The 56515-nt window shown below is 61.9% G+C and carries 54 protein-coding genes and 1 pseudogene (2 of these 55 running past the window's edge); 24 read left to right on the top strand and 31 right to left on the bottom strand.

Translation table 11 applies throughout. From position 1 onward, the window contains the following. A protein-coding gene (fadD2, locus tag AAGW23_RS09200; RefSeq protein ID WP_342406170.1) for a long-chain-fatty-acid--CoA ligase FadD2 crosses the window boundary here: on the bottom strand, nt 1-476 show its beginning. The gene continues 1213 nt to the left of window position 1, outside the view; only the first 476 of its 1689 coding nucleotides appear in the window; it begins with the start codon at nt 474-476; the stop codon falls past the left edge of the window. 267 nt (nt 477-743) lie between these two features. Between fadD2 and AAGW23_RS09205 the strand changes: the two genes are divergently transcribed. Beyond that, the gene (locus AAGW23_RS09205; RefSeq protein WP_148924572.1) at nt 744-1214 is read left to right on the top strand and encodes a MaoC family dehydratase; all 471 of its coding nucleotides are present in this window, start codon (nt 744-746) and stop codon (nt 1212-1214) included. 129 nt (nt 1215-1343) lie between these two features. Here the strand turns inward: AAGW23_RS09205 and AAGW23_RS09210 are convergent, their stop codons facing one another. From AAGW23_RS09210 to AAGW23_RS09230, 5 genes and pseudogenes are all read right to left on the bottom strand, one after another. Further along, nucleotides 1344-3332: a methyl-accepting chemotaxis protein gene (locus tag AAGW23_RS09210; protein WP_342406171.1), complete on the bottom strand. Its 1989-nt coding sequence runs from the start codon at nt 3330-3332 to the stop codon at nt 1344-1346. Between the two features lie 572 nt (nt 3333-3904). Further along, nucleotides 3905-4015 carry a cytochrome c oxidase subunit CcoM gene (gene ccoM / locus AAGW23_RS09215; RefSeq protein WP_045425123.1) on the bottom strand — a complete coding sequence of 37 codons (111 nt, stop codon included), beginning with the start codon at nt 4013-4015 and terminating at the stop codon, nt 3905-3907. Between the two features lie 223 nt (nt 4016-4238). Then, a complete protein-coding gene (locus tag AAGW23_RS09220) occupies nt 4239-4400 on the bottom strand; it encodes a hypothetical protein (RefSeq protein WP_180981477.1) in 162 nt (53 codons plus the stop codon). Nucleotides 4401-4477: 77 nt separating this feature from the next. Then, nucleotides 4478-5023 (bottom strand): annotated as a pseudogene (locus AAGW23_RS09225) (alpha-ketoglutarate-dependent dioxygenase AlkB family protein); the annotation flags it as partial. After that, nucleotides 5010-5309, bottom strand: coding sequence for an aspartate-semialdehyde dehydrogenase (locus AAGW23_RS09230; RefSeq protein ID WP_102834962.1), 300 nt, complete (start codon nt 5307-5309; stop codon nt 5010-5012). The gene AAGW23_RS09230 and the pseudogene AAGW23_RS09225, both read right to left, overlap by 14 nt. Before the next feature lie 233 nt (nt 5310-5542). On the opposite strand from AAGW23_RS09230, the gene rapA reads away from it, so the two are divergent. Then, complete coding sequence (gene rapA / locus AAGW23_RS09235) at nt 5543-8392, top strand: RNA polymerase-associated protein RapA (RefSeq protein ID WP_342406172.1); 2850 nt, start codon at nt 5543-5545, stop codon at nt 8390-8392. A gap of 184 nt (nt 8393-8576) precedes the next feature. Here the strand turns inward: rapA and AAGW23_RS09240 are convergent, their stop codons facing one another. Next, a complete protein-coding gene (locus AAGW23_RS09240) occupies nt 8577-12986 on the bottom strand; it encodes a DEAD/DEAH box helicase (RefSeq protein WP_342406174.1) in 4410 nt (1469 codons plus the stop codon). A 133-nt stretch (nt 12987-13119) separates the two neighbouring features. On the opposite strand from AAGW23_RS09240, the gene AAGW23_RS09245 reads away from it, so the two are divergent. The 6 genes from AAGW23_RS09245 to AAGW23_RS09270 all read left to right on the top strand — a co-directional run bounded on the left by AAGW23_RS09245 (nt 13120) and on the right by AAGW23_RS09270 (nt 20953). Further along, on the top strand, nt 13120-13431 hold the full coding sequence (locus tag AAGW23_RS09245) for a hypothetical protein (protein WP_342406175.1): 312 nt from the start codon (nt 13120-13122) through the stop codon (nt 13429-13431). A gap of 25 nt (nt 13432-13456) precedes the next feature. Beyond that, nucleotides 13457-14152: an SDR family oxidoreductase gene (locus AAGW23_RS09250; RefSeq protein WP_342406176.1), complete on the top strand. Its 696-nt coding sequence runs from the start codon at nt 13457-13459 to the stop codon at nt 14150-14152. A 213-nt stretch (nt 14153-14365) separates the two neighbouring features. Continuing rightward, nucleotides 14366-15661 carry an ergothioneine biosynthesis protein EgtB gene (gene egtB, locus AAGW23_RS09255; RefSeq protein WP_342406177.1) on the top strand — a complete coding sequence of 432 codons (1296 nt, stop codon included), beginning with the start codon at nt 14366-14368 and terminating at the stop codon, nt 15659-15661. 3 nt (nt 15662-15664) lie between these two features. Beyond that, the gene (gene egtD / locus AAGW23_RS09260; protein WP_342406178.1) at nt 15665-16630 is read left to right on the top strand and encodes an L-histidine N(alpha)-methyltransferase; all 966 of its coding nucleotides are present in this window, start codon (nt 15665-15667) and stop codon (nt 16628-16630) included. Between the two features lie 29 nt (nt 16631-16659). Then, a complete protein-coding gene (locus AAGW23_RS09265; protein WP_425540820.1) occupies nt 16660-18378 on the top strand; it encodes a S8/S53 family peptidase in 1719 nt (572 codons plus the stop codon). A gap of 493 nt (nt 18379-18871) precedes the next feature. After that, entirely contained in the window at nt 18872-20953 is a 2082-nt protein-coding gene (locus tag AAGW23_RS09270; RefSeq protein ID WP_342406179.1) for a glycoside hydrolase family 5 protein, read from the top strand. A gap of 46 nt (nt 20954-20999) precedes the next feature. Here AAGW23_RS09270 and AAGW23_RS09275 read toward each other — a convergent pair whose 3' ends face one another. Further along, nucleotides 21000-21380, bottom strand: a complete 381-nt coding sequence (locus AAGW23_RS09275; RefSeq protein WP_342406181.1) for a transcriptional regulator — start codon at nt 21378-21380, stop codon at nt 21000-21002. A 155-nt stretch (nt 21381-21535) separates the two neighbouring features. On the opposite strand from AAGW23_RS09275, the gene AAGW23_RS09280 reads away from it, so the two are divergent. Continuing rightward, nucleotides 21536-21832, top strand: a complete 297-nt coding sequence (locus AAGW23_RS09280) for a hypothetical protein (protein WP_342406182.1) — start codon at nt 21536-21538, stop codon at nt 21830-21832. 45 nt (nt 21833-21877) lie between these two features. Here AAGW23_RS09280 and AAGW23_RS09285 read toward each other — a convergent pair whose 3' ends face one another. Further along, on the bottom strand, nt 21878-23218 hold the full coding sequence (locus AAGW23_RS09285) for a DEAD/DEAH box helicase (protein ID WP_342406237.1): 1341 nt from the start codon (nt 23216-23218) through the stop codon (nt 21878-21880). Nucleotides 23219-23399: 181 nt separating this feature from the next. Next, a complete protein-coding gene (locus AAGW23_RS09290) occupies nt 23400-23720 on the bottom strand; it encodes a 3-phosphoglycerate kinase (RefSeq protein ID WP_342406183.1) in 321 nt (106 codons plus the stop codon). 66 nt (nt 23721-23786) lie between these two features. On the opposite strand from AAGW23_RS09290, the gene AAGW23_RS09295 reads away from it, so the two are divergent. The 3 genes from AAGW23_RS09295 (at nt 23787) to AAGW23_RS09305 (ending at nt 25818) form a co-directional block, all read left to right on the top strand. Next, a complete protein-coding gene (locus AAGW23_RS09295) occupies nt 23787-24719 on the top strand; it encodes a LysR family transcriptional regulator (protein ID WP_342406184.1) in 933 nt (310 codons plus the stop codon). A gap of 64 nt (nt 24720-24783) precedes the next feature. After that, nucleotides 24784-25335 (top strand): peptidylprolyl isomerase, encoded by a 552-nt coding sequence (locus tag AAGW23_RS09300; protein WP_342406185.1) that lies wholly within the window; start codon nt 24784-24786, stop codon nt 25333-25335. Nucleotides 25336-25404: 69 nt separating this feature from the next. After that, the gene (locus AAGW23_RS09305; protein WP_342406186.1) at nt 25405-25818 is read left to right on the top strand and encodes a DUF6306 domain-containing protein; all 414 of its coding nucleotides are present in this window, start codon (nt 25405-25407) and stop codon (nt 25816-25818) included. A 30-nt stretch (nt 25819-25848) separates the two neighbouring features. Here AAGW23_RS09305 and AAGW23_RS09310 read toward each other — a convergent pair whose 3' ends face one another. From AAGW23_RS09310 to AAGW23_RS09350, 9 genes are all read right to left on the bottom strand, one after another. Beyond that, nucleotides 25849-26745: a CHAD domain-containing protein gene (locus AAGW23_RS09310; protein ID WP_342406187.1), complete on the bottom strand. Its 897-nt coding sequence runs from the start codon at nt 26743-26745 to the stop codon at nt 25849-25851. 55 nt (nt 26746-26800) lie between these two features. After that, nucleotides 26801-28066 carry an Hsp70 family protein gene (locus tag AAGW23_RS09315; RefSeq protein WP_342406188.1) on the bottom strand — a complete coding sequence of 422 codons (1266 nt, stop codon included), beginning with the start codon at nt 28064-28066 and terminating at the stop codon, nt 26801-26803. Between the two features lie 128 nt (nt 28067-28194). Continuing rightward, on the bottom strand, nt 28195-29541 hold the full coding sequence (locus tag AAGW23_RS09320; RefSeq protein ID WP_342406189.1) for an MFS transporter: 1347 nt from the start codon (nt 29539-29541) through the stop codon (nt 28195-28197). 126 nt (nt 29542-29667) lie between these two features. Next, nucleotides 29668-30450 (bottom strand): hydroxypyruvate isomerase family protein, encoded by a 783-nt coding sequence (locus AAGW23_RS09325; RefSeq protein WP_342406190.1) that lies wholly within the window; start codon nt 30448-30450, stop codon nt 29668-29670. Continuing rightward, the gene (locus AAGW23_RS09330; RefSeq protein ID WP_342406191.1) at nt 30447-31334 is read right to left on the bottom strand and encodes an NAD(P)-dependent oxidoreductase; all 888 of its coding nucleotides are present in this window, start codon (nt 31332-31334) and stop codon (nt 30447-30449) included. Before AAGW23_RS09330 ends, AAGW23_RS09325 begins: the two co-directional genes overlap by 4 nt. Nucleotides 31335-31400: 66 nt before the next feature. Further along, nucleotides 31401-31724, bottom strand: a complete 324-nt coding sequence (locus tag AAGW23_RS09335; protein ID WP_342406192.1) for a protealysin inhibitor emfourin — start codon at nt 31722-31724, stop codon at nt 31401-31403. Nucleotides 31725-31742: 18 nt separating this feature from the next. Continuing rightward, a complete protein-coding gene (locus tag AAGW23_RS09340; RefSeq protein WP_342406193.1) occupies nt 31743-32801 on the bottom strand; it encodes a M4 family metallopeptidase in 1059 nt (352 codons plus the stop codon). A gap of 172 nt (nt 32802-32973) precedes the next feature. Then, nucleotides 32974-33306, bottom strand: coding sequence for a hypothetical protein (locus tag AAGW23_RS09345; RefSeq protein WP_342406195.1), 333 nt, complete (start codon nt 33304-33306; stop codon nt 32974-32976). 206 nt (nt 33307-33512) lie between these two features. Continuing rightward, nucleotides 33513-33839, bottom strand: coding sequence for a hypothetical protein (locus tag AAGW23_RS09350; protein WP_342406196.1), 327 nt, complete (start codon nt 33837-33839; stop codon nt 33513-33515). A gap of 281 nt (nt 33840-34120) precedes the next feature. Here AAGW23_RS09350 and AAGW23_RS09355 point away from each other — a divergent pair, with 281 nt between their 5' ends. The 4 genes from AAGW23_RS09355 (at nt 34121) to phnE (ending at nt 37489) form a co-directional block, all read left to right on the top strand. Beyond that, nucleotides 34121-34972 carry a putative selenate ABC transporter substrate-binding protein gene (locus AAGW23_RS09355; protein ID WP_342406198.1) on the top strand — a complete coding sequence of 284 codons (852 nt, stop codon included), beginning with the start codon at nt 34121-34123 and terminating at the stop codon, nt 34970-34972. 65 nt (nt 34973-35037) lie between these two features. Beyond that, nucleotides 35038-35898, top strand: a complete 861-nt coding sequence (locus AAGW23_RS09360; RefSeq protein WP_342406200.1) for a phosphonate ABC transporter ATP-binding protein — start codon at nt 35038-35040, stop codon at nt 35896-35898. Beyond that, the gene (locus tag AAGW23_RS09365; RefSeq protein ID WP_342406201.1) at nt 35892-36725 is read left to right on the top strand and encodes a phosphate/phosphonate ABC transporter permease; all 834 of its coding nucleotides are present in this window, start codon (nt 35892-35894) and stop codon (nt 36723-36725) included. Before AAGW23_RS09360 ends, AAGW23_RS09365 begins: the two co-directional genes overlap by 7 nt. Next, on the top strand, nt 36722-37489 hold the full coding sequence (phnE, locus tag AAGW23_RS09370) for a phosphonate ABC transporter, permease protein PhnE (protein WP_342406238.1): 768 nt from the start codon (nt 36722-36724) through the stop codon (nt 37487-37489). The genes AAGW23_RS09365 and phnE overlap by 4 nt, the downstream gene beginning before the upstream one ends. A gap of 24 nt (nt 37490-37513) precedes the next feature. Here the strand turns inward: phnE and AAGW23_RS09375 are convergent, their stop codons facing one another. The 10 genes from AAGW23_RS09375 to AAGW23_RS09420 all read right to left on the bottom strand — a co-directional run bounded on the left by AAGW23_RS09375 (nt 37514) and on the right by AAGW23_RS09420 (nt 44450). Continuing rightward, the gene (locus tag AAGW23_RS09375) at nt 37514-38362 is read right to left on the bottom strand and encodes a F0F1 ATP synthase subunit gamma (protein ID WP_342406202.1); all 849 of its coding nucleotides are present in this window, start codon (nt 38360-38362) and stop codon (nt 37514-37516) included. Continuing rightward, a complete protein-coding gene (locus tag AAGW23_RS09380; RefSeq protein WP_342406203.1) occupies nt 38359-39885 on the bottom strand; it encodes a F0F1 ATP synthase subunit alpha in 1527 nt (508 codons plus the stop codon). Before AAGW23_RS09380 ends, AAGW23_RS09375 begins: the two co-directional genes overlap by 4 nt. Beyond that, nucleotides 39878-40621 (bottom strand): F0F1 ATP synthase subunit delta, encoded by a 744-nt coding sequence (locus AAGW23_RS09385; protein ID WP_342406205.1) that lies wholly within the window; start codon nt 40619-40621, stop codon nt 39878-39880. The genes AAGW23_RS09380 and AAGW23_RS09385 overlap by 8 nt, the downstream gene beginning before the upstream one ends. Before the next feature lie 13 nt (nt 40622-40634). Next, nucleotides 40635-40874: a F0F1 ATP synthase subunit C gene (locus tag AAGW23_RS09390; RefSeq protein ID WP_219807516.1), complete on the bottom strand. Its 240-nt coding sequence runs from the start codon at nt 40872-40874 to the stop codon at nt 40635-40637. 46 nt (nt 40875-40920) lie between these two features. Next, entirely contained in the window at nt 40921-41583 is a 663-nt protein-coding gene (locus AAGW23_RS09395; protein WP_342406206.1) for a F0F1 ATP synthase subunit A, read from the bottom strand. After that, nucleotides 41580-41867: an ATP synthase subunit I gene (locus AAGW23_RS09400; protein WP_342406207.1), complete on the bottom strand. Its 288-nt coding sequence runs from the start codon at nt 41865-41867 to the stop codon at nt 41580-41582. The genes AAGW23_RS09395 and AAGW23_RS09400 overlap by 4 nt, the downstream gene beginning before the upstream one ends. Next, nucleotides 41864-42139: an AtpZ/AtpI family protein gene (locus AAGW23_RS09405; protein WP_342406208.1), complete on the bottom strand. Its 276-nt coding sequence runs from the start codon at nt 42137-42139 to the stop codon at nt 41864-41866. Before AAGW23_RS09405 ends, AAGW23_RS09400 begins: the two co-directional genes overlap by 4 nt. Further along, complete coding sequence (locus tag AAGW23_RS09410; RefSeq protein WP_342406209.1) at nt 42123-42581, bottom strand: F0F1 ATP synthase subunit epsilon; 459 nt, start codon at nt 42579-42581, stop codon at nt 42123-42125. Before AAGW23_RS09410 ends, AAGW23_RS09405 begins: the two co-directional genes overlap by 17 nt. Beyond that, nucleotides 42578-43993, bottom strand: a complete 1416-nt coding sequence (gene atpD, locus AAGW23_RS09415; RefSeq protein ID WP_342406210.1) for a F0F1 ATP synthase subunit beta — start codon at nt 43991-43993, stop codon at nt 42578-42580. The genes AAGW23_RS09410 and atpD overlap by 4 nt, the downstream gene beginning before the upstream one ends. 139 nt (nt 43994-44132) lie before the next feature. Beyond that, nucleotides 44133-44450, bottom strand: coding sequence for a DUF2288 domain-containing protein (locus AAGW23_RS09420; RefSeq protein WP_342406211.1), 318 nt, complete (start codon nt 44448-44450; stop codon nt 44133-44135). 201 nt (nt 44451-44651) lie between these two features. Between AAGW23_RS09420 and AAGW23_RS09425 the strand changes: the two genes are divergently transcribed. The 6 genes from AAGW23_RS09425 (at nt 44652) to AAGW23_RS09450 (ending at nt 51228) form a co-directional block, all read left to right on the top strand. Then, a complete protein-coding gene (locus AAGW23_RS09425; RefSeq protein WP_342406212.1) occupies nt 44652-45770 on the top strand; it encodes a branched-chain amino acid ABC transporter substrate-binding protein in 1119 nt (372 codons plus the stop codon). Nucleotides 45771-46022: 252 nt separating this feature from the next. Further along, on the top strand, nt 46023-46946 hold the full coding sequence (gene livH, locus AAGW23_RS09430; RefSeq protein ID WP_045425061.1) for a high-affinity branched-chain amino acid ABC transporter permease LivH: 924 nt from the start codon (nt 46023-46025) through the stop codon (nt 46944-46946). Continuing rightward, on the top strand, nt 46943-48199 hold the full coding sequence (locus AAGW23_RS09435) for a high-affinity branched-chain amino acid ABC transporter permease LivM (RefSeq protein ID WP_342406213.1): 1257 nt from the start codon (nt 46943-46945) through the stop codon (nt 48197-48199). Before livH ends, AAGW23_RS09435 begins: the two co-directional genes overlap by 4 nt. Next, entirely contained in the window at nt 48196-48963 is a 768-nt protein-coding gene (gene livG, locus AAGW23_RS09440) for a high-affinity branched-chain amino acid ABC transporter ATP-binding protein LivG (protein ID WP_342406215.1), read from the top strand. Before AAGW23_RS09435 ends, livG begins: the two co-directional genes overlap by 4 nt. A gap of 2 nt (nt 48964-48965) precedes the next feature. Beyond that, nucleotides 48966-49667 carry an ABC transporter ATP-binding protein gene (locus AAGW23_RS09445; RefSeq protein ID WP_127839892.1) on the top strand — a complete coding sequence of 234 codons (702 nt, stop codon included), beginning with the start codon at nt 48966-48968 and terminating at the stop codon, nt 49665-49667. Between the two features lie 205 nt (nt 49668-49872). After that, nucleotides 49873-51228: an 8-oxoguanine deaminase gene (locus AAGW23_RS09450; protein ID WP_342406216.1), complete on the top strand. Its 1356-nt coding sequence runs from the start codon at nt 49873-49875 to the stop codon at nt 51226-51228. 177 nt (nt 51229-51405) lie between these two features. Here AAGW23_RS09450 and AAGW23_RS09455 read toward each other — a convergent pair whose 3' ends face one another. Together AAGW23_RS09455 and AAGW23_RS09460 are read right to left on the bottom strand one after the other, a co-directional pair. Then, nucleotides 51406-51930 (bottom strand): nucleoside 2-deoxyribosyltransferase, encoded by a 525-nt coding sequence (locus AAGW23_RS09455; RefSeq protein ID WP_342406217.1) that lies wholly within the window; start codon nt 51928-51930, stop codon nt 51406-51408. 25 nt (nt 51931-51955) lie between these two features. Then, nucleotides 51956-53047 (bottom strand): calcium:proton antiporter, encoded by a 1092-nt coding sequence (locus tag AAGW23_RS09460; protein ID WP_342406218.1) that lies wholly within the window; start codon nt 53045-53047, stop codon nt 51956-51958. 464 nt (nt 53048-53511) lie between these two features. On the opposite strand from AAGW23_RS09460, the gene xdhA reads away from it, so the two are divergent. Beyond that, nucleotides 53512-54951 (top strand): xanthine dehydrogenase small subunit, encoded by a 1440-nt coding sequence (gene xdhA, locus AAGW23_RS09465; RefSeq protein WP_342406219.1) that lies wholly within the window; start codon nt 53512-53514, stop codon nt 54949-54951. Further along, nucleotides 54944-56515, top strand: the 5' portion of a protein-coding gene (xdhB, locus tag AAGW23_RS09470) for a xanthine dehydrogenase molybdopterin binding subunit (protein ID WP_342406220.1). Its footprint extends 819 nt past the window's final position; only the first 1572 of its 2391 coding nucleotides appear in the window; its start codon is at nt 54944-54946; its stop codon lies off the right edge, out of view. Before xdhA ends, xdhB begins: the two co-directional genes overlap by 8 nt.

Genomic DNA, 56515 nt, shown 5'->3' on the forward strand with positions numbered 1-56515 from the left:
GACGGCAACATGTCGCCGATACGCGCCTCGATGAGGACCTTGATGTCTGTATCGGGCACCACCTCCTGTACCAGCTTGCCGAAGGTATTCAGGTATACCAGCGCTCGCGCACCGGAATCCTTGAACTGGTGACGCATCTCCCGCGCGGTATACAGCGGGTTGGTGTTGACCACGATCAGCCCGGCGCGCAGAGCACCGAAGACAGCAATAGGGTATTGCAGCAGGTTGGGCATCTGCACCGCGATGCGATCGCCAGGTTGCAGGTCAGTGTGGTTCTGCAGCCAGGCCGCAAAAGCCGCTGAGTAACGCTCCAGGTCCGCATAGGTCAGCGTCACGCCCATGTTGCTGAATGCGGGACGGTCTGCATGTGTCTTGCAAGAGCGCTCGAATACTTCCACAACTGAGCGAAAGCCACCCATATCCACGTTGTTAGGCACACCGGCGGGGCGTTTGTCATTCCAGAAGTCAGGTTGCATTGTTATTGGCCTCTATACCTGAGAGTGTCTGACCCACTCGCGGCGGGCTGTGGCGAACTTAACAGCTCCACTGTGCGGTGCAATAGCGAGGCGGGTGTAATCAGTGATGTGAATCTCCGGCCACTGCAACAGACCACCAGGCACGGGACAACCCCATCGCAGCGCTCTAGAATGCAGCCACTCGGGCGCCTGCTAGGGCGCGCCTTTCGCTCGACGGACCTTATTGCGGCCGGTTCCGTCGTTATATCCGCATTCAGAGGTCTACGCATGAGTACGCTGAGCAACACTCCCTACGCTGATCTGGAAGTTGGCCAGAAGGCCTCCTATAGCAAGACCGTGGAAGAACGTGACATTCAACTGTTCGCCGCCATGTCGGGGGACCACAACCCGGTTCACCTGGACGCTGAATTCGCCGCTTCGACAATCTTCCGTGAGCGCATCGCCCATGGCATGTTTAGTGGCGCCTTGATCAGCGCAGCCGTGGCATGCGAGCTGCCTGGGCCGGGCACCATCTATCTCGGCCAGACGATGCGCTTCGCCCTGCCGGTCAAGCTTGGCGATACCCTGACCGTGCGTTTGGAAATCCTTGAAAAGCTGCCCAAGTTTCGCGTTCGCATCGCCACGCAGGTATTCAACCAGCGCGACGAGATGGTCGTGGACGGCGAAGCCGAAATACTTGCCCCCCGCAAGGCACAGACCGTCGAGATCAAAGCCCTGCCGCCGGTCAGCATCGGCTGAGAACGAAGCGATGCGGGCCCGGACCAATACCACCCCTGCATCACCGGATGCTGTCACCGTGATCGGGCGGTGACAGATAGCCCTGTCGGCCACGGTTCCAACATGGACGCCTGACAGACCGCCACCAGATCACTTCATTTTGAACTGCCCGATCAACCCGTGCAGCTCTCGCGTCATGCTGACGACCTCCCCGCTCACAGCCACGGTATGGCTGGCTTCGGTCGCATTGGCTTCACTCAGACTCTTGATAGCCAGTGTGTTGCGTTCGACGTTTTCCACAACGATCGCTTGCTGTTCCGCCGCAGAGGCGATCTGAGTGTTGTGATCGATGATAAGCCCCATGCTTTCGGTGATGCCCTCAAAGATCGCCGCGGTGCGGGTCACTTCTTCCACAGTTTCGGACGCATTGCAGTGGCTGGCCTGGATGATGCGCACGGCATCGCTAACCTGCTGCTGCAAGCGACCGATGGTGGCGTAGATTTCGCCGGTCAGGGCGTGGGAGCGCTGCGCCAGGCTTCGCACCTCATCGGCCACCACAGCGAAGCCACGTCCTTGATCGCCGGCTCTGGCCGCCTCGATGGCAGCGTTCAACGCCAACAGATTGGTCTGCTCGGCGATGGTCTTGATGACGTCGACAGCTTTGGCGATCTCGCTGCTCTCCTGTTCGACTGAGGTGATCGCTACGAGCGACTGATCCATCTCGCCGAACAGTCGATTGATCTGACGTACTGCGAGTTCGATCTGCACTCTCCCGTCACGGCACTGGTCGCCAGCCCGGTTCGCTTTTTCTGCCGTAGTCAGCGAGTTGCTACTGACCTCCTGGACGCTGCTGACGAGCTCGCTGATGGCGCTGGCCATCAGCTCGAGCTCGGCGGCCTGATGGGCGATGGCCTGCTGGCTGTCGATCGCACTGGTATTCAAGCGCTCGGCCTTGCCGGAGGTCGACGCAGAAAACCGCGCCACTTCACTGATCAGCTCGCGAATGCGGGTCTGCATGCGATTGAAGTCCTGCGCCAGGTCGCCAAGTTCATCGCGAGCGCGAGTCTGGATGTCATGCCTCAGGTCACCCTCGGAAAGCTGCCGTGTGCCATCACCAATGACTTTGATGGCACCACGCACGGACAGATAAAAACCCGCAAACAGATAAAGAGTGAAAAGCACCACCACCAGCAACGCCGCTGCCCAGCTGTACAGGCTGGTACGCTCGTTCGCCAGATGCTCGGCGATTTGCTGGCGCACCGTGCTGAACAGGCTGAGCGAAGCTTGGTCAAGCAATCTGGCGACGTCATCGTAGCGGGCGAAATCATCCGCCCACAGCTGCACGCTGTCGCTGCCGAAGAAGCGCGAACGGGTATAGGGCTCGGTGACCGCTGCATAGGTCTGCGCCAGCGTTTCCGACGCCACAGCCATTTGCTGCGCGACCGCTCCGGGACCAGGCTCGGCGACCGCCATGGCTGCGATTTCGCTGCCAAGGTTGATCACGGACGGCCTGGTTGCCGACTCCAGGTAGCCGTAAGCCTTCAAGTAGGCGCTGTAAGCGCCGGCCTGGGCCAGCTTTTGGTGAAGCGGGAGGATACGATTGAGCAGGCGGTCCATTTCGCTGAACACCAGCGGATCCTGATCCTGTGCCAGGTGGGCACGGGCACTGATCGCTTTCATAGCTTCGACATGCCTGAGCACCGGCGCGCCGTGATACATGAACAAGGTGTCGACGGCCGTGCCGCGTTCGAACTTCATCTCCTCAGCCCTGGCAGTAGGATGCGCCGCCAGCTCGCTAAAGCCATTGGCGCTCAGCCAGTGATTGAATTCGCTTGCCTGTTCCTCGTAGATTCGGCCCTGCTGAGCTATTGCCTCGCTGACGTCAGGCTTGTCGCGCGCCTGACGGACCACCTGCAAAGCAGCCACGCGCCACGCCGCCTGCTGAACGGTCAAATAGCGCTCAAGCGCCTCGAGCCCGACCTGCTCCTGCTCAAGCGCATCGATAGAGCGATATATCCCGGACAGCTTGTCGCTGGATAACCAACAGTACGGCAGCATGAACACAGCCAGGATGATGATGAACTTCTGGGCGTAACGCGCCCTAGACATCAGAGACAAAACCGGGGCGAAAAAAAACATGGGATTCCTCTGCGTGCCGCCGACTGAAGGAAGCCGGCGCTCCAGCGCCCAGGGAGGGACGCGCTTACGAGGCTGTTTGCAACATCCTTGCCCACAACGCCGACGACCATGCTTTTCCTGACTGACTGGCCAGCATGTATACCGGCCAACCCAAACGCCAGCGGCGATAGCAGTGAGCCATCAATCAAAGCTGCCACGCCTGCTGTGACTTTTCGCTTAGAGGTTTCATTCAGCAAGAAGCGCTCTAAAACGGGGCTCCGCGGCGAAATGTGCACCACGATGAACGCATCTATTGGCATTCCAGCCGTTGCGCTGCGCGACTGCCTGCTTAGCAAGATGGATTGGTGGGGGAGGTAACTGTTTTAACTGCGGCCCGATGCGTATGCCCCCCGGCAGCCGGCGACAACCCGAGGGGCGGTAAGACGAATCAAATTGGGATACGCGCTGCGCCTCGCCCCCTCGGACGAATCGAGCAACAGCGGCAAATGTTCGTGGGTACAGCGAATTACAGACAAAAAAAAGGGCGACCTAAGTCGCCCAAATGCCTTGCGTGCTCTTTACCACCAGCCGGATCAACGCTTTTTGTGCGCGTCCCGCCAGATGAAATATCCGAAACCGCCGAGGAAGGCGACCATAAGGCCGACCGTGACCACCCCTGCGAGCACCACATTATCGACGAACATGATTTCCGACCTCCAAGCTGTTTCGCTGTCTGATGACTGCATAGTCGCCTTCCCCGCCGATAAAAAAATTGACCGACGTCAATCACCACGGAGCCTTTGAATAAAGGCACCGCGGTAACTGATCTGGATCAAAAAATTGGGGATATCAGGAGGGACGCTGCGGGACAGAAGCCACGCGATAAGTCGTCGCGAGCAACGTGGAACGGACCATCAGCAAGCGCTGTCAGCGCTTTTTCGGCTTGGTCTTAGACTTTTTCTTGGGCTTGCTTAACGGCAGCACCTGTTCGAAAGCCTGACGCATTTCGACCAGCCGCTTTTCCTTGATGTCGTGGATACGCTTTTCACGCTCGGCACTGAAATCGATCAGCTTTTCGTCACTGCTCATAAGCTCGGCTCGTGGATGATCTGGCGGAAAGTCAGGTTAAGGCGCGGTTCGCGAACCTTTCGTGTTCTGGCGATCTAGTGCTGCCAATAATGCTGGGTGAGACCGCTCATGACCAGTAGCGATCCGTGCTCAAGCGCGATGGAGTACTCGATACGGCTGGTTCCCTTGCGGCGAAAATCGAAACGCCGCGTGGCGCCCAGATTGAGCGAGACCACCAAGGGCTGCTGTCCCAGCTCTCGTTCGTCATCGCTGTGCCAGCCCATGGCGTCCTGTCCATCACGATAGTAGTTGAGCAAGACACCATTCAGGTGCCGGCCGACCTGCTGTTGCACCCGGTGACGGATATCAGCCAGCAATGGCGTCCAGGCAAGCGGCTCGTGCGTGAAACCAGAATACCGATAATGCGCATCGGCATCGCCATACCAGGCGACCAGTCGCGGCACGGTAATGCTACGGCCATAGAGTTTGATCTGGGGTTGGGACCAAGGTGTCAGTGTGGAAAGCTCCAAGAGCCACCTGTCGGCCAAATCTGCGTCGACCCATCGCGGGATGTAACAAAGATCTGCATCAGGCAGCTCGATCAACTCGCTGACGACTGGCACAGACGGATCAAACCTCGACATCCACCCACAACCCCTGCCGCGGCAGTTCATCAAGGGCAGCCTGGTCTTCTTCGGCGGTCTCGCCTTCGGCCAGCTCCTGGGCAGTGTAGCCACGACGACGTTGCCGCCTACGCTGCTCGTCGCGCAGCATCTGCTCAGCTTCCTGAGGGTGACGGCGATCAAGGCCCACCGAGCTTTCGTTGGCGCTAGGCTGCACCGGCGTCACCGGCGCAATATCGGGTCGCGGCTTGACCACGTCCTGCTGCGCGGTGACCTGGACGGTACCGGGTGGAATGACTGGCAGCATCTTCGCTCTCCCCTGGCAGGCCGATCGGTATCTGTTCCGGCTTGGCGGGCCTGTACCGATTGATCGGCGGATCTGCCGACGACTTTAGCAGCAACGCTAAACTGCCGGGGTACGTTTGCACGTGGTCATGGATGAACACGAGCGGTGACAGACTTGATCCAATGGCATCTATCGTCGATCTATGGGCAGTGATCCGTTAACATAGCAGGCTTTTTTACAGCGGGAGGCAGGGCATGGCGCAGCAGTATCTACCGGGGCAACGCTGGATCAGCGACAGCGAAGCGGAACTCGGTCTGGGAACCATCCTCATGCAGGACGGCCGCATGCTCACCGTGCTCTACCCCGCGACGGGTGAAACTCGCCAGTACGCCGCACGCAGCGCTCCGCTGACGCGCGTGCGTTTCGTACCGGGTGATGAAATCACTCACTTCGAAGGCTGGAAGATGACCGTGCGCGAAGTCGACGATGTCGACGGCCTGCTGGTCTATCACGGCCTGACCGCACAGAGCGAAGCCCGCACTCTGCCGGAAACCCAGCTGTCGAACTTCATCCAGTTCCGCCTCGCCAGTGACCGTCTGTTCGCCGGCCAGATCGACCCGCTGAACTGGTTCAAGCTGCGGTACCACACCCTGGAAAACCAGAGCAAACAGCTCACCTCCTCTCTGTGGGGTCTGGGCGGCGTGCGTGCGCAACCCATCGCGCACCAGCTGCACATCGCCCGTGAAGTCGCCGACCGCATCGCCCCGCGCGTTCTGCTGGCGGACGAAGTGGGCCTCGGCAAGACCATTGAAGCCGGCCTGGTGATCCATCGCCAACTGCTCTCTGGTCGCGCCAAGCGCGTGCTGATCCTGGTGCCGGAAAACCTTCAGCACCAGTGGCTGGTGGAGATGCGCCGCCGCTTCAACTTGCAAGTCGCGCTGTTCGACGACGAGCGCTTCATCGAGAGCGATGCCAGCAACCCCTTCGAAGACACCCAGCTGGCACTGGTCTCGCTGGAATGGTTGAAGGACGACGAGCGCGCTCAGGACGCCGCCTTCGCCGCCGGTTGGGACCTGCTGGTGGTGGACGAGGCGCATCACCTGGTTTGGCACCCGGAACACGCCAGCGCCGAATACAAGCTGGTCGAGCAACTGGCCGAAGTCACTCCGGGCGTCTTGCTGTTGACCGCAACGCCGGAGCAGCTGGGGCAAGAAAGCCACTTCGCGCGCTTGCGACTGCTCGACCCGAACCGTTTCCACGACCTCGAAGCCTTTCGCGCCGAGAGCGCCAGCTACCAGCCGGTCGCCCGAGCCGTGCAAGAATTGCTCGACGAAGGCCGGCTGTCTCAGGAAGCCCACCAGACCATCCATGACTTCCTCGGCGTCGAGGGCGAAGCGCTGCTCGCTGCGGCGACCGATGGCGACATCGAAGCCAGCAGCCGCCTGATTCGCGAGCTGCTCGACCGTCATGGCACTGGCCGCCTCCTGTTCCGCAATACCCGTGCTGCCGTGCGTGGTTTCCCGGAGCGCCAGTTGCATCCCTATCCGCTGCCCTGCCCTGCCGAATACCTTGAGTTGCCGCTAGGCGACCATGCCGAGCTGTACCCGGAAGTCAGCTTCCAGAGCCAGCAGGAAGAACCGGATGCGCAGAACCGCTGGTGGAATTTCGATCCGCGCGTCGAGTGGCTGATCGACACGCTGAAGATGCTGAAGAAATTCAAGGTACTGGTCATCTGTGCCCACGCCGAGACGGCGCTGGATCTGGAAGACGCGCTGCGCGTGCGCTCTGGCATCCCGGCCACCGTCTTCCACGAAGGCATGAGCATTCTCGAGCGCGACCGCGCCGCCGCCTACTTCGCCGACGAAGAGTTCGGCGCACAGGTACTGATCTGCTCTGAGATCGGCAGCGAAGGCCGCAACTTCCAGTTCGCACACCACTTGGTGCTGTTCGATCTGCCGGCGCACCCCGACCTGCTGGAGCAGCGCATCGGCCGCCTCGACCGGATCGGTCAGGCCCACGTGATCCAGCTGCACGTGCCGTATCTGGAGACCAGCCCGCAGGAACGTCTATTCAAGTGGTACCACGAAGCGCTGAACGCCTTCCTCAACACCTGCCCCACCGGCAATGCCCTGCAGCATCAGTTCGGTCCGCGCCTGCTCAACCAGCTGGAAGAAGGCGACGACGACGAGTTTCAACAGCTCATCGAAGAGGCCCGCACCGAACGCGAACGCCTGGAAGCAGACCTGCATGCCGGCCGCGACCGTCTGCTGGAGCTCAACTCCGGCGGTGGCGAACAAGGCAAGGCACTGGTCGAAGCCATCGAAGAGCAGGATGACCAGTTTGCCCTGCCGATCTACATGGAAGAGCTGTTCGACGCCTTTGGCATCGACAGCGAAGACCATTCCGAGAACGCGTTGATCCTGCGCCCCAGCGAAAAGATGCTCGATGCCAGCTTCCCGCTTGGCGACGATGAAGCCGTGACCGTCACCTATGACCGCGAACAGGCACTGGCCCGCGAAGACATGCAGTTCCTCACCTGGGAGCACCCCATGGTGCAGGGCGGTATGGACCTGGTGCTGTCCGGGTCCATGGGCAACACCGCCGTGGCGCTGATCAAGAACAAGGCGCTCAAGCCCGGCACCGTCCTGCTTGAACTGCTCTATGTCAGCGAGGTGGTTGCGCCGCGCGCCCTTCAGCTCAATCGTTTCCTGCCACCGCTGGCGCTGCGCTGCCTGCTGGACTCGAACGGCAACGACCTGGCGCCCAAGGTGGCGTTCGAGACGCTCACCGATCAGCTGGAAAGCGTCCCGCGTGCCAGTGCGAACAAGTTCGTCCAGGCTCAGCGCGACGTGCTGGCCAAGCAGATCGCCGATGCCGAAGCCAAGGTCGCGCCGCGTCACAGCGAGCGCGTCGCCGAAGCGCAGCGCAAGCTGAAGGCGAGCCTGGACGAAGAGTTGGCGCGGCTGACAGCGCTGCAAGCGGTCAACCCGAGCGTGCGCGACAGCGAGATCGAAGCCGTGCGCAAGCAGCGTGAAGAAGGTCTGGCGATGCTGGAAAAAGCCGGGCTGCGTCTGGAGGCGATCCGCGTGTTGGTTGCCGGCTGACGTTCAACCCGAGATAAAAAGGCCGGTTGCGAGTGATTGCAACCGGCCTTTTTCATGCGTCCTTTCAAGTGGTCCCGCCACGCGGAAAGCGGCCATCGGAGAAGCAATTCGCCGCGGCACCGATTAGCGCCTCAGGGCGCCGCACGCCCAGTCCATCCGGGAAACGAGCGCGTCACCGCAACCCTCACCGCCTTGCCACCGCCAGCAGTTGTCTGGCCTTGCGTTGATCGTCTTCGTCTAGCGCGGCCAGCAACTGCGGCTTACCTGCGATCAGCAGGGCCAACGGCACTCCGTCGCGGTAAAGGATGCGGTTACCTGGCACTGCAGGGACGCGCTCGCCCGGTAGCAGCGTGCCGACCTGATTCAACGGGTCGACCGCCGAAACGGCGATCATCTCGCCGGCCAGCGAGCGCTTGCGCACCTCGCGTAGCAGGCCAACCGCCTCGGGCAAGGCGAACTGTTCGCCCGGTATGCCCGCCACGAAACGCCCGCCGCGAATGTCTCCACGCGCTTCGAGCCGATGGTAGACACGCAGGAGCTCTCGCCAGGGCGGCAGCCAATCCGCCTCGCGGTCCAGCAAGCGCCAGAACACCACGCCGTAGCGACGCAGCAGGGTCATCGCAATGTGCTCCAGCGCTTCAGGGTCGAGCGCGGGCCGACGCGCCGAGGTCTCGACCGGCGCTGGCATGCCTTTGCGCACCAGGGCCCAACGGCCGGCATCCGCCATGCCGCCGATGAGGGCACCGCCGCGGCTCTGCCGGGTGCTGCGTGAACGCTTCGAAGCGGGCGCTAGTAGCGCTCGCAGACCGGCGAAGCTGTCCGCATTGACCAGCCCTACCGCGACCAGCTCACCGAGAGCATCTTCCAGCTCGCTGCGTAACAGGCGTGCGTCCTGCTGCAGCTCGTCGAAGAACAATGCGCCCTGCCCTCGCAGCGTCTCGAACACCCGCTGCGCGCGTGATGTCAGCTCGGGCTGCGGCGCATCACTGGCCAGTGCATACCAGGCCGCCAGTTGCCGGCGCGGAAGCAGCACGATAGGCGTGCCGCGCACCGGCCCGCTGCTGGCTTTGATTCGCCCGGCCAGGCGCGTCCAGACGATGCGTCCGGAGCGGCACAGCTCGTCCAGCCAGGTGCCGCCATCATCCTTCAAGCGCGCCGGCAGCAGGTCGCTCTCCCAGGCGCCTGCCGCGGCCTGGAAGCCTTCAAGTTGCTCGACTACAGTGCCGAGCGCATCGCGGCCCTGCATTCGTGTCGCCTCGGACAGGTGCTGCCAGTCGAATAGGAAGCGCATGAAATCAGCGCGTTCAACCGGTTCGATTTCTCGGCGCAGGCGCTTGACCGTGTAACGGTAGATGCGCGCCAGCAGATGCCGCTCGCACCACTCATCGTCAGTTGCGCCAGGCGTAAAGCGGCCGCGCAACACATAACCCTCAGACTCCAAACGCGTGAGCGCCAGCGCGACCGCCGATGCCGGCAGGGCAAGCGGCCGGGCAATCATCGGAACAGGTAAGGGGCCGAAGCCCGTCAGGCGCGCGCGGATCAGCTCGACCAAGGCGTCGTCTTCGCTCGACGGCTGATCGAAGCCCGGCAGCGGCTTGAGTACCGGCTCGCAACCCACTTCGGGATAGATGGACTGCAACAGTGCAAGACGCTCGACGGGCAACCAGAGCGCGCGATCCTGCGCGACCTGCATCCGCGTCGCGCGCCCGCCACGAGCCAGCTCGTTCAGCCAGGCAAGCCACGGGGGCTCGGCCTGCACTTCGGCTTCCGCGATGCAGCCCAAGCCCGTGAGCGCTTCATGCAACTCGTCCGGATTGCGCGCCTGGGGCCAGGCTTCGTCCCCTACCGCCTCGATCGCCGCGGCATCCAACGCACCGAGATCGTCGCTGGACTCGGGGTCGGTCCAACGGCGATTCAGCACGGCCTGGGTCCGACGCTCTTCCAGTGGAGCATCGTCGAGAAAGGCGTAAGGCCTTGCACCCAGCACTTCCATGGCCAGCGGCGACGGTGCCGGCAGGTCACGCGCCAGCAACTCGATATCGCCCGCTTCGATGCGTCGCAGCAGCGCCAACCAGCCATCGCTGTCCATGGCTTCGTGCAGGCAATCGTCGAGCGTTTGTGCGACCAGCGGGTGATCGGGCACCTCCCGCTCACCGACGATGTTCTCCAGGCACGCGACCTGATCTGGAAAGACAGTGGCGAGCAGATCCTCACTCTTCATTCGCTGCAGTTGCGGCGCGACCTTGCGTCCGCCCGCCATGCGCGGCAGCGCCAGCGCGGTGGTCGCATTCCACCGCCAGCGCACGCCGAACAACGGGGCATCGAGCAACGCCTGGATCAGCACCGCCTCGGCGCTGTTGGGATGCAGGTAGCGCCACACTTCATCGAGCGGGAAGCTGTGGCTGGTCGAGAGCGAAAAGATGATCGCATCCTCGGTCGCCGCGGCCTGCAACTCGAAGTTGAAGGTCCGGCAGAAGCGCTTGCGCAGCGCCAGGCCCCAGGCACGGTTGACTCGACTGCCGAACGGCGAATGGATGATCAGCTGCGTACCGCCGGACTCGTCGAAGAAGCGCTCCATGATCAACCGCTGCTGCGTTGGCAGCGCGCCCAGCGCAGAACGGGCGCGCGCCAGGTACTCGACGATCTGGCGCGCCGCGGTGTCTGGCAGACCAAGGGTGTCGGTGAGCCAGTCAATGGCAAGCTGCAGCCTTGATGTGACCTCGGTAGCTTCCGGCTTTGTAGGCGCCAGCTCGCTGGCGATCCCAGGCCTCATAAGGGCATCGCCAGCAAGCTGGCGCCTACGAGACTCGACTTCTGCCAGGCGCTCATCAACCTCTCCACGCAGTCGCGCCACCGCTGCGGATAACTCGTCGCTACGCCCGGGCGCCTCGCCAATCCAGAACGGAATATTCGGCGGCTGGCCTTGCGCATCCTCTACCCGCACCCGTCCAGATTCGACCTTGATGATGCGGTAGGAGGTATTGCCCAGCTGAAAGACATCTCCGGCCAGGCTTTCAACCGCAAAGTCTTCGTTCACGGTGCCGATGCTGAAGCCCTGTGGCTCGAGCAGGACCGAATAGTCAGCGTTGTCAGCGATGGTGCCACCGGAGGTCAGCGCAGTCAGGCGCCCGCCACGCCGTTCGCGCAGGCTGCGGCTGACCAGATCGCGGTGCAGGTAGGCACCGCGTGCGCCATGGCGGGTGGTGTAGCCCTCGGCGAGCATCGAAAGCAGGGCCTGATAATCTGCCTCGCTCAGCTGTACGTAAGGTTTGGCTCGGCGAATCAGTGTCAGCAGCGCATCCTCCTGCCATTCGCGGCAGGACACTTCAGCCACGACCTGCTGGGCCAGCACGTCCAGCGGCGCCTTGGGAATCAGCAGAGTATCCAGCTCGCCACGGCGCACGGCGTCGAGCAAGGCCGCACACTCGATCAGGTCGTCGCGTGAACTGGGAAACAGGCGCCCCTTGGAGACACCGCCAACCTGGTGACCGGCGCGGCCGACGCGCTGCAGGAAGGCGGAAATAGACCGTGGCGAACCCAGCTGGCAAACCAGCTCGACGTCGCCGATATCGATCCCCAGCTCCAGCGAAGCGGTAGCCACCAGCACCCTCAACTCGCCGCGCTTGAGACGCTGCTCGGCATCCAGCCGGTGTTCGCGCGAGAGGCTGCCGTGATGGGCCGCCACCACCGCGCTGCCCAGCCGCTCGCTTAAGTGCCGCGCGGCGCGTTCAGCCATGCGCCGCGTGTTGACGAAGATCAACGTGGTTCGATGCTCACCGGCCAAGGCAGCCAGCCGGTCGTACACCAGCTCCCAGACAGCGTTACTCATCACCGCTTCCAACGGTACTGGCGGCACCTCCAGCGCCAGATCACGCGAACGGCCATGGCCCAAATCGACGATTTGGCAATGGCGTCCGTCACCGACCAGAAAATCAGCGACAGCCTCGATAGGCTTTTGCGTTGCCGAGAGCCCGACGCGCACCAACGGATGCCCGGCCAACGCCTCCAACCGCTCGAGCGACAGCGCCAGATGGCTGCCACGCTTGTTACCCGCGATGGCATGAATCTCATCGACGATTACGCTGCGCACGTTAGCGAGCATCTGCCGGCCAGACTCGGAGCCAAGCAGCACATAGAGCGACTCCGGCGTCGTAACCAGAATATGCGGCACGCGCTTGCGCATTGCAGCGCGCTCGGCCTGTGGGGTGTCGCCGGTGCGTACTGCGGTGCGGATCTCCAGCGGCGGCAGACCGAGCGCCTCTAGCTGCGACGAGATGCCCGCCAGCGGCTGTTCCAGATTGATGTGGATATCGTTCGATAACGCCTTGAGCGGCGAGACGTAGAGCACCGAAGTCTGGTCCGGCAGGCCACCTTCGGCGACGCCCTGCTGCACCAACTGGTCAATGGCGGCGAGAAAGGCGGTCAGCGTTTTGCCCGAGCCGGTGGGCGCCGCCACCAGGGTCGAGTGGCCGGCACGAATCAAGGGCCAGGCGCGGGTCTGTGCGGGGGTCAGTGCAGGGAAACTCTGGCCGAACCAGCCGGCCACCGCCGGGTGAAAGGTCGCCAGCGCGTCGGGAACGGTTGGGTCTGTCATGGTTTGAATATGCTGCCGCGGCGGCGCATCTACAAGGCCGTTTCGCCGCAGTCCGTCGCAACCACGTCAACTGAAAGGAAACGGCGTCGCCGCTTGGCGGTCCACTTAAGACAGCCCGTCAATGGAGAACCCAATGAGTAACCAAGCCCTGAACCTTGATGAGGCGATGCAACTCGTCTCCGAAGCCTTTCTACCGTGTGGTTGCGTGACCAGCGCCAACCCGGACGAGGACAGTTTCAGCTTTACCGTGATGTCTGGAAGCGGCGCCGAAATATTGCGCGTGCCCAGCGTGTCGCGCGAGGAATACACCAATCCGCAGCGCCTTGGCGGCGTCATCGAACAGGCCCGGCTGGATGTGGAAGACAAGGACCAGCGCCTCGAGCCATGGACCATGCCTGCCATCACCGACGACACCGGTATCCCCGAGACACCACCGAACTATTGATCCGTCAGATACCGAGACAAAAGCCATGAGCGATCCGGTTCTCCTGATCACCGGCGCGTCCTCCGGGATTGGCGCCGCCACTGCTCGGCTCGCGGCCGAGGGGGGCTATCGCCTTGCCCTGGCCGCTCGCTCCGAGGACAAGCTGAAGGCACTGGTGGACGAGCTCGGCGGTCCTGATCGGGCCTTGGCCGTCCGCTGCGATGTGAAGGTATACGCCGAACAACAGGCCATGGTGCAGCGGGTGCTCGACCATTTTGGTCAGCTCGATGCGGTCTACGCCAATGCAGGAATGCCGGGTAGCGACGGCGGCTTCAGCGGCGCGGACCCCGAAGTCTGGCGCGAGATGCTGCTGACCAATGTCTATGGCGTGGGGCTGACGCTGCGCTGCAGCCTCGACGCACTCAAGGCCAGCCGTGGACACGTGCTGATGACCGGCTCGGCCGCTGGCCGCTTCGTCATTCCCGGATCGATGTACAGCGCCAGCAAGTGGGCGGTGACCGGCCTTGGTCTGAGCTTACGCGAAGAACTGCGCGGCACCGGCGTGCGGGTCACTCTGATCGAGCCAGGCATGGTCGATACGCCGCTATTCGACGAGCCGCCAGCCTACGCCCTAAAACCCGAAGACATTGCCCGTGCGGTGGTCTATGCGCTGTCGCAACCGACCCATGTAGATATCAACGAGATACTGGTTCGCCCCGTCCCGCCCATCTCGGACGACTGACCGGTGCGTTTCAACAATTGCCCGAGCACCTATCGCGATAGCAGAAGCCGGCAAGTGGATGTGAGGTCGCGGCCGGGCTGTTTTGAGGTGGGGCGCTTTTATGAACATCTGAGGCAGGCGACCCAAACCTCTTGCGAGAAACTTTTACGCCTCGCTTCGGGTCGCTTATAGAAGCGGTTTCGGCCGCTCCATGCATCGATCGGGGGGATGCCCATGGGTAACCTGGCACAACAGCCGCAACAGCAACCGGCCCTGGCCGAGATGGATCATCTGCTGCGGCGCTTCCAGCAGGTTCGCGCGACCAGTGAAGCGATTTGCGCACCGTTGCACGTCGAGGACTACGTCATCCAGAGCATGCCTGATGTCAGCCCGCCGAAATGGCATCTGGCGCATATCAGCTGGTTCTTCGAAGCCTTCCTGCTCAAGCCTTATCAGTCAGGCTACAAAACGTTGAACGCCTCATACGATCACCTGTTCAACTCTTACTATGAAACTCACAGCACGCCTTTTCCGCGGGTGCAACGCGGGCTGATTTCCCGCCCCGGCGTGGAAGACGTCTACCGTTTCCGCCATCACGTTGACCGCGCCATGGCCGAGCTGCTGGTCAACCCGCCGCAAGAGCACGCCGCCGAGATCGTGCGCCGCGTCGAGCTGGGGCTTCAGCACGAGCAGCAGCACCAGGAATTGCTGCTCATGGACATCAAGCACATCCTTGCGCAGAACCCGCTGCACCCGGTCTACCGGGACGACCTGAAAACGGCCCCAGCATTGCAGAGCGAGCGCCTTCGCTGGCACGACTATGCCGGCGGTGTGCACTACATCGGCCATGCTGACAACGGCTTCGCCTTCGATTGCGAGACGCCGAGGCATCGGCAGTTCATCGAAGATTTCCAGTTGGCGGATCGACTGGTCAGCAACCGCGAATACCTGTCATTCATTGCAGACGGCGGTTATGCACGAAGTGAACTCTGGCTCTCCGACGGCTGGGCACACATCCGCCAACATGGCTGGAATGCGCCGCTGTACTGGCACCGCGATGACGGCGCATGGTTTGAAATGACACTCGGCGGAATGCGCCCGCTGGATCTTGAAGCACCGGTCTGCCACATCAGCTTTTACGAGGCGGATGCCTATGCGCGCTGGGCCGGTGCCCGCCTGCCGACCGAGGCCGAATGGGAAGTCGCCGCCACCGACCAGCCGCGGCGTGGCAACTTCCTGGAAAGCGACTACCTGCAACCCGTTGCTTCCAGCGTGCCTCATGAGGGGCCGGCCCAATTGTTTGGTGATGTCTGGGAATGGACCGCCAGCGCGTATCGCCCCTACCCCGGCTTCCATCCGCTTGAAGGCAGCCTGGGCGAATACAACGGCAAGTTCATGTCAGGCCAGATGGTGTTACGCGGCGGCTGTTGCGCCACTCCCGAAGCGCACATTCGCGCCACTTACCGCAACTTCTTTCAACCAGCCATGCGCTGGCAATTCGCCGGGCTGCGCCTGGCCAGGGAGCTATGAGCCATGGCACTAGCCGTCCATTTTCATGACCAGACCCAGCCGACCCACGACACCTCGCTGCGTGACGAGGCCTTAGCGGGGTTCGCTGCGTCACCCAAGCGGATCTCGCCAAAGTTCTTTTACGATCGTCGCGGTTCGGAGTTGTTTGAGCAGATCTGCCTGCAGCCTGAATACTACGTAACCCGCACCGAGGAGAAAATTCTCGCCGACGCGGCGAACGACATCCTCGAGATAGCCGGACCACAAACCGACCTCATCGAGCTCGGCAGCGGTGCCAGCCGCAAGGTACGTCTGCTGCTCGAAGGGTTGCGTCCGGTCAGCTACCTGGGCATCGATATTTCCGAAGACTTTCTGCTGACCAGCACCCAGCGTTTGGCCGCAGATTACCCTTGGCTCGAAGTGCACGCCGCCTGCGCTGATTTCTCCAATGAGCTGAAGCTACCGGACGACTTCACCCTGCATCATCCGCTGGTGTTCTTCCCAGGCTCCAGCATCGGTAATTTCACGCCTCTGGAGGCGCGCAAGCTGCTCGGCCATTTGCACGAAATTCTTCCGCCTGGCGGCGGTGTGCTGATTGGCGTCGACCTGGTCAAGGAACGCAGCGTGCTGGAGGCCGCGTATAACGATCGCGCGCGCATCACCGCCGCGTTCAACCTCAATGTTCTGCAGCGCATTCGTCACGAGCTGGACAGCGACATAGACCCCTCGCGCTTCGCCCACCAGGCGTTTTTCAATGAACAGGACTCACGAATCGAGATGCATCTGATCAGCCGTGAGGCGCAGGATGTGACGATTGAGGGTCGGCGGTTTCATTTCGATGCCGGCGAAAGTCTGCATACCGAGAACTCCTACAAGTACACCCTGCAATCATTTGCCGATCTGGCCAATAGCGCTGGTTTCGACTGCAGTGGCCAGTGGACCGATGCGCAGGAGTTATTCAGCGTGCATTACCTGCAACGCCGTCCGTGAGGTTATTTACCTTCCCCCTTACCGCGCTCATTTTGAGCTATGGCCTGGCCACCGCAGCGGCCGCGGAGCAACCGCTGCGAATAAAGGATCTGCAGCGCTGCGGTGATCTGTTTTCCAACGAAACGCTGACTTATTGCCTGCGTAGCGAAGGGCTCGACTCAAGCCCCCTTGAAGTGAGGTTGAGTGGCGATGCAGTCGATATCCGTCAGGAAGATAACGGCCGGCTGCGCCTGACCCTGAGTCCGGGCGGTCATCAGAGCGGTCCTCTTTGGCTGGAACAGAGTGGGCGGCGGAGCAACTCGGTCTGGCTCACGCTCAATGGCAGCCACGTGCTGGCCGCCGGCCCCGAGGCAGTCGCCAAGAATATGGACGGCCTCACCACCTACGTCGATCTGGTTAGCGTGATCATCGAAGAAGACCACGACGGTTTAGAGGAGTCGCGACGCTTAGCGACGAAGTATGGTGCCGAAGTGGTGGGCGCCATTGCCCCGCTCAATACCTACCAGCTGCGGCTGCCCGCAAAGAACCTGACCGAGCGCGACGCACTGGTGTTGCGCCTGGGCAGCGAGACGAGTGTGGATGCCGTAGTCGTCGAGGAGTCCGGCGCCGAGGAGCCACTGGAACAAGACCAGCAAAGCAAGCCGCGCACCAGCGAATGGGTCGCCAACCGCTTTCTTGATGCGGTGGATTTTTACTTGCATCGGCTGCCCGCGACAAAGCCACCAATAAACACCCACCCGGTACGTATCGGCATTGTCGAACGCGACGTCGACTTCGACTCACCCGAGTTCGCCGGCTACCTCGGCGCTTGCGACCCGACCAAGCCGCGAACCTGCGTCTATGCCCGTGATGCGGCTTCCCCTGCGGACCACGGCACCAGTGTCACCGGCATCCTTGCGGCACGCAGCGTCGATCCTGGCGACAGCGGCTTTCTCAGCGCGCTGGAGCCGGTGAGTTCAGGCTTCGAGGTCATCGTCGAGCGCAATTCGGACGCAGGCATCACCGCCAACGTTGCGGCCTCGGTCAATATGGTCGAAGACGGCGTGAGGGTGTTGAACTGGAGTTGGGGTATTCATCGCGTCGGCACCCTCGATGTGGACGGCGAGGAGATCGATTCACTGGTGCGCTCCGGTATCGCGATGAGCGGTTACGAAGAGCTGCTCGAAGAATTCTTCCTCTGGTTGCGCCGCGAGCATCCAGACGTAGTGGTGGTGAACTCGGCGGGCAATGGCTCGGCCCACTCCGGCCAGGACGATTACCGCCTGCCGTCCTCGTTCATCACCGAACAACTCCTAGTGGTGGGTGCGCACCAGCGTGACTTCACCAGGGACGTGCCGGTCGAGCATCCTTCCTACGTAACCAAGCGCCCCTCCTCCAACATCGATATGCGCGTCGACATCACCGCGTCAGCCTGTACCCGAGCCGCGACGCTGGAACCTGGCAAGCGTGGCGAAGTGCACTGCGGCACCTCGTACGCCACGCCAATGGTCACCGGGGTGGTCGGTGCGATGCTGTCGATCAACCCGGCCCTCCAGCCGGAACAGCTGCGTGAACTGCTGCGCCGAAGCGCGTTAACCATCGGCCGCAACAGCGATTTCGAAGCCGTCGAGGGCGACGACCTGACAGCGCCGATCCTTCCTTCGGAACGCAGCTACCGGCTCGACAACCAGGACATTGGCCGCTCGGCCCGCCTGGATATGCGCAAAGCGCTGGAATTGACCGTCGACAGTTTGCAGCACGTTCGCTGAGAACCGACTCTCCTCGCCTACAACACAGTGCTGACGCTTAACAGCAGCGCATCTCCATGAGCAGAAACTCAGGATCGTCAGTTTTGAAACACTTTGAAACAAGCCGAGCGCGATAAGCGAGGCATGTAAGCGAAGCGGCAGAAAACTCACCGAATAGCTCGTGAAAATACTCTACGCAGGTATAAGTACAATAAATTCAATTACTTAATTGATAGAATCAATTTGATATTTAATTGCCATCCAATAGTGGCTATATAGGGAAATTTATTAAGCACCACTGCGTTAGTAGCTTTTAATGGCGCCAATTTAACTTCAGTAATTAATCCTGCCTCTATATAAAGACTATGCACGCGACGCCACGATACTTCCGGCGCGTCAACGCGTTGCATGGTGGCGTCAGTGGTCGGTGCTTCGTTCGATGCATGGGTCCTTGGATGCCTCCGCACTTTTTAAAGGGTTAAGCCCTTTGTCGTATTAAGTTCCGGAGATTTCAATGCTCGTCAAAACGACGGTCTGCACACGTAACGTGCTACTCAGTGCCGCGCTGCTCGCTGCGGCGATAGGCTTAAGCCCAATCCAGCTTGCTCACGCAGCCACAGCCACGGTAACTACCCAACAGGTAATCGCCACGGCTCGGGTCAATGACTTCACCGGCCCAGAGTGGCTCAAAGGCAGCTGGCGTAAGTCGGCCGGCCTGTCCATACCGGCCACGGCGGCCAACAAAGCAGCATTCAGGAAAGGCGCTCAGGTCAGAACGGGCGACGGTCAGGTTCGCACCATCAAGGTGATCTATTACTCCGGCGCCCACATGAGCCTGATGCTCTCCGGAGCGACCCTCAACGCGTCGAAAAATGGTCATCCGAAAACCGTTGCGGCGTTAGGCACGACCTCGGTGGCCAATGGGAAACCTCCGGTTAGCAGTAGCGACCAGGTCAGCAGCACCTCGGCCCACAGCACCGCCATCAACAACTACACCAACAACGACTGGTTAAATGGGGTATGGCGCAAGTCGGCTGGCTTCTCGATTCCCGCCAGCAACGTGAACCGTTCGGCATTCAAGGTCGGCTCCTCGGTAAAACTGGCTGACGGGCAGCTGCGCAAGATCAACGCCGTGTATGTGTCCGGTAAGAACATGAGCGTGATGCTTTCGGGCGCAGCGCTGAACGGCAAACTCGGGCATCCGAACAAGCTGTTCTCCTCCAACGCCACAGCAGCACCGAGTGAGCCCACGGCCCCAGTGGTCACCCCACCTTCGAACAACGCGTCGTCTACACCCCTGACTACTGCGCTGAATGCTTTTAACGGCGGCGATTTCGTCAACGGTGTTTACAACACCAGCAAGTTCGTCGGCGTCTCGGTCAAGGCGACGGCGGAGAACAAGGCGGCCTTCCACAAGGGCGCGAAGATTCGTTTCTTCGATGGCCAGGTGCGCACCATCAAGCTGATCTACCATTCCGGCGGCAACATGACTGTCATGGTCGATGGCGGGCCCATTAACGGCAAAGCGGTGGGCTATCCCCGCACCCTCTCGGTCAGCAGCACCGGCTTCAGCAGCACCAGCCCAGGCGTCGGCGACACGCCAGCGGCAGGAAACGCAGTACCGGAAATCCCAATCAATCTGGTCGGGATCAATTTAGCCGGGGCAGAGTTCGGGGCAGATGTCGGGCTTCCGGGGGTGTACTTGAAGCAGTACATCTACCCAGGCGAAGCCGACTTCAAGCGTTACGCAGAGCGCAACCTGAAACTGGTCCGCCTGCCTTTTCGCTGGGAGCGAATTCAGCCAAGGCTCAACGGTGAGCTGAACAGCGTCGAACTCCGCCGCATGCTGACGACGCTCGACCATGCGAAAAAATACAACATGCAGGTCATCCTCGACATGCATAACTACTACCGCTATCACGGCAAGATGATCGGGTCCAACGAGGTGCCGGTGAGCGCGTTTGCCGATGCCTGGCGACGCATTGCGCAAAAGGTTGCCAGCCATCCGGCCGTTTATGGCTATGGCTTGATGAACGAGCCACACACCACCAACGGCAAGTGGCCTACCGCCGCGCTGGCAGCGGCGAAAAGCATCCGCAGCATCGATGCTGAAAAGTGGGTGGTCATCGCCGGTGATCGCTGGTCCAGCGCATTCCACTGGCCGTCTTACAACACCCAGCTGGTCAAGGACCCGTGGATGCGCGACCCAAACAACAACCTGATGTTCGAGGCGCACCTGTACTTCGACAAGGACTACTCGGGCTATTACACCAACCGCTACGAAAAGTACGACCCCATGATTGGGGTGGTGCGTGCAAAACCCTTTGTCGAGTGGCTGAACAGGTATCGCCTGCGCGGCTTCATTGGTGAGCACGGGGCGCCGGACTTCTCTCCCTCAGCCGTGGTTGCCATGGACAACATGCTCAAGTACTTAGGCCAACATTGCATTCCCAGCACCTACTGGGCGGCCGGCCCCTGGTGGGGCGACTACCCGCTGTCACTGGACGTGAAAAGCGGCAAACCTCGTCCCCAGCTGCCCATATTGCAGAAGCACGCAGCAAACAAATCCTGCGGGGCCGTTGGCCCGCTGCGGTAATGCACGACCGGCGCCCCGCCTCTGCGGGGCGACTTTCGTTTAAGTACTAGCCTACCGTCGCGACGCCGTCGAATACTTCCGGGACCAACGCCGCCTCACCTTTTTCATCGAGACGGCGACGGTTCTCGGTTCGACCCGCACCACCCTCGAGCATCTCCATCAGGCGTATACCGCGATCAGTGAGCACGAAATTCTCGCCATTGCCACCCTCCTCCTCCGGACGCGCCACCATGTACCCCCCCTCGAATAGCAGGCTCTCGTAGTTCTGCGCTTCGGCCTTCAAGGAATCCATGTTGGGCATCGGCTGACCAGCTTCTTCCGCCGCCAGGGCATGCTCGTCAGCGTACTGACGTGGCGTGAAGCTCTCGTTTCCGGATTTCTGCGCTTCGCGCAGCAGGCGTAGCATCAAGTCCCAGTCGTAGGTCATGTCCGTTCTCCTGTTGCGCCGCTTCGGGAATGGCGGCCATTGCTGTTGGGACCCCATCCCCCACAGCATGGTTCGATCCAGCGCAACCGCAAAAGGCTGAACTAAAGCGCGCCAGTGGCGATCCACCAGTTAGGCCGTTAATTAAGGAGCGCACCATGAAACGTCTGATCGTCCCGTTCACCCTGGCCCTGCTGGCCAGCCAGCCAGTGTTCGCCGACCAATGCACCACTGACCAGATCAATGCCAAGGCCAAAGAGCTTGCCGACCGCGTCAACGCCCTGACAGAGAGCGATCCGGTGCGCGCCGCAAAGATCAACGAAGAGTTGCGCGACATGGAGATCAAGCAGACTGCCGAGCAGCTCGGCAGCGAATGTGAAGCCTACGAAAAGCGCATCAAGCACGTGGAGCAGGCGGAGAAGCAGGCCCCTATCGCACCGGCAGAAGAGCGATAGAGATGGAACGAGCCAGGGCCGCGATGCCGCCCCGGCTGTTGCAGATCACTCTGCGGCGGGCTTTTTACGCCGTAGAGGGGCGAGCCCGTCCTGACTGACGACCGATGACGCTGGCGCTTCGCGCTTGGCATTTTTCGGACGCTTGGCTACCGGCTTGGCTGCGACCTTCTTGTCAGCAGTTTTTTTCTTGTCGTCTTTTTTCTTCTTTGTGCCGGCGGCCTTACCCGACGCCTTGAGGTTCTTCGGGCCACCGTAGCTGCCTTTCAGCCCTTTGATCACCCGGCGCTCGAAGCGCTGTTTGAGATAGCGTTCGATGCTCGACATCAGATTCCAGTCGTTATGGCAGATCAACGAGATCGCCAGACCTTCAGCCCCGGCGCGACCGGTGCGGCCGATACGGTGCACATACTCGTCGCCCGATCGGGGCATATCGAAGTTGATCACCAGATCCAGGCCTTCGATGTCCAATCCGCGCGCGGCCACATCGGTAGCCACCAGCACCTTGACCCCGCCTTCCTTGACCCGGTCGATGGCCAGCTTGCGGTCTTTTTGATCCTTGTCGCCGTGCAGAACGAAGGCCTTCACGCCCTCGGCTACCAACCGGCCATACAGACGGTCGGCCTGCACGCGGGTGTTGGTGAAAATCACGGCTTTCTTGTAGGTTTCGTTGGCCAGCAGCCAGTGCACCAGTTTTTCTTTGTGCTCGGTGCTTTCGGCCGTGATGATCTGCTGGCGCGTACCTTCGTTGAGCTCGCTAACGCGGTTGAGCTGCAGGTGCAGCGGGTCCCGTAGCACGGCGGTACTCATTTCGCGCAGCGCCGCCCCGCCGCTGGTGGCTGAGAACAGCAATGTCTGCTGGCGCTTGGCACATTCACCCACCAGCCGCTGTACGTCTTCGGCAAACCCCATGTCGAGCATGCGGTCGGCTTCGTCAAGGATGAGCAATTCGACATCCTTGAGGATCAGGGTGCCGGCATTGAGGTGTTCGATCATCCGCCCCGGTGTGCCGATGAGGATATCCGGCACCTTGCGCAGAATGGCCGCCTGGACCTTGAAGTCCTCCCCGCCAGTGATCATTGCCGACTTGATGAAAGTAAACTGCGAGAAGCGCTCGACTTCCTTGAGTGTTTGCTGAGCCAGCTCACGGGTCGGCAGCAGGATTAACGCACGCACATCGGTCCGCACCACGGCGTCGCCGATCAACCGATTGAGCATCGGTAGCACGAAGGCAGCGGTCTTGCCGCTGCCGGTCTGGGCCGTCACCCGCAGGTCACGCCCTTCCAGCGCGGGGGGAATGGCCGCCACCTGAACTGGGGTCGGCTCGACGAATTTGAGTTCGGCGACCGCCTTGAGCAGGCGTTCGTGGAGGGCGAATTGGTCAAACAAGGGTGACACCTCAAGCAAGTCGAAAAAAACGTGGCATAGAGTAACCCGTTCGACGCGTGCAGCGGCGTCTTTGTACAGCGTGGCGACAGGCTCACCGGCAGCTACCGTCAGAGGGTCAGCAAGAGGAAAAGCCACCGGACGTTCACCGCCGGCTTGGTGACTGCTGCGCGTCATACGGACGTCATTGAGGCTCGCAGGTCAACTTGACGCGTAGCTTGATCACGTCGCGCTTGAACTTGGCGGTCATGGGCTTGACCTCCCCCGACTCGAGCGTGATACGTCGAGTGCGCGGCATTTCCGGCCCATTGCGAAACACAGCGGTACACTCCACGGGGCCCTGACCAAAGTTCTGCAGCACCAGACCGGCCATGTCGCGATCGATGGTCTCGGTGCTTGCCAGCACCTCGGCGCCGTTAAGCTCCTGCTCGAGCTCCACGGGATAGCTGACGGCAACTGCGCTCAGTGGGAAGATGACGAGCGCAGCGAAGCAGAGTCTTTTCATTTGTTATGGGCTCCTCCAATTGGCGACCGCCAGCGTACCAGACCGACGCAACAGGAAAGCAATGGAATGAAAGTGCCACGTGTGACCCTCGATCAATGGCGAACCCTGCAGGCGGTGGTCGACCACGGCGGCTTCGCCCAGGCCGCTGAAATGTTGCATCGCTCACAATCTTCGGTGAGCTATACAGTCGCGCGCATGCAGGAACAGCTGGGGGTGCCGCTGCTGCGCATCGAAGGTCGCAAAGCGGTGCTGACCGATGCGGGTGAAGTACTCCTGCGCCGCTCCCGGCAACTGGTCAACCAGGCCGGCCAGTTGGAAGAGCTGGCCCACCACATGGAGCAAGGCTGGGAAGCCGAGGTGCGGCTGGTGATCGATGCCGCCTACCCCAACGCCAAACTGATCCGCGCGCTGACCGCCTTCATGCCGCAGAGCCGCGGCTGTCGAGTGCGGTTGCGCGAAGAAGTGCTGTCTGGTGTTGAGGAGGTGCTCAAGGACGGCACAGCGGATCTGGCCATCAGCGGTCTGGATATCACCGGCTATCTTGGCCAGGAATTGGGCACCGTCGAATTCATCGCCGTCGCCCACCCCAACCACTCGCTGCATCAACTGCAACGCAAACTCAGCGTTCAGGATCTGCAAAGCCAAATGCAGGTGGTGGTGCGCGATTCCGGCCAGCGTCAGCCACGCGACAGCGGCTGGCTGGGCGCCGAACAGCGCTGGACGGTCGGCAGTCTGGCCACTTCGGTCGGCTTCGTCAGCAGCGGCCTGGGCTTTGCCTGGCTGCCCCGCCACATGATCCATCGCGAACTGGCCGAAGGTGCACTGAAGCCGCTGCCTCTGGTCCAGGGAAGCATTCGCCGGCCGCTTTTCTACCTCTACACGAACCCCGACAAACCACTCGGCCCGGCCACACAGATTCTCATCGACTTGATCAGGACGTACGATGCACAAGCGCAATCGCCTGTTCAGCCGGTGAGCAATCTCTCGCACGACCGCTGAAGCACCTTTGCACTGGCCTGCATGAACGGGCTAACCCAGGCTTACCCATATCAGGATATAGACCATGAAACGACTCGTACTTGCTGCCTGCTCACTGTTGCTCACCGGCAACCTGCTCGCTGCGGGGAATCCTCACGTATTGCTGAATACCAGCATGGGCGAAATCGAGATCGAACTGGAGGCTGAAAAGGCTCCGGTCAGCGTGAAGAATTTTCTCGAGTATGTCGAAAGCGGCTTCTACGACGGCACTGTTTTTCACCGCGTGATCCCGGGCTTCATGATCCAGGGCGGCGGCTTCAACGAAGGCCTGAGCCAGAAGAAGACCCGCGCCCCCATCAAGAACGAAGCCGACAACGGACTGCACAACGTACGCGGCACGCTGGCCATGGCTCGTACGCAGAACGTCGACTCGGCCACTAGTCAGTTCTTCATCAATCATCGCGACAATGACTTCCTCGACCATGGCAGCCGCGACTTCGGCTATGCGGTGTTCGCCAAAGTGGTGCGCGGCATGGATGTGGTCGACCAGATCGCCCAGGTGCCGACCGGCAACCGCAGCATGATGCAGAACGTGCCGCTGACGCCGGTCAAGATCGTCTCCGCGAAGAAACTCTGACCGTTCGACCTCGGTCGACAGTGTGCACGGCAGCCGCCGTGCACCGGCTTGCTGAACAGGAGACCTGACATGAGTGAACAGAGCCCGCTGAACACCTCGGAAGGGGAAGCAAAACTGCTCCAGGACCTGCTGAGCGCGGAGCGTGCCGGGGCCAAAGTCGCCGGTGAAAGCCTGCAGCAATGCAACGATCCAACCCAGCAAAAATTACTCGAGCAGATCCGCCAGGGCGAGGTCGACAGCTGCCGGCTGGTGCTCAACTGCATGAACCACCTGAACATCGAACCCAATCGCGAGACCGGCGCGTTTTACGGCAAGGCGATGGCTATCGAATCGCTTGATGAGCGCCTGACCTTCGTCGACCGCGGTCAGCAATGGGTGATCCGCAAGCTGCGCGAATACCTGCCCGGCTGCAACGATGAGTTCGTCCGTACCGAGCTGGAAAAAATGCTCAAGATTCACGAGATCAACAGCCAGGCGGCCTGATGCCTGGCTCGTTGGGCAGACCAGTGTCTATCAGCCGCTGGCGCCATCCCAATAGCGCTGCCAGCGCGCCACCATCTCCTTCGGTGCCTCCGCGTAGATTTCCTCGCCCAGCTTGAGCGCGGCGCTCTGCAACTCGCTGCGGCGCTCGGCTACGGCTGTGCCGAGTCGCTCACGCAGTGTGTCGTCACCGAACAACGCTGGTTGAGCCTGCATCAGCTCCGTCATCATCGCCAGGTCGTGGTCATCGCCAAGCAGATCTGCCAGTTCCTTGAGCGAGTCGCTGCGCAGCTGCATCAATTTCGGCCAGCTCGGCGCCAGTAAGCGCGTTTGGTACCAGTGGTCCTTGACCCGCTTGCGCCATTGGTGGAGCTGCTCATCGCTGAGATCGTGCCGGGCCTTGGCCAGCTCAGCACAACCGTCGGCGTAGGTGCGCTTGACGCCGCCAGCCAGCAAGTCGAAGCCCTTAGTTTGGAGTGGCCAGGTGTCGACACAGCTGCGCGCATCCTGCAGCTGATCGATGACCTCGCCGATGCGCGTATCAAGGTCGGTAGCGCCGCTTTCAGCCTGCTTCGCCCGCGCCTGCAGGCGACGTCGGGTCTTTTTGAAATCTGCCTCGGCGAACAGGCTCGGAAATCGCTTTGCCAGGGCATCCCAACTTTCCAGCATGGCCGTCGCATCACGCGACTCGGCCAGGGCGCGGCCCAGATCCCGCAAACGATGGTTTTCACGCTGGAACTCGTCCCCCAGCGGCTTGCGTACCAGACGCAGCAGCGCCCGCAGCTCCTTGAACCGCTTACGCGCCTGATGCACCCCTTCGGCGCGTTCTTCAGGTGCAACGCTCAGCGCCTCAATGGCCTTGTCGATGCCCTGCCGAGCGACTTTTCGCACCTCGGCTGCAGGGTCTTGCGGACGCAGCTTGTAGCCCATGACAACTCCCATTCAGGCCCGCTGCCACGCTCAGGCAGCAGGCATGACGGGCGATTCAACCGTAGCGCTTGCGCGCCTCGATGGCCAGGCCGCTACCGATGCTGCCGAAGCGATTGCCTTCGACATGGCGCGCCCGCGGTAGCAAAGCGGCGACGTTCTGGCGCAGCGCAGGGATCGCGCTGGAACCACCGGTAAAGAAGACCGTGTCGATGTCCTCATGCTTGAGCCCAGCACTCATCAGCAATTGACTGACATTGGCGCGGATTCGTTCGAGCAGGGGGTCGATCGCCGTTTCGAATACAGAACGTGTGAGAGTGGCTTCAAGGCCGGGTTCTATTCGCGCGAAGTCGATCTGGAAGCGTTCATGGTCAGTCAGTTCGATCTTGCCCTGTTCTACCTGCATCGCCAGCCAGTGCCCGGCGCGCTGTTCGATCAGACTGAACAGCCGGTCGATTCCGGTGGGGTCGACGATGTCGTAGCGCATGCTTTGTAGCGCACGCAGCGAAGCTGGCGCATACACCGCGTTGATCGTGTGCCAGGTCGCCAGGTTGAGGTGGGTGCTGGTGGGCATCGGCGCGTCGCTTTTCATCCGGCTGCCGTATCCGAACAGCGGCATCACGCCCTGCAGGCTGAGCTGCTTGTCAAAATCGGTACCGCCGATATGCACGCCCGAGGTGGCGAGGATGTCGTCCTGACGGTCATCGATCTGCCGCCGCTCCGGTGCCAGCCGCACCAGCGAGAAATCCGAGGTACCGCCGCCGATGTCGACGATCAGCACGCGCTCCTCGCGATCGATCCTCGACTCGTAATCGAACGCTGCGGCGATGGGTTCGTATTGAAACGAGACATCCTTGAAACCGATCTTCCGGGCAGCCGCAGCCAGGGTGTCGGCCGCTTCCTTGTCTGCCTGCGGATCGTCGTCGACGAAAAACACCGGACGGCCCAGCACCACCTCATCGAATGAGCGCCCGGCCTGGTCCTCGGCGCGCTGCTTGAGCGTGCTCAGGAACAATCCGAGGATGTCTTTGAACGGCATCGCGCTGCCCAGCACGGTGGTTTCGCTCTTCAGCAATTTTGAGCCCAGCAGGCTCTTGAGCGAGCGCATCAGGCGCCCCTCGTAGCCCTCAAGGTATTCGGACAGGGCCAGCCGACCGTATACCGGACGACGCTCCTCAGCGTTGAAGAACACTACCGAGGGCAGGGTTTGCTGATCGCCTTCCATGGCCAACAGTGGCTCGGCGTCGGGACGCCACCAGCCGACGGTAGAGTTGGAGGTACCGAAGTCGATGCCGCAGGCGCGGGCGGGGGACGGGTTGTGCATGTGCGGTCCGGACTGCCAAAAACGGCCGCGCAGTTTATGCGAGCCGGCCGGCAAATGCAGGCCAATCGTCGGCGACCTCAACCAAGCAGACCACTGCGACAGCCGAGTGCTGTCGCAGTGGCGCGCCGTTAGGCGAGTGCCGGCTCGGCAGCGGCCGCGGAGTCGGTCATGCCGTCCGTCATGCGCTTTGCGTCATGGCAGAAAGTGCGAGAGGCCTGGAACAAGAACACCATGGTCAGAAGAAGCGAGCCGGGGATCAGGTACATCGCACCGTGTAGACCTTCGGCGCGGAAGATTTCGCTCATCTCGCTGGCACCTGCAGCAAGCATTGCCGACTCGGCAAAGTGGTCCGACAGCAGCCCCACCACCACCGTGCCCATGCCGCCACCGAGCAGATACAGACCGGCGAAGAACAGGGCCATGGCCGTGGCCCGCAGACGTGGCTCGACGACGTCCTGAATGGCTGTGTAGACACAGGTGTAGAAGTTGTAGGAGAACAGCCAGCCGATACTGAAGACCGCAACGAACACACCCACGTCGATCCGGCCGGCGAGCAATGCATACCCGGTCAGAACGGTGGCGATGAGCATGCTCACGGCAGCGAAGAGAAGGCGTCCACGGGCGAAGCGCTGATGGATCTTGTCCGCGACCCAACCGCCCAGGGTCAACCCGATCAAGCCGGTCAAGCCGACGATTACCCCAGTGGCTATCGACGCCTCCACCAGCGGCACCGCGTGGTAGCGCATCAGCAGCGGAACCATGAACGCGTTACAGGCGTAGGTGGCGAAATTGAACGCCAGCCCCGCCAGCACCAGCCACCAGAAGGTGCGGATCGCGAACACTTTGCGAATCGGCTGCTCCACAGGCGCCTGCGACACCTTTACCGTTTCCGCCGCCCCACGCTGGGGTTCCTTGACGAAAAAGATGAATAACGCCAGTACCAGCCCAGGCACTGCCGCAATGAAGAACGGTGCGCGCCAGCTACCGAAATACTCCACCATCGAGCCGATGGTGAAAAAGGCCAACAGCAGCCCCAGCGGCAGGCCGAGCATGAAGATGCCCATCGCCCGAGCCCGCTTGTGCGCCGGAAAGAGATCACCGATCAGCGAGTTGGCAGCGGGCGCATAGCTGGCTTCACCGATACCGATGCCCATGCGTACCAGCAGAAAGGTCCAGAAATTCCAGGCCAGGCCGTTGACCGCCGTCAGCCCGCTCCAGACGGTCAGGCCCCAGCCCATGATCTTGCGCCGGGAGCCCATATCGGCCATGCGGCCCAGTGGCACACCGGCGATCGCATAGACGATGGTGAAAGCGGTGCCGATCAGGCCCAACTGGAAGTCGTTGAGATTCCACTCCAGGCGGATCGGCTCGGCGATGATCGCCGGGATGGTGCGATCGAAAAAGTTGAACAGGTTGGCCAGAAACAGCAGAAACAGGACGCGCCAGGCGTTCGCGGCTTGGTTGGATGGCTGCATGACGTCGCTCTCGATTTATTGTTATGCGCCGGTCGCGTGCCGACCGGTTCTCGGAACTGACTCTAGGGTTCTCACAGGCGTCTGTCTGTGACCATCACTTTCGCTGATGCCGGTCGATGCGAGGGTTCAGCGTTGCTGCCAAGCGGTCAGCCAACCAAAACTGGCCGAGGTCACTGGACCGTCTGGTCGGTACTCGGCCGCCAGCCAGCCGGCGTAGCCGACTGCTTGCAAAGCTTGAAGCAACGGCCCGAAAGCCACCGATCCCGTGCCAGGTGCCCCACGGCCAGGACAGTCGGCAAACTGCACATGGCCGATCCGTGCCCCAAGCAGCCGGATACCAGCAACGATGTCCAAGCCTTGGCGTGCCATGTGGTAGAGGTCTAGCTGCGCCTGGCAATTGGGATGATCGACGCATTCGAGCAGCGCTTGCAGATGCGCCGGGGTGTTGATCAGAAAACCCGGCATGTCCAACGGATTGATCGCCTCGCATACCACTCGCACACCCAGCAACGCGAACGCCTCGGCGCTTTTGCGCAGGTTGCCGGCCAGGGTTTCCAGGGCCTGCTCACGCGTCACGCCTTCGGCCAGCCGGCCGGGCAGCACGTTGACGCACATCGGGCGCGCCATCGCCGCGTAGGACAGGCCCTCCTGTAGGGCAGCGTCGAATTCCGCCTGACGCGACGGCACCGATGCCAGCCCGGCACCGCCCTGCATGAAATCACCGGCCGGTAGGTTGATCAGCACCAGCGGCAAACCCGCACGCTCAAGCAGTTCTTTCAAGCGAATCGCTGGAAGCTCATAGGGGAATTGAATTTCCACACCGTCGAACCCGGCCACCCGGGCGGCCATGATGCGCTCGGCCAAGGGCAGTTCGTTGAACAACATGGACAGGTTGGCAGCGATCCTCATTGCTTTTGCTCCCGGAACATCCTGACCAGCGTAGAAGGGTCATTTTCGAGTTCGCCCCCGCTGCCATGCAGGCGCATCAACTGAGCAGCAAGACCGGTCATAGGCGTGGCCCCGCCTGCTTCGCGCGAGAGCTGCACGGCCGTGTCGAGATCCTTGAGCAGGGTGCGAACGCGCCATTTCACCGGTTCGAACACGCTGTCAGCCATCTGCGGAGCGAGAATCTGCAGCGGCTTGGAATCGGCGAAACCACCGGCCAAGGCTGGCGCAATAAGGCTGGCATCAACACCGGAGCGCTCGGCCAACGCCACCACTTCGGCAATGACCAGCGCGTTGCAGGCGACGATCATCTGGTTACAGGCCTTGGTCACCTGACCGGCGCCGACATCGCCCATGTGAGTCAGCCGCTGGCCGAGGTGCGCCAACACGGGTCGAACCCGCTCGATATCCGCGCTGCGCCCGCCGGCCATGATCGCCAGGCTGCCCGTCTCGGCGCCTGCCGTTCCGCCGGACACCGGCGCATCGATCCAGCGCATGCCGCTGCGGGATTCAAGTTCCGCGGCCATGGCGCGCGTGGCGGCTGGCTCCAGACTGGAATGATCGACCAACAATTGGCCCGCTTTTGCTCCTTCGACGATGCCATCCGAGCCATACACCACCTCTCGCACCACCGCAGTATCGGCCAGACAGAGCAGCACGATGTCCGCATCGCGACACAGGTCGGCAGGATTGCCGGCCTGCCTCGCCCCGGCCTCGATCAACGTCGCACATTTTTCGGGGGAACGGTTCCAGACCGTCAGCTGATAGCCGGCCGCGAGGAGTCGTCGACACATCGGCAAGCCCATCAGGCCGATGCCGGCGAAGGCAAGAGAGGGCAATTCAGACATGGGGATGGCTCCTTGAATACCGGGAATGGGATTCTAGCGCCACAATGATGCTGGCAGCCAAACCGGTCAGAACACCTTGCCCTTGTCCCAAAGCCGCACCAGTTCACCGGGGGCCAGCTCTTCTGGGACCTGCAGCAGCAACTCGTTATCTCGGTCGTTTTCCCGGTAGTGGAGCTCGATCTGGTAATAACGACGATCACCCAGCCCTGCGGTGGCACTCGCCAGCGGCAGGCAGCCCTCAAGGACTGAGCAAACCTGTCCCCGCTGCTCCTCATCGCAACTGGCGAAATCTATCTCACGTGGCCGAGAAAGCGCCTGCATCGAGGCGAACCCGCCCTGCCTGGAAAGGCGAACGGTGGCATCCTTACCGAGCGCTGGTAACCGTTTCATAACGTCTCCTCGTTGGGCCTACCGCACCAGAACACCGACGTCTGCCCATGCCTGCCTGACCGCCTGCGCCTCGCTGCTGCCGACACCAAAACGGGTGACTGCGTTTGCGATGGTCAGACTGGCGAACGCCATGAAATCCGCATCCTTGTCCAGTTTCTGATCGCAAAGCGTGTCGTACCAAATGCGCCCGGCCTTGTCCCAGGCGTAGCCGCCGAGGGCTTGAGCGGCGAGATAAAACGCGTGATTGGGAATGCCGGAATTGAGGTGCACGCCGCCGTTGTCATCACGGGTGTCGATGAAATCGCGCATGTGGCCTGGCTGCGGGTCCTTGCCCAGCAGCGGATCGTCGTAGGCGCTGCCGGGATTGGCCATCGAGCGTAGCGCTACGCCATTCACCTTGTCGGTCAGCAGCTCGGCACCGATCAACCAGTCGGCCTGTTGAGCGGTCTGCTGGAGGCTGAACTGTCGCACCAGCACGCCGAACACATCGGATAGTGATTCGTTCAAGGCCCCGGATTGGTTGAGATACACCAGCCCGGCCTCGCTTTCGATGATGCCGTGGGCCAGCTCGTGCGCCACGACATCCAGTGACAGCGTAAAGCGATTGAAGATTTCGCCGTCACCATCGCCGAAGACCATCTGCGCGCCGTTCCAGAAGGCATTCTCGTAGCCAACACCGTAATGCACCGTGCCGATCAGTGGAAAGCCATGATTGTCGATCGAGTCGCGCCCGAACACTTGCCAGAAACAAGCGTGGGCCTTGCCGAGCGCATCGTAGGCCTCGTCGACGGCCGCATCACCGATTGGCGACTGCCCCTCGATTCTGGCCAGTACGCCAGGCAATAGCATCTGTTGTGCCGCATCGTGAATGCTCCGGCGCGGCTCGCCCGGCCGACCTCGCTTAGGCACCACGGTGAAGCTTGGCTGTCGCTTGGGTGGCCCGGGATTAGGCAGCAGAGCACGCACCTGCACCAGCGTTTCCAGCGCCCGCTCGCGCTGCCACTCCGAGCCGTGGGCGATAATCCGGTCGAGTATGTAGGGCGGAATGAAGCTGTGGCGCATGCTTGAATTGTGCATGGGCTCCCCTTCAGTCAGATCGTTTGCGGGCGTCTATTCAGATTAGGCTGCTTCAGGCGCAGCGGTGTCGTGCCGGCTGTTTTCAATGTCTGCTTTGAGCAGGCTAGAGCAAAAGCCGCAGTCGGCAAGTTGCACAGGGGTGCTTCGAATCGGCGGAGAGCAGAGGGGCAGATTAGCCGGTGATTGCGCAGTCGTTGGCGGCAAGATGCGCCTCAGCGGGCGCGCTAACGTTGTTCAGCGCTTCGATTGCCTGGTCGAGCTGCTTGATGCAGAGATCGATAGCCATTTGGCGCAAAACCTCTGGCCATTCGTGATCAGCCACCGGTTCGGTCATGTCTAGGATCTCAGCGTAGCCGACTAGCGTTCCGTGCTTCATCTTCAGGGTTTCGCCAGCTGTAACAACGGTGAGCGGATCTCGCGAGACGATGACTGCGCCCACATCGAGCAATGCGTCGACCTGTTTGCGGAGCGTATGGAGTACACGCTTGTCCCGAGCTGATCTCACATCAAAAAACCGTCATCCATGAAGGCGGCGGATTGTACTAAATGTGACGCACATCACACTAGGATGATCGGACTGCGCCCGGTCAAGCTCGCTCCAGCGCTGAGCAGACAATCGATATGCTGGCGCAATGTATGGTTTTCACGGCGTTCAGAAAGCATAGGGGTCTTCCGGTCCAGCCGGCGATTAGCGCCGGCTGACCCTCAGCATCAGCTCGCCTGGCCTTGCTTGGCCGAGGCGCCGCTTTCCGGATTGTCTTCAAGCCCGGCTTCGATGGCTTCGTCGAGCTGATGGCAACAGAGATCGGCAGCCATCTCGCGCAATGAATCCGGCCATTCCCCGTCGGTGGTCGGCTCAATCAATGCGAGGGATTTGTAATAGCTGATGAGCATACCGTGGTCGACCCGAAGCACCTGTCCGCCATCAAGGAGGACGAGCGGATCCCGCTGAGTAATAACGGCCCCGTGCGCCAGGAGTACGTCGATATGTTTTCGCAGTGCATGAAGCTTCCGCTTTTCTTCCTTGAACTCACCCATGTCGTAACCCTCGACCTTGAAGGCGGCGAAGTCTAATCAACCCTTGATGGCACTTAAATAGCTAAACGCCACCACTCGTTTAGGTTTTTGCATGAACTGAGCATGTGTTGATCGGCGTCATCCACCCGACCGGATAGACAGCGCACCAAGCTCTGCTACACCCGGCGCCCAGCTTTCGTTCCGGCGGACGATTAAGCCATCTCGGCCAGATGCTTGCGTTGTCGCCGCCTTCTACCTCTATAATCCGCGCGCTTTTTCCGCTATTGAACCGGAGAACCACAATGCTGAAGCGCACCCTGGCAGCCATTACCGGCCTTGCCCTATCGTTGTCTATTGCCACCACCCATGCTGCCGACGTCCTTCGCGTATCGGCCATTCCCGACGAAGCCCCGACCGAGCTGATCCGCAAGTTCGAACCACTGGGCGAATACCTCGAGAAAGAATTGGGCATGCCGGTCAAGTTCACCCCGGTTTCCGATTACGCTGCGGTGGTCGAATCCCTCGCGTCCGACCGCCTCGACCTGGCCTGGCTCGGCGGCTTCACCTTCGTCCAGACCCACCTGAAGACCGGCGATGCGATCCCGCTGGTACAGCGGGAACAGGACGAGAAATTCACCAGTAAATTCATCACTGCCGATCCTGAGGTCAAGACCCTACAGGACCTGAAAGGCAAGACCTTTGCGTTTGGCTCCGTGTCTTCGACCTCCGGCAGCTTGATGCCGCGCTACTTCATGATCAAGGACGGCATCGATCCCGAGCAGTTCTTCAAACGCATCGCCTATTCCGGTGCGCACGACGCCACGGCCGCCTGGGTTCAGGCTGGCAAGGCCGACGGTGGCGTACTCAACGCCTCGGTTTGGGACAAGCTGGTCGCGGCTGGCAAGGTCGACACTGACAAGGTGCGGGTGATTTCCACCACGCCGCCCTACTACGACTACAACTGGACAGTACGCGGCAACTTGGAGCCGGCACTGGCCGAGAAGATTAAAAACGCGTTTCTCAACCTCGACCCGAATAACCCGGAGCACAAGAAGATCCTAGATCTTCAGGCTGCTACGCGCTTCATCGAAACGCGCCCGGAAAATTACGAAGGCATCGAGGAAGCTGCGCGCGCCGCTGGCCTGTTGAAGTGAGCCCAGCTAGCCGTAGCACCTCTGCCTCCCGTGTTTCTGAAGCCAGGGTAAGTGGGTGCGTTTGAATGAGCCATGCAACAACGTCTGCTGGCTTGCTCGAGAGTGAAGAGTCCCCGGCCAAATCCGCCTTGCGGCTGGCCGGCGTAAGCTATCGCCATGCCGGTGGACAGATCGCACTGCACGATATCGAGCTGCAGATCGCTCAGGGCGAGCGGGTTGCGCTGATCGGCCCCTCGGGCGCAGGCAAGACCACCTTGCTGCGCCTGCTTGCCACTCATCTAGAACCGGTCACAGGACAACTGGACGTGCTCGGTGACCGCCCCTGGTCGCTTTCAGCAGGTGCCCGGCAGAAGCTGCGCTCACGTATCGGCCTGATTCACCAGGCGCCACCGCTGCCGCCGCGGCAACGGGTGATCACCTCGGTGCTGGCCGGTCGGCTCGGCCAATGGTCACTGGTACGCAGCTTGCTCAGCCTGGTCTATCCGCTGGACAAGGATGGCACTGCGCAGGCGCTGGGCAAGCTGGATCTGGCGGACAAGCTCTATGCGCGTTGCGACCAGCTTTCTGGCGGGCAGCTGCAGCGAGTCGGCATCGCACGCGCGCTTTACCAAAGCCCGGAACTGATCCTGGCAGACGAGCCGGTCTCGGCGATGGATCCCGTGCTCGCTGCCTATTCACTGAATGTGCTCAACCGCGAGGCCATGAGCCGCCAGGCGACGCTACTGGCCAGCCTGCACGCCGTTGAGCTGGCACTGGAGCATTTTCCTCGGGTGATTGGCGTGCGCGATGGCCGCATCCTCTTTGACAAGCCGTCCAGCCAGGTAATGCCGGCCGAACTCGAAGCGCTCTATGCCAATGAGCAACTGGGCAGTGCGGCGGTCGTGCAGGCGATGCCCGGCCAGCCGCTGCAAATTCCTCGATGCTGAACCCGGTCTTCACCCAGCGCGACCCCGCCGCCCGCTCACGCCTGGTGCTGACCCTCGTGGCACTGGCGCTGCTGTGGCCGGGCTTGTCGTTGAGCGAATTGGATATCGGTGTGCTCTTCGATGGCAGCAACGCCGAGATCATGGCCAGTTTCCTGTCCGGATTCTGGCCTCCGGCTCATGATGCCGCGTTCTTGCGCCTGCTCGGGCGCGCAACATTGGAAACGCTCGCCATCGCGACAGCCGGCATGACTTTGGCCCTCGCCGTGGCCATCCCCTGCGCCCTGCTGGCGACCCGCGCCTTGTCGATCTCAGCGGTCAGCCGCGGCGGTCGTCCTCACTGGTGGGCGCAGGCGCTGCGTTGGCCAGCCAGAGGGCTGCTGATTCTGCTACGCAGCGTCCCTGAGATCGTCTGGGCACTGCTCTTCGTCCGCGCTGTCGGCCTCGGGCCTACCGCTGGGGTACTGGCCATTGCCATCACCTATGCCGGCATGCTCGGCAAGGTCTATGCGGAAATTTTCGAGTCGGTCGATCCTTTGCCCACTCGCGCGCTGATTGGCGCTGGCGGTTCGCGTCTGCAGGCCTTCGCCTACGGCGTGCTACCGCAGGCCACCGGCGAAATGCTCTCCTATACCGTCTACCGCTGGGAGTGCGCTATCCGCGCCTCCGTGGTGATGGGCTTCGTCGGTGCGGGTGGTTTGGGCCAGCAGATGGACCTCTCGATCCGCATGTTCGCCGGCGGCGAAGTGACCAGCATGTTGCTGACCTTCCTCGTGCTGGTGCTGCTGGCCGACCTGCTCAGCCAGCAGCTGCGCCGGAGGTACGTCTGAAACCGCTCTCGCGTTACGCCCTGCCGCTGCTGCTGGTTATCGCAGTGCTCGGATCGTTTAGCTATCTGCAGCTCGAAGCCAGCGCGTTGTTCAGCCGCGAAGGCCTCGCGCACATGGGCGAATACGCCACAGGCTTTCTCAGTCCCGACCTGTCGGCGCCGCACTTGCGCGCCATCGGCTACGGCGCGCTGGAAACCCTGGCGATGTCGGCCATCGGCACCTTACTGGCAGCATTGCTTGGCCTACTGCTGGCGCTGCCGGCGGCCGGACGTTTCGGATTGGTTGGCAAAGGCGGGGCGCGGCTGCTGCTCAATGCGCTGAGGGCGATCCCCGAACTGGTCTGGGCCGCATTGATGGTACTGGCTGCCGGGCTTGGGCCGAATGCAGGAACTCTGGCGCTGGCGCTGCATACGGCCGGCGTGCTGGGGCGATTGTTCGCCGAAGCGTTGGAAAACACACCGAGCGCACCAGGCGACGCACTGCGACTGGCTGGCAGTGGGCGCGTCACCGCGTTCTGCTACGGCACCTTACCGGGTTTGTGGCCGCAGCTCATCGCCTACAGCCTTTACCGGTGGGAAAACAACATCCGCATGGCAAGCGTACTCGGCTTCGTTGGCGCCGGCGGCCTCGGCCAGATGCTCTACATGAGCCTCAGCCTGTTCCAAGAGGCGCAAGCATCGACGGTAATCCTGGCCATGTTGCTGATGGTGCTGGCTGTCGATGCATTGAGCGGCTGGGCCCGCCAGCGCTGGGTCCGGGCGTAATCGAGGCGCCCACCAGGCAGACACTCAGAACAGGCGCTGCGACGAAAGCTCCATGATTTCATCCGTGATTTCGTCCTGCCGTACGCGACTGAACTGGGCATGCAACTTGTCCTGGCGACGGCTGATATTGTCCTGAGCGGTGATCATCGCGTGCATCCGCGCTTCATTTTCGGCGGCGCACGACAGCATCAGCGCTTCGCACAGCTCGGCATAGACGTATTCTTCAGCCAACTGCAACACCAGCTGACCGCGTTCGAGATGCGTCCGTGGCACCCCCTCGCTTGACTCGACCGGGAAGCGCGAGTAATCGAACGGCAGCAGTGGACGCGTGACGATCGCCTGTTTTCCGGTCTGCCGGGGCATGCCGTGCACCAGCGAAACGCGAGTCACCCGCTTCGGGTCGAATCGACTGTAGAGCGCCTCGGCGATGCGCCCCGCGAGCGCCTGGGCCTCATCCGGATGGACCGCCATGGGCGCCGACCAGACCGTTTTCAGCCCGCGATCGGCGGCACTGACCTGACCACGCGCCCCCACCACCAGCAAGTCCCCCGGCAAGCGCTGCAGGCCATCGGCCGCGGCGTCGATCAGGCGGTCGTTGAAGGTACCAACAAAGCCCTGTTCGGCACAGAGCACCAGCAACAGATGAGCCTGCGCCCCGTTTTGCGGCGTAGCAGGCCGATCAAGCTCATCGAGAAGCCCAAGCCCTTTACCGATCGCCTCGCCCAGCGTACTGGCGTAGGCCCGAACACCCGTCAAGCGCTGTTGTGCCTCGTGCGAGCGGGCTGCCGCAATCCCGCGCATGGCGCCAATCACGCCGGCCAGCTCATGGGTGGTTTCAAGATGCTGGGCCAACTCCCCGAGGCGACTGCTCACGTCGCGGTACTCGCCAGCTCGCGACACAAGGCCGCGACTTCAGCTATCAGCGTGGCGCGCTGATCATCGTTCAGCTGACCACTGCGCTCGACCTCCTGGGATAACGCAGTAGCCCGCGCATCCAGCCAGGATGGAAGACGCGCGCGCAGGGACTTAAACAGGGCGACCGGCTGAGCATCGAAAACTCCGTCGGACAACGCCGCGAGCAGGGCCACCTGATCAATAAGGCGCAAGGCGGCAAACCGTGGCTGGGCAAACAGCGCCCGGCTGCGCTCGCCGCGCTGTAACTGCGCCTTTACCCGGTTGTCGCTGAGCCCGCCGAACCGGGTGAACAACTCCAGCTCGAGGAACTGGGAGTACTCCAGGCGTACCCGTCCTGCCGCGTCGCGCAGGATCCGTGCCTGCGCCTTGCCGCCGACCCGGCTGACGGACAGCCCGACGTCGACCGCAGGCAGTTGGTTGGCGGCAGCAAGGTGGCTGTCCAGAACGATCTGGCCATCGGTGATGGAGATGAGGTTGGTCGGTATGTAGGCCGACAGGTTGCCCGCCTCGGTCTGCGCAATCGGCAAAGCGGTCAGCGAGCCGCCACCGAGCTCTGCCGACAACTTGGCTGCTCGCTCCAGCAGTCGTGCGTGCAGGTAGAAGATGTCCCCCGGGTAGGCTTCGCGGCCCGGCGCCTCGTGGGTCAGCAAGGCCAACTCGCGATGGGTCGCGGCATGTTTGCTGAGGTCGTCGAGCACGATCAATGCATGCTGGCCGCGGTCGCGAAAGTACTCGGCGATGCTGAAACCGGCGAAGGGGGCGGACCACTGCATGCCGGGCGAGGCGGATGCCGACGCGACCACGAACACGCAACGCTCCGCCGCGCCGTGCTCACGCACGGCCTCGATCACCTGCTGCACTGCGCTGGCGCGCTGGCCAACAGCCACATAGACGCAGATCAGTTCGGTGTGTTTCTGGTTGACGATGGCATCGATGGCCAGCGAGGTTTTGCCCGTGGCGCGGTCGCCGATGATCAGTTCGCGCTGGCCGCGGCCTATCGCAAACAGCGCATCGACGATCAGCACGCCGGTCTCCACCGGTTCGCGCACATGGTCGCGATCAATGATGGCGGGCGCCGGCCGTTCAATGGGCAGCCACTGCCGAGCTTCGATCGGCTCGTCTCGGTCCAGCGGCCGCCCCAGCGGGTCCACCACACGGCCCAGCAGTTCGGGGCCAACCGGCACCTGAAGTACCTCGCCGGTACCATAGACACGCGACCCGGCGGCAATGGTGCCGGCTTCGTCAAGCAACACGACACCGATACGCTCGGCGTCGAGCGTCAGGACGAAACCGAAACCGGCGCCGTCAAAGCGCAGCAATTCATTAAGGCGCGCGCCGGGCAGCCCTGAAACCTGCGCGATACCGTCACCCACCTGTTCGACCCGGCCCACTTCCCCGACCTCGGCGCCGAGCCGGACGCGGTCAAGGACTGCACGGCTTCGTGCGAGCCAGTCGTCAGCGTTGTATTCATGGCTAGGCATGTTCGGCGTCCAGCAGCTGGTCCTTCAAACGGTCCAGATCGGCACGAAAACTGTTGCGCACCACCACCGCACCTCCGGTCAGCTCCAGCCCAGCGACCAGCGAGGCATCGACCAAGACGTCCAGCGTCACCGGCTGGTCCAGTGCGGTGGCAAGCGCCTGTTGGATTTGGGCGACCTCGGCTTCATAAAGTGGGCGCGGCGCATGCAGCTCAAATCGCGGTGCCGACTGGCGAAGACCGTCGCGAAGGTTCTCCGGCAGTCGCGCCAACTCGGCCACCAGCCCTTCGACAAAGCCGCTGACCTGAGCATCCGCCGGCAAGCGCGCCAGCAATTTTCCGGCGATATCGAGCGCCAGCCGCGCGGCATCCGCCTCAACCCGTCGACGTGACGCGCGCTGGTCGTCCTGCAGCGCCTGCATCGCCTTTTCACGACTGTCCGCAGCGCACGCTTGGGCCTCGCGCAACAGTTTGGTGCGCATGGCGTCAGCCTCCTGTTGTACAGCCTCAAGCGCCGCCGCACGCGTCTGCGCCACCTGTTCATTCGCCGCCTGGGCACTGGCATCAAGCGCTTGCGCATTGGCCTTCGCCGCAGCGGCCTGATCGAGCAGCTCGGCTGCCACACGCTGCCGTTCGGCGATGATCTGCGAAATCGGCTTGAACAGGAAACGCGACAGCAGCCACATCAATACCAGGACGTTGATCAGCTGCAGGCCGAGGGTCCACCAATCGAGCTTCATCGGGTCGCCACGCTCACTGAATGAACGGGTTGGCGAACAGCACCAGCACCGCGATGACCAGGCAATAGATGGCCATGGTTTCGATCATCGCCAAGCCGACAAACAACGTTCTCGATAGCGTACCGGCAGATTCTGGCTGACGGGCGATGGCGTCCATGGCCGCCGCCACTGCCCTCCCCTCCGCCAGCGCCGGCCCGATCGCACCGAACGAAACGGCGATTGCCGCGGCGATGATGCTGACGATTTCGATCATGTTGTCCAATGTGCACCTCCAATAAGAATGCAGTTGAGCGGGGCATTTACCGTGCAACGGCAGCGCCGATGAAAACCATTGCCAAGACGCTGAAGATATAGGCCTGAATGGCGCCGGTGAGCAGATCCAATGCCATGAACGGAATCGGCACCAGCAGACCGGCCAACGACAAGGCGATGCCAACAACGAACACGCCACTCATGATGTTGCCGAACAGCCTCACGATCAGCGAAAAGGTACGTGTCAGCTGCTCGATGATATTCAGCGGAATCATTACCCAGCTCGGTTCGGCAAAGGTGCGCAGGTAGCCGCCCATGCCCTTGACTGCGATACCGTAGCCAATGCTGGCTGCCAGCACGACCAGTGCCAGGGCTGTGTCCGTCTCCAGCACTGCGGTGGGTGGGTCGACGCCGGGTATCAGCGATGACCAGTTGGCGGCCAGGATGAAGATGAACAGGCTGCCAATCAGCGCCCGGTATCGCTCCGGACTGCTCTGCATGGTGTCGCGAATCTGCCCGTCGAGGGTCTCGACCAGCAACTCAAGCAGGCTCTGCATCGCAGTGGGGCGAAGAGACAGGCGCTTGGTCAGCAGCCAGCTGCCGGTGGCCAGCAACAACATCAGCAGCCAGGTCACCGCCACAGCCATGCTGACCCGCATCGGCCCGAGCTCGAACAGCAGTGCACTCTCCAGCGGGGATGACGGACTCATGGACGCTTACTCCAAGACAGATGCAGTGCCCGCTGCCGGGCCAGCACCACCCCGACGCCACCGGCGACCACCGCCCATGCGCCGAGGCGCGCCAGAACGACCAGCACTGCCACCGTGGCGGCCAGGCGCGTCAGCTGCAGCAACAGCGCAACTCCGGCGCGCCCCGAGAGAAACAGGCGCACGTTCAGCTCCAGCAGGCGGAAGTGCACAGCACCGGCCAAGGCGCCGCCCAGCAGACCACAGCCGATGTGCCAGAGCACTGTGAAAAGCGGCAAGCCGGTCATTGGCGGTGCATCCAGCGCCAGGCGGACCATAAACCAAGCGCCGCGCCCAAGCAGAGCAGTGCTGCAGCAAAGGTCACGCCAGTGCCCAACAGGCGGTCGAGCCAGCGACCGATGAACAGCCCCAACAACAGCGGAAGCACGATGGCCCAACCCAGCACGCCAATCTGACCCAGGCGCCTTGCCAGGGATGGTTCCGGATCCCGCTCGGCCTGCTCGGCGCGCTCAAGTGCCCGCCGAGCCGCTTCGCGCAAATCCTCACGCTGGTCTTTCATGCTGTTCTCCCAGGGGATCGAAGGCTGGCTCGATGCCCTGTGTCGGGCGCAGATAGCGCACCAGCTGCCGCACCGCCTGGGTGTGCAAGCGGACGTGCTCCACGCGCGCCTGGCGCCCGCTCTCGACCTGCGTTTGCTGCGCCCGGTGCACGCCCGCTTCAAGCTTTTCGAGCCGAGTGTCGACGATGCCGTCTCGACAGGCGACACGCAGGACCTGCCGACAGAGACTGAGCACGCCACCCTGGACGGCGCAGAACCCCTGCTCGCCACTGACACGCTGCCAACGCAGCACAGTCGGCTGCAGCACGGTAAGAAAGTCCTCGTGGCCGGCCAGCAGACCAAAGCATCCACTGGCATCCTCGCCGCGAAACGAGACCACGTCATCCAGCTCCAGCAGCAGCTGCTGTGGCGTGCTGATCTGCAGACGCAAACAACGGGTCACGGTTTGCTCCCCGCGCCAAGACGCTTTTCCTTGGCCCTGGCCTGCTCCAAGGTCCCGACCATATAAAGCGAACTCTCCTGCCAATGGTCGCACTCACCGGCCAGGATCGCCCGACACCCCGATAACGTATCGTCCAGGCTGACCGAGCAGCCAGGCATGCCGGTAAAGGCTTCGGTCACGGCAAAGGGTTGCGTCAGGAAGCGCTGCAGGCGCCGCGCCCGGCTGACGATTAGCCGGTCATCTACACCCAACTCCTCGACGCCAAGCAGCGAAATTACGTCCTGCAGGCTGCGATAGTGCTCGATGCTGCGGCGTACCTCGATCGCGGTATCGACGTGCGCCTGACCGACGACGAGCGGATCGAGCATGATCGAAGACGAGGCGATTGGGTCCACGGCGGGGTACATGCCCTGGGCGGCCATGCTGCGCGAGAGAACGACCATGCTATCCATGTGCGCCGCCAGCGCGGTCACGGCGGGATCGGTGAAATCATCGGCAGGCACATACACCGCTTCGATGGCCGTCACCGCCACCCCGTTCACCGACACGATGCGCTCCTGCAGCGCCGCCACCTCATCGGCCAGGGTTGGTTGATAACCCACCCGCGACGGCAGACGCCCGAGCAACCCTGACACCTCGGCGCCGGCCTGCACGAAGCGAAACACATTGTCCATCAGCAGCAGAACGTTCTGCTGGCGCTCGTCGCGGAAGTATTCGGCGATGCTCAGCGCCGTCAGCGGAACACGCCAGCGCGCACCGGGTGGTTCGCTCATCTGCCCGTAAACCAACACCGTCTGGTCAAGCACCCCGGAATCGCGCATGTCCTGTAGCAGCTCGTGGCCTTCTCGGGAGCGTTCGCCGACGCCAGCGAATACCGAAATGCCCTGGTAGCGCTCCGCCATAGCATGGATCAGCTCCATCACCAGAACAGTCTTGCCGACGCCGGCGCCGCCGAACATCGCCGCTTTGCCCCCCTGTACCAGTGGTGTCAGCAGGTCGATGACCTTGATGCCGGTGGCAAACAGTTCGCGGCCGACGCTTTGGGCTGCGAGCGGAGGCGGCGTGCGCAGGATTGGCCGACGGGGGATATCGTCCGGCAGAGCTTCTCCCTTGTCACCGGGCCGCCCGCTGACGTCAAGCAAGCGCCCCAATACGGCTTCACCCACCGGCACACTGAGCGGACCACCGCGCGACAGGACCCTGCCACCTCGCGGCAGCCCGGCGGTAGCGCCCAGAGCAATGCAGCGTACCGTGCGCTCGCTGAGGTGCGCCTGCACCTCGACCAACAGGGGCTCAGCGTCGTCCCGCATGACATCGAGCGCGTCGCCAATCGCGGGCAAGCCCGTGGTGAACACCACGTCGACGACCGCTCCGCGCACTGTGCTGATCCGACCCTCGAACGACGCCGTCACATCGGTATCTCCGCTGCCATGCCTGTAACGGATGATTGCCAAGCCCGCGGGCAACCGCAACCACTCTACGCGCTGAGTGCCTGCCCCACCTGCCTGCCCATTGGCTTTCCGGCGCCCTGTTTCGGTGCAGAGCGATGGATCAGTGTCGGGACGGTCGCACGGTTCGCTCCTGAACCAGCACCCACGGCGCTACCACCACGGCCCATAACTGAGGATCGCGAGCCAGCCAGTCACGTGCCTGGCTTTCATCCAGCTTACCTAGCCGGCCATTCGCCAGCCACTTGGCTACCTTGTCGCGGTCGTCCTGAGTGACGGCCTGCGCCGCTTCGATCAGATCGGCCTCGCCGGCGACTCGCAGGAGCGCGCCACGCGCGAAGAACGGCTCGAGTTCCTGCGAGGTAATCGAAGCGGTTTCGCCCAGTAGCTTGGCATAGAGAGTGCTTGAATCTTCGCTCATGAGACCCGCCCGTTGCCTTAAAGGGCGCAATGATAGCGCTCGGGTAAATCTCATCAACCGGATGGAAATCCTGACTGTGCAAACAGGTGCTGACGCTTCTACACTGTGCCGGTACAGTTGCCGTACCGTTTGGGGACGTTAAGCCCTTAACGACACTGCAGCCCGCAGGATCCAAACAATAATGATGCAAGTGGAGCACATATGAAGACCAAGCAGCGTCTTTCGAAACTATTCATGGCTATCGCTTTGACGGGTGCAGCGAGCTACACGCTGGCCGCCGACAACATCAAGATCGGCCTGGCCGGTCCGGTTACCGGGGCCGTCGCGCAGTACGGGGACATGCAGTTCATCGGTGCCCAGATGGCCATCGAGCAGATCAACAAGGAAGGGGGCGTCAACGGTCAGCAGCTTGAAGGTATCGTTTATGACGACGCATGCGACCCCAAACAGGCGGTAGCGGTTGCCAACAAGATTGTTAACGACGAGATCAGCTTCGTTGTAGGTCACCTCTGCTCCAGCTCCACCCAGCCGGCGTCCGATATTTACGAGGACGAAGGCATTCTGATGATTACCGCAGCGTCGACCAGCCCGGACATCACCTCTCGTGGCTATGAGCTGATCTTCCGCACCATCGGTCTGGACAGCCTGCAGGGCCCGACCGCCGGTAACTTCATCGCCGATACCGTCAAGCCGAAGAATGTGGCAGTCATCCATGACAAGCAGCAGTACGGCGAAGGGATCGCGACCGCAGTCAAGGAAACCCTGGAGAAAAAAGGCGTCAAGGTTGGCCTGTTCGAAGGCATCAACGCAGGCGACAAGGACTTCTCCTCGATGATTTCCAAGCTCAAGCAGGAGAACGTCGATTTCGTCTACTACGGCGGCTATCACCCGGAACTGGGCCTGCTGCTGCGTCAAGCCAAGGAGAAAGGCCTGAATGTTCGCTTCATGGGCCCAGAAGGCGTAGGCAACAAGGAAATTTCCGCCATTGCCGGCCCAGCTTCCGAAGGCCTGCTGGTCACCCTGCCGAAGTCGTTCGATCAGGATCCGCGCAACCAGAAGCTGGTCGACGCATTCAAGGCGAAGCAGCAGGACCCGAGTGGCCCGTTCGTGTTCCCGGCCTACGCCGCTGTTCAAGTCATTGCCGAGGGTATCGAGAAAGCCGGCAGCACCGACACCGCCAAGGTGGCCGAAGCCCTGCGCAGCAATACCTTCGACACGCCGACCGGCAACCTCTCCTTCGACGAGAAGGGTGACCTGAAAGACTTCAACTTTGTGGTTTACGAATGGCACCAGGACGGCACCAAGACCGAAGCCAAGTGAACCTATAACCAACCGACCCAGAGCCCACGGCATCCGCCGTGGGCTTTGTTTTAGCTGATCGGAGCCAACCCGGCCACAAGCACGGGACGCCCAGCAACACTTTCAACCAAGCGAGTGGCCTGTAGAACTGGCCCGCCTCGACGGGTAGGTGCGTGATCCGCACCGAGCCCACGGCGCTGCATTCTCCCTGCAGCGTTTCGAAGCAGGTCCGCATTGGCGGCGAGCACGGCTGCGGGTGTTCAGGAGAACGTAATGCCTGAGCTTTACCACTACTTCCAACAGCTGATCAACGGCCTGACCGTTGGCAGCACCTATGCCTTGATAGCCATCGGTTACACGATGGTCTACGGCATCATCGGCATGATCAACTTCGCCCACGGCGAGGTGTACATGATCGGGTCGTATGTCACCTTTATCGCCATCGTCGGGCTGACCATGATGGGGCTTGATTCGCTGCCGATCCTTATGATCGGCGCGTTCGCAGCCGCCATGATCGTCACCAGCGCCTATGGTTACAGCATCGAGCGGGTCGCCTATCGACCGCTACGCGGCAGCAACCGACTGATCCCGTTGATCTCCGCGATCGGCATGTCGATCTTCCTGCAGAACGTCGTCCTGCTTTCCCAGGACTCCAAGGACAAGGCGATTCCCAACCTGATGCCTGGCAACTTCATCTTTGGTGAAAGCGCCATGAACGGGGTGGTGATTTCCTACATGCAGGTGTTGATCTTTGTCGTCACCATCATTGCCATGATGGGTCTGACGCTGTTCATCTCCCGCTCTCGCCTGGGCCGCGCCTGCCGTGCCTGCGCCGAAGATCTGAAGATGGCCAACCTGCTCGGCATCAACACCAACAGCATCATCGCCCTGACTTTCGTCATCGGCGCTGCGCTGGCGGCCGTTGCTGCCGTGTTGATCAGCATGCAATACGGCGTGATCAACCCGCACATCGGCTTCCTGGCCGGGATCAAGGCGTTTACCGCTGCGGTTCTTGGCGGCATTGGCAGCATCCCGGGCGCCATGCTCGGCGGCCTGGTATTGGGTGTCGCTGAAGCGTTCGGCGCCGATATTTTCGGTGATCAATACAAGGATGTGGTCGCGTTCAGCCTGCTGGTACTGGTGCTGCTGTTCCGTCCGACCGGCATTCTCGGCCGTCCGGAGGTTGAAAAGGTATGACTCGCAATCTGCGCACCGCCTTTTTCAGCGCATTGCTGGTATTCGCTGTAGCGGTACCGGTCTTCGGCCTGAAACTCACCACCGTCGGCATCCGCCTCGAAGTCCATGGCAGCGACGCGACGACATTCTGGATCATCGCGGCCTGCGCCGTGGCCATGTTCGTCTGGCAGCTGTTCCGTCACCATGCGGCGGCCGGCTGGGCGGCGACCCCTAACCTGCCGAGAGTACCGGCCGGTGCGGGCAACTTTTTGACCCTGCCCTCGACCCAGCGCTACATCATCATCGGCCTGATTCTCCTGGCGCTGGTGTGGCCATTCTTCGGGTCGCGCGGCGCGGTGGATATCGCCACGCTGATCCTGATCTACGTAATGCTCGGCCTTGGCCTGAACATCGTGGTCGGTCTGGCTGGCTTGTTGGATCTTGGCTACGTCGGTTTCTATGCCGTTGGCGCTTACACCTATGCCCTGCTCTCGCATTACTACGGGATCGGATTCTGGGTCGCATTGCCAATTGCCGGCGCCATGGCTGCGCTGTTCGGTTTTCTGCTGGGCTTCCCGGTGCTGCGTCTGCGCGGGGATTACCTGGCGATCGTAACCTTGGGCTTCGGTGAGATCATCCGCCTGTTGCTGCGCAACATGACCGATCTCACCGGTGGCCCGAACGGTATCAGCGGCATCGAGAAACCGACACTGTTCGGCCTCTCGTTCGACCGTCGTGCCGCAGAGGGCATGCAGACGTTCCACGAGTTCTTCGGCTTTGAATACCAGTCGATCAACAAAGTGATTTTCCTCTATCTGATTGCCGTGCTGCTGGTATTGCTGACCCTGTTCGTCATCAATCGCCTGCTGCGCATGCCAATCGGCCGCGCCTGGGAAGCCTTGCGTGAAGACGAGATCGCCTGCCGCGCGTTGGGCATGAACCCCACCGTGATCAAGCTTTCAGCCTTCACCTTGGGTGCGACCTTTGCCGGTTTCGCCGGCAGCTTTTTCGCGGCGCGCCAGGGCTTGGTATCCCCGGAATCGTTCACCTTTATCGAATCGGCCATCATCCTCGCCATCGTCGTGCTGGGCGGCATGGGCTCACAGTTGGGGGTGATTCTTGCCGCCATTGTGATGATCCTGCTGCCTGAACTGATGCGTGAGTTCAGCGAGTACCGCATGCTGATGTTCGGCGCCTTGATGGTGCTGATGATGATCTGGCGTCCGCAGGGCCTACTGCCCATGCAACGCCCCCACATGGAGCTGAAGCGATGAGCCGCCCGATTCTCGAAGTAAGCGGCCTGACCATGCGCTTCGGCGGCCTTTTGGCTGTCAACGGGGTTGGCCTGACCGTACATGACAAACAAGTGGTTTCGATGATCGGCCCCAACGGCGCTGGCAAGACCACGGTATTCAACTGCCTGACCGGCTTCTACCAGCCCACCGACGGCAAGATCCTGCTCGACGGCGAAGCGATCCAGGGTTTGCCCGGCCACAAGATCGCCCGTAAGGGCGTGGTACGGACCTTTCAGAACGTTCGCCTGTTCAAGGATATGACCGCCATCGAAAACCTGTTGGTCGCCCAACACCGGCACCTCAACACGGGCTTTCTGTCCGGCCTGTTGAAGACCAAGGCGTTTCGTAAGAGTGAGCGCGAGGCGATGGATTTCGCCGCGCACTGGCTCGATCAGGTCAACCTGACCGACATTGCCAACCGCCCAGCCGGAACCCTTGCCTACGGCCAGCAGCGGCGTCTGGAGATCGCGCGTTGCATGATGACGCGTCCGCGCATCCTCATGCTCGACGAGCCGGCCGCCGGTCTGAACCCGAAGGAAACCGAAGACCTCAAAGCGCTGATCGGCATGCTGCGTGACCAGCACAACGTGACGGTTCTGCTCATCGAGCATGACATGAAGCTGGTCATGAGCATCTCCGACCATATCGTGGTAATCAACCAGGGCTGTCCGCTGGCGGACGGCACGCCGGAGCAGATTCGTGACAATCCGGACGTGATCAAAGCCTATCTGGGAGAGGCGTAACCATGCTGTATTTCGAAAACGTCTCGACCTTTTACGGCAAGATCCAGGCGCTGCATAACGTCAATGTCGAGGTCCGCAAGGGTGAGATCGTGACCCTGATCGGTGCCAACGGCGCGGGCAAATCGACCCTGCTGATGACGCTTTGCGGTACGCCCATGGCATCCGAAGGCAGCATCCGCTTCGAGGGCGAGGAACTGGTCGGCAAGCAGACCTTCGACATCATGCGCAAGGACATTGCCGTGGTGCCTGAAGGGCGCCGCATTTTTGCTCGTCTGACGGTCGAGGAAAATCTGGCCATGGGCGGGTTCTTCACCAACAAGGCGGATTTCCAGGAGCAGCTGGACAAGGTGTTGTTGCTGTTCCCGCGACTGAAGGAGCGTTTCCAGCAGCGTGGCGGCACCATGTCCGGCGGTGAACAACAGATGCTCGCCATTGCCCGTGCATTGATGAGCAAGCCCAAGTTGTTGCTGCTCGACGAGCCGTCGTTGGGATTGGCGCCAATCATCATTCAGCAGATCTTCGACATCATCGAACAGCTGCGCGAGGATGGCGTAACCATCTTCCTGGTCGAACAAAACGCCAATCAGGCGCTCAAGTTGGCCGACCGGGCCTACGTGCTGGAGAACGGTCACATCGTCATGCAGGGAAGCGGTGAAGAGCTGCTGGTCAACCCCAAGGTTCGCGACGCCTACCTGGGCGGCTGAATCGAGGCAAGCGAAGGAGCCGGGCATTTGCCCGGCTTTTTCATGCCCACACGCAGGGGATGACAAACGAGGACCGGGCCTTTATCGTGCTCTGCGTTCCGTGTTTCCCGACACCCATCTGGGCGTCCCGACGAGACCCCTGGATCAGCAGACAGGGCATAACTGAGCTGGCTCATTTCTGAACTCAACTCAGGAGAAGCCGGCCATGCCTGCCAGCCGTATCTGGATCAAGAACCCCCTCGCCCTCTACACCGCCAACGATCAGAAAGCCCCCGGCGGGCTGGTGATCGAGCATGGCGTGATTGTTGAATTGCTCGACGCCGGGCAATCGCCCTCGACGCCTGTCGACAGCACCTTCGATGCCCGTGAACACGTTGTGTTGCCAGGGCTGATCAACACGCACCACCACTTCTATCAGACCCTCACGCGAGCCTGGGGCCCGGTGGTCAATCAACCGCTATTTCCATGGCTGAAGACCCTGTACCCGGTCTGGGCACGCCTGACGCCGGATCGTCTGGCGCTCGCCAGCAAGGTCGCGCTGGCCGAACTGCTGCTGTCCGGCTGTACCACCGCAGCGGACCACCACTATCTGTTCCCGGATGGCCTGGAGAACGCCATCGATGTGCAGATCGACGTCGTTCGCGAACTGGGCATGCGCGCCATGCTGACCCGCGGTTCCATGAGCCTGGGTGAAGCCGATGGCGGGCTTCCGCCGCAGCACACCGTGCAAACGGCCGAAGCCATCCTCGCGGACAGCGAACGGCTGATCGGCCGCTATCACGAGCGCGGCGCAGGCGCGCAAATCCAGATCGGCCTCGCGCCCTGCTCGCCGTTTTCGGTTACCCCGGAAATCATGCGCGCCAGCGCCGCACTGGCTGAACACCACGACGTGCGCCTGCACACTCACTTGGCTGAAACCCTGGACGAAGAAGAGTTCTGCCTGCAGCGCTTCGGCCTGCGCACCGTGGATTATCTGGATAGCGTTGGCTGGCTGTCCGATCGCACCTGGCTGGCACACGGGATTCACTTCAACGACGAGGAAATCGCCCGCCTCGGTGCCGCGGGCACCGGCATTTGCCATTGCCCATGCTCCAACATGCGACTGGCTTCCGGCATTTGCCCAACCGTGGCGCTGGAAGCGGCAGGCGCGCCCATCGGGCTTGGCGTGGACGGTTCGGCCTCCAACGACGCCTCGAACATGATCCTTGAAGCCAGGCAGGCGCTATACATCCAGCGCCTGCGCTACGGTGCAGAAGAGATCACACCTGAGCGGGCCCTGGGTTGGGCCACGCGTGGTTCGGCACGGCTGCTGGGGCGGCACGACGTGGGTGAATTGGCGGTGGGCAAGCAGGCCGATCTGGCCCTGTTCAAGCTCGACGAGCTGCGTTTCTCCGGCAGCCACGACCCGATCTCCGCGTTGTTGCTGTGCGGCGCTGACCGGGCCGACCGGGTGATGGTGGGTGGCCAGTGGCGTGTGGTCGACGGGCAGATCGAAGGCCTCGACGTGGCCGGACTGATCGCCAACCACAGCCAGGCAGCGCGCGAGCTGATCGCGGGCTAGCGTCCGACACCGAGGTTTCGCTCAAGGGTGGCGTATGGTCGGCGGTCTAAGACGTTCGCCAGCGGCAGGACTGAACACCAGGCTTCTCAGCCCTGCAATACGCCGCTCTTGAGCGAATATACGCCAGCCAAAAGCCATCTACCGGGTCAGGTGTAGCGGCCAGTGTGGCCAGCCGCGCTAGGCATGCGGCGCAGGGCGCAGCGCGTCGGCCATGCATTGCAGAGCCTCACGCGGCCCGCCGCAAATCAGCGTAGCGGGCACAGCCAGCATGAGGTTCACGGGCAGGTCGAATGCTTCCAGTTGCAGCCCGTCGCAATCGAGACCGGGCACGCCACAAAGCTGAGGATGCTGACGCTCTAGGCGCTCGGCATAACTGCCCTCCCCCTCCAGATAGCCATAGGTCGGCTTACCCTTGGCCGCGGCGTAACCGACCTCAAAACTGGTGCCGCTGTCTGGCTCGCCACCGCGAAAGAAGTTCAGATCGGCAAGCACCGCATCAGCCTGGTCGAGCAATTCCAGATTGGCCCGGTAGATCCAGGCCGCCTGCTCATGCAGCGCCTCAATCGCGTTTGGCACCTGCTTATCCAGCGGGTACAAGCCGATGAAGCCAAACTCGGCACACAAGGCTTTGAGCTGTTCACCCTGTTCGAGGGCGTCAGGGCGAAAAACACCGGGGCCAGCGAGGTAGATGCGCAACGTCATTGAGGTTCCATCCTGGTGAGCGGGGTCACAGCCCGATCAGCGAAAGCATAATGAAGGTGGCGAAGAGCACGAAGTGAGTCATGCCCTCAATCGCATTGGTTTCGCCGTCGTTCAGGTTGATAGCCGCGACGATGATGGTGATCAGCACCATGGTTGTCTGCACTGGCGTCATCGCCATCTGGAATGGCTGGCCACTATACAGCGCCAAGGCCTCCATGATCGGGACCGTCAGAATCACCGTGGACAGCGAGGCGCCAAGCGCAATGTTGACCACGGCCTGCATACGGTTGGCCAAGGCGGCGCGCAAGGCGGTCAGAATTTCCGGCGCGGCCGCGATGGCGGCCACCAACAGAGCAGCGAGAATCGGCGGGGCGCCAGTACCGGCCAGGCTCACCTTCATGGTCTGCGACATCACCTCGGCCAGCGCGCCTATGATCACCACCCCCACGCCCAGCATGGCGATTGATGCTCCAACGCTGCCGCTCGCCACTGCACTGGCCGAATGCTCGTTGCGCCGCCGCTTTTCCGGGTAGCTATAGCTGAAGAAGTAACTGTGTGCACCCACCTGCATCCGCAGAAACACAGCGTACAGCAGCAGCATCGCGCCAATGGTAAAGGCCGAGTACAGACGCCAGTCTTCCTGCGGAATGAACTCAGGAACGACCATCGAGACGCCCATCGCGGTGAGGATCATCACGCTGTAGGTCCGCGCGGAATCGTCGTTGTAGGGTTGCTCGCCGTGCCGCAGCCCGCCCATCAGCGCAGCCAGCCCGAGAATGCCATTGAGGTCGAGCATTACCGCTGCGTAGATGGTGTCACGCACCAGGGTCGGTGATGGCTCGTGCGACATCATGATGCCGAGGATGACGACCTCCACCAGCACGGCCGAAAGCGTGAGAATCATGGTGCCGTAGGGGTCGCCGACCTTTTCGGCAAGCACTTCGGCATGGTGAGCGACGCGTACCGAGGCCAACACGATGACCAGTACAAGCACCGCCGTGCTGATCATCGCAACGGACCGACCGCCGTGCAGAAGACTCTCTTCGAACACGTACGCGAGCAGCGCGACCAGCAGCGCGACGATGAGATAGGTCTCGTCTTTGAATCTCTGCAACATTTTGTAATTCCATTGGGGCCTGAAGCTCCGACGCACCAAGCCCTGGCAAATATCCCCACCCATGCGCCTTACCGGATCGGCGGCGACCAATACAGCTTATAAAAGGCGGCCAGATACTCAGGCAGCCTCGGTAGTTGTCCCTTTGGTCAGCTTTTTGCATTCAATTTGGTGATGGTTGAACCTGAAGGCGTATGCGGCGTTAGGGTGGGGCCGTCGCAGCAGCCCATCGCATAGCTCTCCCAGCTGCGCCGGAATCCCACGCCTGTCGTCGCAATCAGCAGGAGCAGCCAGCCTGAGCCACACTCTAGGCATGCTCGGCCCGCCTTTGTGGCGGCAATCGGGGTCAGTCAGCAGCGGTCCATCGGACGTATTGACTTTTGAGTCAGTAATTTCTTGACCGAAAAGTCAGATAACGCTAATTTCCACCGCCAGAGCCCAGAACAAAAACGCCCCGGAGGCCCGCCTTGATCCAGTTTCTTCTCAATCGAGAACTGCGCCGTGAGCAGACACTCGATCCGAATACCACCGTGTTGGAATACTTGCGCGAATACCGCGGTAAGTCCGGCACCAAAGAAGGCTGCGCTTCCGGAGACTGCGGTGCCTGCACCGTTGCGGTTGGCGAGCTGGACGGTGACCGCCTGCGCTACCGCACACTCAACTCCTGCCTGACCTTCGTCTCCGCGCTGCACGGCAAGCAGCTGATCACCGTCGAAGACCTAAAGCATCAGGGGCAGCTGCACAGCGTCCAACAAGCCATGGTCGACTGCCACGGTTCGCAATGCGGTTTCTGCACGCCAGGCTTCGTCATGAGCCTGTTCGCCCTGCAGAAATCAGCGGACGGTTTCGACAAAGCCGACACCCATGAAGCGCTGGCCGGCAACCTCTGCCGCTGCACCGGCTACCGTCCGATTCTGGAGGCCGCCGAGCAAGCCTGCTGCGGCAAGCAGCCGGACCAGTTCGATGCGCGCGAGGCCGAGACCATCGCCCAGCTAAAAGCCATCGAACCCCGCGAAACCGCCGAACTGAACAGCGGCGACAAGCGCTGCCTGTCGCCACTGACCGTGGGTGATCTGGCGGACATCTACAGCGCCAACCCGGACGCCCGCCTGCTCGCGGGTGGCACCGACCTCGCCCTTGAAGTCACCCAGTTCCACCGCGAGCTGCCGGTGATGATTTACGTCGGCCACATCGCCGAGATGAAGAAAGTCGAGGTCACCGACAAGGGCATCGAGATCGGCGCAGCCACACCGCTGACCGATTGCTATGAAGTGCTGGCAGAGGAATACCCGGACTTCGGCGAGCTGCTGCACCGCTTCGCCTCCTTGCAGATCCGCAACCAGGGCACGCTGGGCGGCAACATCGGTAACGCCTCGCCCATCGGCGATTCGCCGCCCCTGCTGATCGCATTGGGTGCGCAAGTAGTGCTGCGCAAAGGCAACAACAGCCGCACCCTGCTGCTGCAGGATTACTTCATCGACTACAAGGTCACCGCTCGCGAGCAAGGTGAATTCATCGAGAAGATCATCGTCCCGCGCGCCCAGCCGAATCGGGTGTTCCGCGCCTACAAGGTCTCTAAGCGTCTGGACGACGACATCTCCGCCGTCTGCGCCGCGTTTGATCTAAAGCTCGAGAACGGAATCATCGAAGATGCCCGCATTGCCTTCGGCGGTATGGCGGCCATCCCGAAACGCGCTGTTGCGTGTGAACGCGCACTGATCGGCGCGCCGTTCACCGCCGAGACCATCGAGCGGGCCTGTGAAGCGCTGGAACAGGACTTCACGCCACTGACCGACTTCCGCGCTAGCCGCGAATACCGCCTGCTGGTCGCACAGAACCTGTTGCGCAAATGCTTCCACGAACAACAAGCGCCGGCGTACGAGACGAGGGTCACTTCCTATGCATAAGCCAACCAAAACCCAGGAAGAAATCGCCGCCCTGTTCAAGCAGGATCTGGTCACCGGCGTCGGCCGCAGCGTCAAGCATGACAGCGCGCCCAAGCATGTCACTGGCGAGGCGGTGTATGTCGACGACCGCCTGGAATTCCCCAATCAGCTGCACGTTTATGCCCGCATGAGCGACCGTGCCCATGCCCGCATCGTGCGCATCGACACGGCCCCTTGCTACCAGGTGCCAGGCGTCGCCATCGCCATTACGGCCCAGGACGTTCCGGGTCAGCTGGACATTGGCGCCGTCATGCCTGGTGACCCGTTGTTGGCCGACGGCAAGGTCGAATATGTCGGCCAGCCGGTGATCGCCGTCGCCGCCGACAGCCTGGAAACCGCGCGCAAAGCGGCCATGGCCGCGATCATCGAATACGAAGATCTGGAGCCGGTGATCGACGTGGTCGATGCCTTGCGCAAGAAGCACTTCGTGCTCGACAGCCACACCCACAAGCGTGGCGATTCGACCAGCGCACTGGCCAGTGCACCGCGTCGCCTGCAGGGCAACTTGCACATCGGCGGGCAGGAACATTTCTACCTGGAGACTCAGGTCTCTTCGGTGATGCCCACTGAGGACGGCGGCATGATCGTCTACACCTCGACGCAGAACCCCACCGAGGTGCAGAAGCTGGTGTCCGAGGTGCTCGGCGTCTCGATGAACAAGATCGTCATCGACATGCGGCGCATGGGCGGCGGCTTCGGCGGCAAGGAAACCCAGGCCGCCGGCCCGGCGTGCATGTGCGCCGTGATCGCGCACCTTACTGGCCGGCCGACCAAGATGCGTCTGCCCCGCATGGAAGACATGACCATGACCGGCAAGCGCCACCCTTTCTATGTCGAGTACGACGTCGGCTTCGATGACGAAGGCCTGCTGCACGGCATCGAGATCGACCTGGCCGGCAACTGCGGCTACTCACCGGACCTATCCGGCTCGATTGTCGACCGGGCCATGTTTCACTCGGACAATGCCTATTACCTGGGCGACGCCACCATCAATGGCCATCGCTGCAAGACCAACCTGGCATCGAACACCGCGTACCGCGGCTTCGGCGGTCCGCAAGGCATGGTCGCCATCGAGGAGATCATGGACACCGTCGCGCGCGAGCTCGGCAAGGACCCGCTGGACGTGCGCAAGCGCAACTACTACGGCAAGACCGAGCGCAACGTCACGCCCTATTACCAGACCGTCGAGCACAACATGCTCGAGGAGATGACCGCCGAACTGGAGGGCAGCAGCGAGTACGCCAAACGCCGCGAAGAAATCCGCGCGTTCAATGCCCAGAGCCCGATTCTGAAGAAAGGCTTGGCGCTGACGCCGGTCAAGTTCGGCATCAGCTTTACCGCCAGCTTCCTCAACCAGGGCGGCGCGCTGGTGCACGTCTACACCGACGGCAGCATCCACCTGAACCACGGCGGCACCGAGATGGGCCAAGGCCTGAACACCAAGGTCGCACAAGTCGTGGCCGAGGTGTTCCAGGTCGATATCGACCGCATCCAGATCACTGCCACCAATACCGACAAGGTGCCG

Origin of the sequence: Stutzerimonas chloritidismutans (genome assembly GCF_038562055.1) — a bacterium.
Taxonomy (GTDB): Bacteria; Pseudomonadota; Gammaproteobacteria; order Pseudomonadales; family Pseudomonadaceae; genus Stutzerimonas; species Stutzerimonas chloritidismutans_A.

What these genes read in the sequence shown, in the direction of transcription:
- AAGW23_RS09205 (WP_148924572.1), top strand. Translation starts at nt 744, where the DNA reads ATGAGTACGCTGAGCAACACTCCCTACGCTGATCTGGAAGTTGGCCAG.
- AAGW23_RS09210 (WP_342406171.1), bottom strand. Translation starts at nt 3,332, where the DNA reads ATGTTTTTTTTCGCCCCGGTTTTGTCTCTGATGTCTAGGGCGCGTTAC.
- ccoM (WP_045425123.1), bottom strand. Translation starts at nt 4,015, where the DNA reads ATGTTCGTCGATAATGTGGTGCTCGCAGGGGTGGTCACGGTCGGCCTT.
- AAGW23_RS09220 (WP_180981477.1), bottom strand. Translation starts at nt 4,400, where the DNA reads ATGAGCAGTGACGAAAAGCTGATCGATTTCAGTGCCGAGCGTGAAAAG.
- AAGW23_RS09230 (WP_102834962.1), bottom strand. Translation starts at nt 5,309, where the DNA reads ATGCTGCCAGTCATTCCACCCGGTACCGTCCAGGTCACCGCGCAGCAG.
- rapA (WP_342406172.1), top strand. Translation starts at nt 5,543, where the DNA reads ATGGCGCAGCAGTATCTACCGGGGCAACGCTGGATCAGCGACAGCGAA.
- AAGW23_RS09240 (WP_342406174.1), bottom strand. Translation starts at nt 12,986, where the DNA reads ATGACAGACCCAACCGTTCCCGACGCGCTGGCGACCTTTCACCCGGCG.
- AAGW23_RS09245 (WP_342406175.1), top strand. Translation starts at nt 13,120, where the DNA reads ATGAGTAACCAAGCCCTGAACCTTGATGAGGCGATGCAACTCGTCTCC.
- AAGW23_RS09250 (WP_342406176.1), top strand. Translation starts at nt 13,457, where the DNA reads ATGAGCGATCCGGTTCTCCTGATCACCGGCGCGTCCTCCGGGATTGGC.
- egtB (WP_342406177.1), top strand. Translation starts at nt 14,366, where the DNA reads ATGGGTAACCTGGCACAACAGCCGCAACAGCAACCGGCCCTGGCCGAG.
- egtD (WP_342406178.1), top strand. Translation starts at nt 15,665, where the DNA reads ATGGCACTAGCCGTCCATTTTCATGACCAGACCCAGCCGACCCACGAC.
- AAGW23_RS09270 (WP_342406179.1), top strand. Translation starts at nt 18,872, where the DNA reads ATGCTCGTCAAAACGACGGTCTGCACACGTAACGTGCTACTCAGTGCC.
- AAGW23_RS09275 (WP_342406181.1), bottom strand. Translation starts at nt 21,380, where the DNA reads ATGACCTACGACTGGGACTTGATGCTACGCCTGCTGCGCGAAGCGCAG.
- AAGW23_RS09280 (WP_342406182.1), top strand. Translation starts at nt 21,536, where the DNA reads ATGAAACGTCTGATCGTCCCGTTCACCCTGGCCCTGCTGGCCAGCCAG.
- AAGW23_RS09290 (WP_342406183.1), bottom strand. Translation starts at nt 23,720, where the DNA reads ATGAAAAGACTCTGCTTCGCTGCGCTCGTCATCTTCCCACTGAGCGCA.
- AAGW23_RS09295 (WP_342406184.1), top strand. Translation starts at nt 23,787, where the DNA reads ATGAAAGTGCCACGTGTGACCCTCGATCAATGGCGAACCCTGCAGGCG.
- AAGW23_RS09300 (WP_342406185.1), top strand. Translation starts at nt 24,784, where the DNA reads ATGAAACGACTCGTACTTGCTGCCTGCTCACTGTTGCTCACCGGCAAC.
- AAGW23_RS09305 (WP_342406186.1), top strand. Translation starts at nt 25,405, where the DNA reads ATGAGTGAACAGAGCCCGCTGAACACCTCGGAAGGGGAAGCAAAACTG.
- AAGW23_RS09310 (WP_342406187.1), bottom strand. Translation starts at nt 26,745, where the DNA reads ATGGGCTACAAGCTGCGTCCGCAAGACCCTGCAGCCGAGGTGCGAAAA.
- AAGW23_RS09315 (WP_342406188.1), bottom strand. Translation starts at nt 28,066, where the DNA reads ATGCACAACCCGTCCCCCGCCCGCGCCTGCGGCATCGACTTCGGTACC.
- AAGW23_RS09320 (WP_342406189.1), bottom strand. Translation starts at nt 29,541, where the DNA reads ATGCAGCCATCCAACCAAGCCGCGAACGCCTGGCGCGTCCTGTTTCTG.
- AAGW23_RS09325 (WP_342406190.1), bottom strand. Translation starts at nt 30,450, where the DNA reads ATGAGGATCGCTGCCAACCTGTCCATGTTGTTCAACGAACTGCCCTTG.
- AAGW23_RS09330 (WP_342406191.1), bottom strand. Translation starts at nt 31,334, where the DNA reads ATGTCTGAATTGCCCTCTCTTGCCTTCGCCGGCATCGGCCTGATGGGC.
- AAGW23_RS09335 (WP_342406192.1), bottom strand. Translation starts at nt 31,724, where the DNA reads ATGAAACGGTTACCAGCGCTCGGTAAGGATGCCACCGTTCGCCTTTCC.
- AAGW23_RS09340 (WP_342406193.1), bottom strand. Translation starts at nt 32,801, where the DNA reads ATGCACAATTCAAGCATGCGCCACAGCTTCATTCCGCCCTACATACTC.
- AAGW23_RS09350 (WP_342406196.1), bottom strand. Translation starts at nt 33,839, where the DNA reads ATGGGTGAGTTCAAGGAAGAAAAGCGGAAGCTTCATGCACTGCGAAAA.
- AAGW23_RS09355 (WP_342406198.1), top strand. Translation starts at nt 34,121, where the DNA reads ATGCTGAAGCGCACCCTGGCAGCCATTACCGGCCTTGCCCTATCGTTG.
- AAGW23_RS09360 (WP_342406200.1), top strand. Translation starts at nt 35,038, where the DNA reads ATGAGCCATGCAACAACGTCTGCTGGCTTGCTCGAGAGTGAAGAGTCC.
- AAGW23_RS09365 (WP_342406201.1), top strand. Translation starts at nt 35,892, where the DNA reads ATGCTGAACCCGGTCTTCACCCAGCGCGACCCCGCCGCCCGCTCACGC.
- AAGW23_RS09380 (WP_342406203.1), bottom strand. Translation starts at nt 39,885, where the DNA reads ATGCCTAGCCATGAATACAACGCTGACGACTGGCTCGCACGAAGCCGT.
- AAGW23_RS09385 (WP_342406205.1), bottom strand. Translation starts at nt 40,621, where the DNA reads ATGAAGCTCGATTGGTGGACCCTCGGCCTGCAGCTGATCAACGTCCTG.
- AAGW23_RS09390 (WP_219807516.1), bottom strand. Translation starts at nt 40,874, where the DNA reads ATGATCGAAATCGTCAGCATCATCGCCGCGGCAATCGCCGTTTCGTTC.
- AAGW23_RS09395 (WP_342406206.1), bottom strand. Translation starts at nt 41,583, where the DNA reads ATGAGTCCGTCATCCCCGCTGGAGAGTGCACTGCTGTTCGAGCTCGGG.
- AAGW23_RS09400 (WP_342406207.1), bottom strand. Translation starts at nt 41,867, where the DNA reads ATGACCGGCTTGCCGCTTTTCACAGTGCTCTGGCACATCGGCTGTGGT.
- AAGW23_RS09405 (WP_342406208.1), bottom strand. Translation starts at nt 42,139, where the DNA reads ATGAAAGACCAGCGTGAGGATTTGCGCGAAGCGGCTCGGCGGGCACTT.
- AAGW23_RS09420 (WP_342406211.1), bottom strand. Translation starts at nt 44,450, where the DNA reads ATGAGCGAAGATTCAAGCACTCTCTATGCCAAGCTACTGGGCGAAACC.
- AAGW23_RS09425 (WP_342406212.1), top strand. Translation starts at nt 44,652, where the DNA reads ATGAAGACCAAGCAGCGTCTTTCGAAACTATTCATGGCTATCGCTTTG.
- livH (WP_045425061.1), top strand. Translation starts at nt 46,023, where the DNA reads ATGCCTGAGCTTTACCACTACTTCCAACAGCTGATCAACGGCCTGACC.
- AAGW23_RS09435 (WP_342406213.1), top strand. Translation starts at nt 46,943, where the DNA reads ATGACTCGCAATCTGCGCACCGCCTTTTTCAGCGCATTGCTGGTATTC.
- livG (WP_342406215.1), top strand. Translation starts at nt 48,196, where the DNA reads ATGAGCCGCCCGATTCTCGAAGTAAGCGGCCTGACCATGCGCTTCGGC.
- AAGW23_RS09445 (WP_127839892.1), top strand. Translation starts at nt 48,966, where the DNA reads ATGCTGTATTTCGAAAACGTCTCGACCTTTTACGGCAAGATCCAGGCG.
- AAGW23_RS09450 (WP_342406216.1), top strand. Translation starts at nt 49,873, where the DNA reads ATGCCTGCCAGCCGTATCTGGATCAAGAACCCCCTCGCCCTCTACACC.
- AAGW23_RS09455 (WP_342406217.1), bottom strand. Translation starts at nt 51,930, where the DNA reads ATGACGTTGCGCATCTACCTCGCTGGCCCCGGTGTTTTTCGCCCTGAC.
- AAGW23_RS09460 (WP_342406218.1), bottom strand. Translation starts at nt 53,047, where the DNA reads ATGTTGCAGAGATTCAAAGACGAGACCTATCTCATCGTCGCGCTGCTG.